This window comes from Paracoccus thiocyanatus (assembly GCF_900156255.1).
Taxonomy (GTDB): domain Bacteria; phylum Pseudomonadota; class Alphaproteobacteria; order Rhodobacterales; family Rhodobacteraceae; genus Paracoccus; species Paracoccus thiocyanatus.
The window spans coordinates 1-43,981 of sequence record NZ_FTMK01000022.1; the positions used below are offsets into that span (position 1 = coordinate 1).

The 43,981-nt window shown below is 66.2% G+C and carries 43 protein-coding genes, 3 tRNA genes, 2 pseudogenes, 1 CRISPR repeat array and 1 other annotated feature; of the genes and pseudogenes, 23 read left to right on the top strand and 25 right to left on the bottom strand.

Going from position 1 to position 43,981, the window contains the following annotated elements; genetic code table 11:
• Positions 1-61 precede the first annotated feature (61 nt).
• The 5 genes and pseudogenes from tnpA to F3H32_RS14075 all read left to right on the top strand — a co-directional run.
• Positions 62-454 (top strand): IS66-like element accessory protein TnpA, encoded by a 393-nt coding sequence (tnpA, locus tag F3H32_RS18180; protein WP_149766379.1) that lies wholly within the window; start codon positions 62-64, stop codon positions 452-454.
• Positions 451-801 (top strand): IS66 family insertion sequence element accessory protein TnpB, encoded by a 351-nt coding sequence (tnpB, locus tag F3H32_RS14060; protein WP_149766380.1) that lies wholly within the window; start codon positions 451-453, stop codon positions 799-801. Before tnpA ends, tnpB begins: the two co-directional genes overlap by 4 nt.
• A 59-nt stretch (positions 802-860) precedes the next feature.
• The gene (gene tnpC, locus F3H32_RS14065) at positions 861-2,528 is read left to right on the top strand and encodes an IS66 family transposase (protein WP_149766381.1); all 1,668 of its coding nucleotides are present in this window, start codon (positions 861-863) and stop codon (positions 2,526-2,528) included.
• Positions 2,525-3,127 carry a plasmid pRiA4b ORF-3 family protein gene (locus F3H32_RS14070; protein WP_149766382.1) on the top strand — a complete coding sequence of 201 codons (603 nt, stop codon included), beginning with the start codon at positions 2,525-2,527 and terminating at the stop codon, positions 3,125-3,127. Before tnpC ends, F3H32_RS14070 begins: the two co-directional genes overlap by 4 nt.
• Before the next feature lie 39 nt (positions 3,128-3,166).
• Positions 3,167-3,607: pseudogene (locus tag F3H32_RS14075) on the top strand (P-loop NTPase fold protein); the annotation flags it as partial.
• 452 nt (positions 3,608-4,059) lie between these two features.
• Here the strand turns inward: F3H32_RS14075 and chrA are convergent.
• From chrA to F3H32_RS14135, 12 genes are all read right to left on the bottom strand, one after another.
• Positions 4,060-5,424 (bottom strand): chromate efflux transporter, encoded by a 1,365-nt coding sequence (gene chrA, locus F3H32_RS14080; RefSeq protein ID WP_149766413.1) that lies wholly within the window; start codon positions 5,422-5,424, stop codon positions 4,060-4,062.
• A complete protein-coding gene (locus F3H32_RS14085; protein ID WP_149766384.1) occupies positions 5,421-6,266 on the bottom strand; it encodes a chromate resistance protein ChrB domain-containing protein in 846 nt (281 codons plus the stop codon). The genes chrA and F3H32_RS14085 overlap by 4 nt, the downstream gene beginning before the upstream one ends.
• 214 nt (positions 6,267-6,480) lie before the next feature.
• Positions 6,481-7,188: an arsenical resistance protein ArsH gene (gene arsH / locus F3H32_RS14090; RefSeq protein ID WP_149766385.1), complete on the bottom strand. Its 708-nt coding sequence runs from the start codon at positions 7,186-7,188 to the stop codon at positions 6,481-6,483.
• The gene (gene arsB / locus F3H32_RS14095; protein WP_149766386.1) at positions 7,185-8,258 is read right to left on the bottom strand and encodes an ACR3 family arsenite efflux transporter; all 1,074 of its coding nucleotides are present in this window, start codon (positions 8,256-8,258) and stop codon (positions 7,185-7,187) included. The genes arsH and arsB overlap by 4 nt, the downstream gene beginning before the upstream one ends.
• A 12-nt stretch (positions 8,259-8,270) precedes the next feature.
• Positions 8,271-8,729, bottom strand: a complete 459-nt coding sequence (gene arsC / locus F3H32_RS14100; RefSeq protein WP_149766387.1) for an arsenate reductase (glutaredoxin) — start codon at positions 8,727-8,729, stop codon at positions 8,271-8,273.
• Positions 8,722-9,084 (bottom strand): ArsR/SmtB family transcription factor, encoded by a 363-nt coding sequence (locus F3H32_RS14105; protein ID WP_149766388.1) that lies wholly within the window; start codon positions 9,082-9,084, stop codon positions 8,722-8,724. The genes arsC and F3H32_RS14105 overlap by 8 nt, the downstream gene beginning before the upstream one ends.
• A gap of 244 nt (positions 9,085-9,328) precedes the next feature.
• Entirely contained in the window at positions 9,329-10,192 is an 864-nt protein-coding gene (locus tag F3H32_RS14110) for a universal stress protein (protein WP_149766389.1), read from the bottom strand.
• Positions 10,193-10,203: 11 nt separating this feature from the next.
• Positions 10,204-11,694: a SulP family inorganic anion transporter gene (locus tag F3H32_RS14115; RefSeq protein WP_149766390.1), complete on the bottom strand. Its 1,491-nt coding sequence runs from the start codon at positions 11,692-11,694 to the stop codon at positions 10,204-10,206.
• 73 nt (positions 11,695-11,767) lie between these two features.
• Positions 11,768-11,825 (bottom strand) — a sequence feature (sul1 is cis-regulatory element that is thought to sense ions involved in sulfur or methionine metabolism; They are found in Alphaproteobacteria).
• A 304-nt stretch (positions 11,826-12,129) separates the two neighbouring features.
• Positions 12,130-12,496: direct repeats of the CRISPR family, unit length 36 nt; unit sequence GTTGCCGCTGGACCGCGATTTCTGAATGGCTACACT.
• A 73-nt stretch (positions 12,497-12,569) separates the two neighbouring features.
• Positions 12,570-12,914, bottom strand: coding sequence for a CRISPR-associated endonuclease Cas2 (gene cas2 / locus F3H32_RS14120; protein ID WP_223191461.1), 345 nt, complete (start codon positions 12,912-12,914; stop codon positions 12,570-12,572).
• A complete protein-coding gene (gene cas1 / locus F3H32_RS14125; RefSeq protein ID WP_316702641.1) occupies positions 12,911-13,846 on the bottom strand; it encodes a type II CRISPR-associated endonuclease Cas1 in 936 nt (311 codons plus the stop codon). Before cas1 ends, cas2 begins: the two co-directional genes overlap by 4 nt.
• Before the next feature lie 49 nt (positions 13,847-13,895).
• Complete coding sequence (gene cas9 / locus F3H32_RS14130) at positions 13,896-17,114, bottom strand: type II CRISPR RNA-guided endonuclease Cas9 (RefSeq protein ID WP_223191462.1); 3,219 nt, start codon at positions 17,112-17,114, stop codon at positions 13,896-13,898.
• 503 nt (positions 17,115-17,617) lie between these two features.
• Positions 17,618-17,693 (bottom strand) — tRNA-Lys (locus tag F3H32_RS14135).
• Between the two features lie 142 nt (positions 17,694-17,835).
• On the opposite strand from F3H32_RS14135, the gene dapF reads away from it, so the two are divergent.
• Positions 17,836-18,618 (top strand): diaminopimelate epimerase, encoded by a 783-nt coding sequence (gene dapF, locus F3H32_RS14140; RefSeq protein WP_262494991.1) that lies wholly within the window; start codon positions 17,836-17,838, stop codon positions 18,616-18,618.
• Positions 18,619-18,623: 5 nt separating this feature from the next.
• Positions 18,624-19,877 carry a tRNA (N(6)-L-threonylcarbamoyladenosine(37)-C(2))-methylthiotransferase MtaB gene (gene mtaB, locus F3H32_RS14145; RefSeq protein ID WP_149766416.1) on the top strand — a complete coding sequence of 418 codons (1,254 nt, stop codon included), beginning with the start codon at positions 18,624-18,626 and terminating at the stop codon, positions 19,875-19,877.
• Between the two features lie 29 nt (positions 19,878-19,906).
• Here the strand turns inward: mtaB and F3H32_RS14150 are convergent, their stop codons facing one another.
• The gene (locus tag F3H32_RS14150; protein WP_149766393.1) at positions 19,907-20,272 is read right to left on the bottom strand and encodes a DUF983 domain-containing protein; all 366 of its coding nucleotides are present in this window, start codon (positions 20,270-20,272) and stop codon (positions 19,907-19,909) included.
• Positions 20,273-20,528: 256 nt separating this feature from the next.
• On the opposite strand from F3H32_RS14150, the gene F3H32_RS14155 reads away from it, so the two are divergent.
• Genes F3H32_RS14155 through F3H32_RS14175 form a run of 5 tightly spaced genes read left to right on the top strand, consistent with a single transcriptional unit; the run spans position 20,529 to position 25,120 of the window.
• Positions 20,529-21,446 carry a histone deacetylase family protein gene (locus F3H32_RS14155; RefSeq protein ID WP_149766394.1) on the top strand — a complete coding sequence of 306 codons (918 nt, stop codon included), beginning with the start codon at positions 20,529-20,531 and terminating at the stop codon, positions 21,444-21,446.
• On the top strand, positions 21,443-21,679 hold the full coding sequence (locus F3H32_RS14160) for an exodeoxyribonuclease VII small subunit (RefSeq protein WP_149766395.1): 237 nt from the start codon (positions 21,443-21,445) through the stop codon (positions 21,677-21,679). The genes F3H32_RS14155 and F3H32_RS14160 overlap by 4 nt, the downstream gene beginning before the upstream one ends.
• The gene (locus F3H32_RS14165) at positions 21,679-22,542 is read left to right on the top strand and encodes a polyprenyl synthetase family protein (RefSeq protein ID WP_149766396.1); all 864 of its coding nucleotides are present in this window, start codon (positions 21,679-21,681) and stop codon (positions 22,540-22,542) included. Before F3H32_RS14160 ends, F3H32_RS14165 begins: the two co-directional genes overlap by 1 nt.
• 25 nt (positions 22,543-22,567) lie before the next feature.
• Positions 22,568-24,490, top strand: coding sequence for a 1-deoxy-D-xylulose-5-phosphate synthase (gene dxs / locus F3H32_RS14170; protein ID WP_149766397.1), 1,923 nt, complete (start codon positions 22,568-22,570; stop codon positions 24,488-24,490).
• Between the two features lie 9 nt (positions 24,491-24,499).
• Positions 24,500-25,120 (top strand): COG3650 family protein, encoded by a 621-nt coding sequence (locus F3H32_RS14175; RefSeq protein WP_115755230.1) that lies wholly within the window; start codon positions 24,500-24,502, stop codon positions 25,118-25,120.
• Here the strand turns inward: F3H32_RS14175 and F3H32_RS14180 are convergent.
• Together F3H32_RS14180 and F3H32_RS14185 are read right to left on the bottom strand one after the other, a co-directional pair.
• Positions 25,117-25,977 (bottom strand): SDR family oxidoreductase, encoded by an 861-nt coding sequence (locus F3H32_RS14180; protein WP_149766398.1) that lies wholly within the window; start codon positions 25,975-25,977, stop codon positions 25,117-25,119. The two genes, F3H32_RS14175 and F3H32_RS14180, sit on opposite strands and share 4 nt — an antisense overlap.
• Positions 25,977-26,963: an LLM class flavin-dependent oxidoreductase gene (locus F3H32_RS14185; RefSeq protein WP_149766399.1), complete on the bottom strand. Its 987-nt coding sequence runs from the start codon at positions 26,961-26,963 to the stop codon at positions 25,977-25,979. Before F3H32_RS14185 ends, F3H32_RS14180 begins: the two co-directional genes overlap by 1 nt.
• Before the next feature lie 99 nt (positions 26,964-27,062).
• Here F3H32_RS14185 and F3H32_RS14190 point away from each other — a divergent pair, with 99 nt between their 5' ends.
• The 4 genes from F3H32_RS14190 to F3H32_RS14205 all read left to right on the top strand — a co-directional run bounded on the left by F3H32_RS14190 (position 27,063) and on the right by F3H32_RS14205 (position 30,373).
• Positions 27,063-28,538 (top strand): AMP nucleosidase, encoded by a 1,476-nt coding sequence (locus F3H32_RS14190; RefSeq protein ID WP_149766417.1) that lies wholly within the window; start codon positions 27,063-27,065, stop codon positions 28,536-28,538.
• 151 nt (positions 28,539-28,689) lie between these two features.
• Positions 28,690-28,989: an HU family DNA-binding protein gene (locus F3H32_RS14195; protein ID WP_011746752.1), complete on the top strand. Its 300-nt coding sequence runs from the start codon at positions 28,690-28,692 to the stop codon at positions 28,987-28,989.
• Between the two features lie 134 nt (positions 28,990-29,123).
• Complete coding sequence (locus F3H32_RS14200) at positions 29,124-30,044, top strand: DMT family transporter (protein WP_149766400.1); 921 nt, start codon at positions 29,124-29,126, stop codon at positions 30,042-30,044.
• Between the two features lie 101 nt (positions 30,045-30,145).
• A complete protein-coding gene (locus F3H32_RS14205) occupies positions 30,146-30,373 on the top strand; it encodes a hypothetical protein (RefSeq protein WP_149766401.1) in 228 nt (75 codons plus the stop codon).
• 31 nt (positions 30,374-30,404) lie between these two features.
• Here F3H32_RS14205 and F3H32_RS17755 read toward each other — a convergent pair whose 3' ends face one another.
• The 5 genes from F3H32_RS17755 to F3H32_RS14225 all read right to left on the bottom strand — a co-directional run bounded on the left by F3H32_RS17755 (position 30,405) and on the right by F3H32_RS14225 (position 33,963).
• Positions 30,405-30,569 (bottom strand): hypothetical protein, encoded by a 165-nt coding sequence (locus tag F3H32_RS17755; RefSeq protein WP_188128670.1) that lies wholly within the window; start codon positions 30,567-30,569, stop codon positions 30,405-30,407.
• 119 nt (positions 30,570-30,688) lie between these two features.
• The gene (locus F3H32_RS14210) at positions 30,689-31,954 is read right to left on the bottom strand and encodes a CAP domain-containing protein (RefSeq protein ID WP_149766402.1); all 1,266 of its coding nucleotides are present in this window, start codon (positions 31,952-31,954) and stop codon (positions 30,689-30,691) included.
• 189 nt (positions 31,955-32,143) lie between these two features.
• Positions 32,144-32,217 (bottom strand) — tRNA-Cys (locus F3H32_RS14215).
• Between the two features lie 165 nt (positions 32,218-32,382).
• Positions 32,383-33,729 (bottom strand): class I SAM-dependent methyltransferase, encoded by a 1,347-nt coding sequence (locus F3H32_RS14220; protein ID WP_223191463.1) that lies wholly within the window; start codon positions 33,727-33,729, stop codon positions 32,383-32,385.
• A 159-nt stretch (positions 33,730-33,888) separates the two neighbouring features.
• Positions 33,889-33,963, bottom strand: a tRNA-Gly gene (locus F3H32_RS14225).
• A gap of 197 nt (positions 33,964-34,160) precedes the next feature.
• Here F3H32_RS14225 and F3H32_RS14230 point away from each other — a divergent pair.
• Together F3H32_RS14230 and F3H32_RS14235 are read left to right on the top strand one after the other, a co-directional pair.
• Entirely contained in the window at positions 34,161-34,778 is a 618-nt protein-coding gene (locus F3H32_RS14230) for a DUF5671 domain-containing protein (protein ID WP_149766403.1), read from the top strand.
• Entirely contained in the window at positions 34,771-35,181 is a 411-nt protein-coding gene (locus F3H32_RS14235) for a hypothetical protein (protein ID WP_149766404.1), read from the top strand. The genes F3H32_RS14230 and F3H32_RS14235 overlap by 8 nt, the downstream gene beginning before the upstream one ends.
• Here F3H32_RS14235 and F3H32_RS14240 read toward each other — a convergent pair.
• The gene (locus tag F3H32_RS14240; RefSeq protein ID WP_149766405.1) at positions 35,178-36,527 is read right to left on the bottom strand and encodes a condensation domain-containing protein; all 1,350 of its coding nucleotides are present in this window, start codon (positions 36,525-36,527) and stop codon (positions 35,178-35,180) included. The genes F3H32_RS14235 and F3H32_RS14240 overlap by 4 nt on opposite strands.
• A 188-nt stretch (positions 36,528-36,715) precedes the next feature.
• Between F3H32_RS14240 and F3H32_RS14245 the strand changes: the two genes are divergently transcribed.
• Together F3H32_RS14245 and F3H32_RS14250 are read left to right on the top strand one after the other, a co-directional pair.
• Complete coding sequence (locus F3H32_RS14245; RefSeq protein ID WP_149766406.1) at positions 36,716-38,335, top strand: (2,3-dihydroxybenzoyl)adenylate synthase; 1,620 nt, start codon at positions 36,716-36,718, stop codon at positions 38,333-38,335.
• A gap of 11 nt (positions 38,336-38,346) precedes the next feature.
• A complete protein-coding gene (locus F3H32_RS14250; protein WP_223191464.1) occupies positions 38,347-38,589 on the top strand; it encodes a phosphopantetheine-binding protein in 243 nt (80 codons plus the stop codon).
• Here F3H32_RS14250 and F3H32_RS14255 read toward each other — a convergent pair.
• The 3 genes from F3H32_RS14255 to F3H32_RS14265 are packed head-to-tail and all read right to left on the bottom strand — an operon-like array spanning position 38,586 to position 41,202.
• Positions 38,586-39,356, bottom strand: a complete 771-nt coding sequence (locus F3H32_RS14255) for an SDR family oxidoreductase (RefSeq protein ID WP_149766408.1) — start codon at positions 39,354-39,356, stop codon at positions 38,586-38,588. The two genes, F3H32_RS14250 and F3H32_RS14255, sit on opposite strands and share 4 nt — an antisense overlap.
• Positions 39,347-40,003, bottom strand: coding sequence for an isochorismatase family protein (locus F3H32_RS14260; protein WP_149766409.1), 657 nt, complete (start codon positions 40,001-40,003; stop codon positions 39,347-39,349). Before F3H32_RS14260 ends, F3H32_RS14255 begins: the two co-directional genes overlap by 10 nt.
• Positions 40,003-41,202 carry an isochorismate synthase gene (locus tag F3H32_RS14265; RefSeq protein WP_149766410.1) on the bottom strand — a complete coding sequence of 400 codons (1,200 nt, stop codon included), beginning with the start codon at positions 41,200-41,202 and terminating at the stop codon, positions 40,003-40,005. Before F3H32_RS14265 ends, F3H32_RS14260 begins: the two co-directional genes overlap by 1 nt.
• Before the next feature lie 347 nt (positions 41,203-41,549).
• On the opposite strand from F3H32_RS14265, the gene F3H32_RS14270 reads away from it, so the two are divergent.
• Both F3H32_RS14270 and F3H32_RS14275 read left to right on the top strand, forming a co-directional pair.
• The gene (locus tag F3H32_RS14270) at positions 41,550-42,512 is read left to right on the top strand and encodes a diacylglycerol/lipid kinase family protein (protein WP_149766411.1); all 963 of its coding nucleotides are present in this window, start codon (positions 41,550-41,552) and stop codon (positions 42,510-42,512) included.
• Positions 42,509-43,297 carry a metallophosphoesterase family protein gene (locus tag F3H32_RS14275; protein ID WP_149766412.1) on the top strand — a complete coding sequence of 263 codons (789 nt, stop codon included), beginning with the start codon at positions 42,509-42,511 and terminating at the stop codon, positions 43,295-43,297. The genes F3H32_RS14270 and F3H32_RS14275 overlap by 4 nt, the downstream gene beginning before the upstream one ends.
• 237 nt (positions 43,298-43,534) lie before the next feature.
• Here the strand turns inward: F3H32_RS14275 and F3H32_RS17950 are convergent, their stop codons facing one another.
• Positions 43,535-43,783 (bottom strand): hypothetical protein, encoded by a 249-nt coding sequence (locus F3H32_RS17950; RefSeq protein ID WP_223191466.1) that lies wholly within the window; start codon positions 43,781-43,783, stop codon positions 43,535-43,537.
• Here F3H32_RS17950 and F3H32_RS14280 point away from each other — a divergent pair.
• Positions 43,677-43,981 (top strand): annotated as a pseudogene (locus tag F3H32_RS14280) (ATP-binding protein); the annotation flags it as partial. The gene F3H32_RS17950 and the pseudogene F3H32_RS14280 overlap by 107 nt on opposite strands.

The window sequence follows — 43,981 nt, forward strand, 5'->3', positions numbered from 1 at the left end:
GTAAACATCCGCCGAGGGCCGTCTGTCTGCTGGGCAGTGAGATCGTTTATCGAGTGTCCTTATGGACGCACACGAAGACACTCCCCGCATTCAAGTTTTGTCGGTCTCTGATACCGGTCGCCGTCGCCGTTGGACGGATGATGAGAAGGTCCGGATCGTTGAGGAAAGCCATTGTGATGGCGTGACATTGGCGGAGGTCGCACGGCGCCATGACATTTCGCGATCACAGCTTTACGATTGGCGATACAGGCACAAGAATGGGCTGCTTGGGGCTGGCCCACGATTTTTGCGCGTTCTTCAGGTCGAAGACGGTTCTGGCCCTGATGATGTTCCAGCGCCGCCGGTGCCAGTATTGACGATTGACCTTGGCCCTCGGTGTCGCGTGACGATCCCCTCCGGCTTCGACATGGAGGCTGCTGCGCGTCTGCTCAATGGCCTGATGGTGCGGTCATGATCGCGTTTCCGGCGGGCACGAAGGTTTGGATCGCGGGTGGTGTGACGGATATGCGGCGCGGGATGAACACCTTGGCGCTGTCGGTGCAACAGGGCCTCGGGCGCGACCCGAATGCCGGTGAGATATTCTGCTTTCGAGGCCGCAAAGGTGATCTGGTGAAATTGCTCTGGCATGACGGGGTTGGCATGTCGCTGTATCTGAAACGGCTTGAGGCGGGCAAGTTCATCTGGCCTGTGAGCCAGGACGGGACGGCTGTGGCGATATCATCCGCCCAGCTCGGTTATCTTCTGGAAGGGATCGACTGGCGTAATCCGCGCTGGACGCAAAGGCCTAAGACGGCTGGATAATCTGCGGTGAAGCGCCTGTTTTTATTGGCCTTTCGTGGCGTTCATGGTAGACATCTGCCATGTCAGATGCCGCCTTGCAGATCGCTGAATTGCGCGCCGCACTTGCTGCGCAGACTGCCTCGGCTGAGGCTGCACAAGCCTGCGCACAGGCGGCGGAAGCCGAATTGGCACAGGCCCGCGCCCTGGCATCCTGCACGGAGGCAATGATCCAGGAGTTGAAGCTGGAGATCGCCAAGCTGCGGCGCGACAAATACGGCATCTCTTCCGAAGGTCGTGCGCGACTGATCGATCAGCTGGAATTGCAGCTTGAGGAATTGGACGCGACCGCCACCGAGGATGCGCTGGCGGCTGAACAGGCCGCCGCGACAGATAAGACCAGCACCGTGCGCGCTTTCACGCGGCGCAAGCCGGTGCGCAAACCCTTTCCCGACCATCTGCCGCGCGAGCGTGTGGTGGTCGAGGCACCGACCAGTTGCACCTGCTGTGGTTCTGACCGCATCATCAAAATGGGTGAGGATATCACCGAAACGCTGGAGGTCATTCCGCGCCAGTGGAAGGTGGTCCAAACGGTCCGCGAGAAGTTCACCTGTCGGGTTTGCGAGAAGATCAGCCAACCGCCAGCCCCGTTCCATGCCATTCCACGCGGTTGGGCCGGGCCCAGCCTGATCGCCATGATCGCCTTCGACAAGTATGGACAGCACCAACCGTTGAACCGGCAATCTGAGCGCATTGCACGAGAGGGGATTGATCTGAGCCTATCCACCTTGGCCGATCTGATCGGTCACGCCTGTGTGGCGTTGGCCCCCATTCATGCGCTGATTGAGCGCCATGTGCTGGACGGCGGCCGTCTGCATGGTGATGACACGACCGTGCCGCTTTTAGCGCGCGGGGGCACAAAGACCGCACGGTTATGGACCTATGTGCGCGATGACCGGCCATGGGATGGCGGCGCGCCACCTGCCGCTGTCTTCAAGTTCTCGACAGATCGTCGCAAGGAACATCCGACACGGCATCTGGCCGGATGGCATGGTGTGCTGCAGTCGGACGTCTATGGCGGCTACAATGACCTGTATCTGGCAGATCGCAGCCCGGGTCCGGTGCGTTCTGCGCTGTGCTGGAGCCATGCAAGGCGCAAGTTCTTTGAACTCGCTGACATCAAGGCCACCGCCCGCAAGGGTAAAAAGGTTGCAGAGGATATCTCGCCCATTGCATTGGATGCTGTGACGCGGATCGATGCGATCTTTGCCGTCGAGCGCGAAATCACTGGCTTGTCAGCAGCAGCGCGTCATGAAGTCCGGCAGCAACGGGTCGCACCGCTGGTCAATGATCTGCACGACTGGATGCGGGCCGAGCGGGCCCGGATGTCAAAGCACAACCCTGTCGCCAAGGCGATCAATTACATGCTCGACGGGACAGGTCGCTGGGAAGCCTTTACTGCATTCCTCGATAACGGCCGCCTCTGCCTGACGAACAATGCCGCCGAACGCGCTCTACGCGGTATCGCATTGGGCAGAAAGTCATGGCTTTTTGCAGGATCCGAACGTGGCGGTGACAGGGCTGCCTTCATGTATACCCTCATCGTCACGGCAAAGATGAACGACATCGATCCGCAGGCATGGATGGCCGATGTGCTCGCGCGCCTGCCGGATTTGCCTATATCGCGTGTGCATGAATTGCTCCCTTGGAATTGGAAGACAGCGACAGAATTGAAAAGGATTGCCGCATGACGCTGGTCGCGCGCCTCAAGGTCACATTATCTGACGTCGAACCTCAGGTGTTGCGGCGCTTCGATGTGCCACTGAAGATCAAACTCAACCGTCTGCACGATGTGATCCAGGCCGCCATGGGCTGGACCGACAGCCACCTTTATGAGTTCCGGGCCGGCGGTGTTGGCTGGGGCGTGCCCGATCCTGACGGCTATTACGATGGCCCGCTGCCTGCCAGCAAATCCAGTCTACTTGATGTGCTCGAGGATGTCGGCACCAAGACCATCCATTACATCTATGACTTTGGAGACAACTGGCACCATGTGATTAAGGTCGAGAAGATCGATGACGCCATCCCGGGTGCCGACTACCCGCGCCTCGTCAGGGCCATCGGTGCTTGTCCCCCTGAAGATGTGGGTGGCTTTCCCGGCTACGCCGACTTCCTCGAAGCCATGGCCGAACCCAAGCACGATGAGCACGACCGGATGTTGGAATGGTATGGGGCAAAGTTCGACCCTGAAGAGGCAGAGATCGGCCGTATCCTCGATAACTTCGAGCGCCTCGCCAAAAAGTGGGCACCAAAGCCGCGCAAACCAAGGGCCGCACCCAAACGCCTCTGATCAATATAGCACGGCTGCGGCCTTCGGCGGATGCTTACCTTCCGCGAGCGATTGCTTGCCACCGATATCTCGGACGACGAGAAGCGTGCGATCATCGGTTTGATGGACTTGAGCGGTCTTCCCAGCCTTCCCGAGCGTGCCGGTATCGTCGGGCCGATCCTGTTACGGACAAATTGCACGTTGCCTTCACTCACAGCTGATATCGTCAAGGCAGTTATCGTGAACGCAAAGCCAGTAAGCACGCAGATCCGGCTGCTAAATCTCCTGCACGAGAAGCTCGATAAGAACGAGGTTCGTGAGGTCTTGGGGCAGCTGCCAAACCCATATTCAAAGATCCAAACCGGATATGAACGTCCCGCGCTCAGCAGGACGAATGAAAATAGCGAACTTGTCAGGTGGTTGGATGAGCGCGACATGATCTCTTCGATAGGAAAATCGATTTGGTCGGACGATATCAGGGTTAACCTGTATCGGTCATAAGGTCATTACCCATGACCTTTCAAATGCTGCGAACCGCACCAATGGCAGTTCTGGTGAATGCTGCATGGCGGCAATCGCCCCTCGTGAAAGTCCGGTTTGGGCCGCACCTTGCCTGTCCGGGGGCAAATCGCCCGGCTCAGCCAAACCTGCCACTTGCTGTCCCGCAGCGAGTTGCTCGAGAGTCCATTGCTGCCGTTGGAGACTGATCCGGCGCAAGTGATCAGCCCTGGATGTTCCGTCCTCTGTTCCCCAGGTGTGGTCAACCCGCTGTACTCGCCACCGAGCTACAAGTCGGCGTCACGTTGCCCGTTACCATGCCGCCCGACCCTCCCCAGGTGATGCGAACCAGGGCAGGCACCACGATCAACTGACCGCGGGCGACCCGCATCCGCCCTGGCATCGCGGATATCCGGGTTTCTTCGGGGTTCGGGCAGCGGCCTCGCCATCCGCCGTCAGATCGCCCCGGCCAGATGCAGCCCGAGGCCAGCCAGCGCCGCACCACCAAGCACAAGGCCGATGCCGAGCTTCAGACGGAACACCGCGAGGATCGCCAGCGCCGAAAGGGCCATCGCCCAGCCATCCAGTGTTTCCAGCACCGGAATGCTGGTCGAGACCGGCCCCCAATTGAAAGGCTCGACCTCGCGCCAGACCACATGGATCGCGAACCATATCGCGAGATTGAGGATCACCCCCACGACCGCCGCCGTGACCGAAGCCAGCGCCGCCACGAGCGCCCGGTTTTCCCGCAATCCTTCCATGAACGGTGCCCCGAGCAGAATCCACGCGAAGCAGGGCGCGAAGGTCACCCATGTCGTCAGGATGCCCCCAAGCGTTGCCGCCAGCAGCGGCATGGCCCATCCGGCCTCGCGCATTGCACCCATGAAGCCGACGAACTGCAACACCTTGATCAGCGGTCCCGGCATGGTTTCGGCCATGCCGAGACCGTCGAGCATCTCACCCGGCTGCAACCAGCCATAGCCGCCGACCGCCTCCTGCGCGACCCAGGCCAGCACGGCATAGGCCCCGCCGAAGGTCAGCACCGCGAGTTTCGAGAAATACAGAGCGATGTCGGTGAAGACGCTGCCCGGCACCAGGGCGACCAGCAGCAGCACCGGCAACAGCCAGAGCGCGACCGCCACCCATCCCGCGCGGAAGGCGTTTCTGCGCGCCGAGGGCGGAAGATCAAGGTCTTCGCCAAGGATCGTGTCGGCGTCGCTGACATGTGCGCCATCTGTCGAGCCATGTCCGCCGCCGCCCCGGAAGGCCGCAATCCCGGCCTTTGCCCCGATCCAGCCGATGGTTGCCGCCAGCGCCACGATCAGCGGGAAGGGTGCATCGAACAGGAAGATGGCCAGGAAGGACGCGGCGGCCAGGCCGAGCATGACCTTGTTCTTCAGGGCACGTTTGCCGATGCGGAACACCGCTTGCAGCACGATTGCCAGCACCGCGGCCTTCAGCCCGAAGAACAGCGCGGTCACAACCGGCACATCGCCATAGACCGCGTAGACCCAGCTCAGCACCATCATGGCGATGAAGCCCGGCAGGATGAACAGCATCCCCGCGATCAGCGCGCCGCGCACGCCGTGCATCAGCCAGCCGATATAGGTCGCCATCTGCTGCGCCTCGGGGCCGGGCAGCAACATGCAGAAGTTCAGGGCATGGAGGAATCGCGCATCTCCGAGCCATTTCCGCTCCTCGACCAGTATTCGGTGCATCACCGCGATCTGGCCGGCCGGCCCGCCGAAACTCAGCGCGGCGATCCTGGCCCAGACCCCGGTGGCCTGACCCAGCGTTGGAAATCCAGCACGCCGTTTCATGTCGCGCCCCGGCCCGGACCCCTGGCGTTGGTGGGCCAGTTGTGGATCTCGTCCGTGGCATCGCGCGCCCAACGGTAGAAAGCGTCATAGAGCTGCAATCCGGCATCGAGTTGCTCCAGATCGTCGGAATACATCCGCGACAGGCCCAGGGACGCCGCAAGCAAACCTGCCGCTTCGGGGGCGAGGTCCAGGCGGGCGGTATCCGCCCCGCGCACGATCAACGCCAGCCGGTCGAGCGCCGGGATGCTCAGCCGGGTTTCCTTCAGCAGCGTGTCGAAGGTGCAGTCCTCGCCGCGATGGCTCCAGAACACGCCTTCGACATCGAAGGGCATGGCGCCGAACCGCTCGGTCACTGCGGGCACTTCGGCCGGGGCGACGAACAGAAACACCGCCCGTGGATCGATGAAGCGCCGGATCAGCCAGGGGCAGGCGATGCGATCGATCTTGGGCCGCGCCCGTGTCACCCACAGGCTGCGGCTCTGCGGATCATGGCCGGTGATCCTTGTGGTCGTGACGAGTGGCAGGCCGGCGGCAAGCCATGCCGCCATGCCTCCCTCCAGATATTCGGCTGCGACCCCTTCATGGCGCAACCAGGCGGCGACGCCCTGACTGCGCCCGTGTCCCTCGGCGCAAAGGACCACCACCGGACGGGCCAGGCTGCGGGCCAGTTCCGAAAGCGCCGCAGGAGCGATTTCATCCTCAGTCAGCCCTCGGGCGGAGGGGATGCGACGGGGTTCGGCGTCTCTCGCATCCGCCCGGCGCAGGTCGAGGACGACGGGGCATCGTGCGGTGCCGATCAGCTTGGCGAGCTTGTCGCAGGTTATGGCATCAGGCGCAGGCATCTGCGTTCCCTCCATTGAGTGAGTTGTCGGAATGGAACGCGAACTTCGGCTGGCGCCTCGTGGGGCATCGCAAGACCCCATGCCGGAAAATTCCGACGACGACGATGGAATGTCAAGACGGTTACCCGGTTCAGACCCGGTTCGATCGCCGTTTACGGCGCGATCCGGGTGCGTCTCGTGATCGCTCCCCGCCCGATATCGCGCCTCTCCAGCCTCATGTCGCAGCCTTGAGGTTTACCCGTTCCTCGAGCTTTGCCGCGGCTTCCTTGCGCTCGCTGTATCGGTCGGTCAGGAAGGCCGACAGGTCGCGGGTCAGCAGGGTGAAATTCACCAGTTCCTCCATCACATCCACGATGCGGTCGTAATAGCTCGACGGCCGCATGCGCCCCGCCTCGTCGAACTCCTGATACGCCCTGGCGACCGAGGACTGGTTGGGGATGGTCAACATCCGCATCCAGCGGCCCAGCACCCGCATCTGGTTCACCGCGTTGAAGCTCTGCGAGCCGCCCGAAACCTGCATCACCGCCAGCGTGCGGCCCTGCGTTGGCCGGATCGCGCCCATCGACAGCGGGATCCAGTCTATCTGCGCCTTCATCACCCCGGTCATCGCGCCGTGGCGTTCCGGGCTGGTCCAGACCTGGCCCTCGGACCACAGGCACAGGTCGCGCAGCTCCTGCACCTTGGGATGCGACGGGTCGGCATCCTCGGGCAAAGGCAGGCCGTTGGCGTGGAACACCCGCGTCTCGCAGCCGAAATGCCGCAGCAGGCGCTCGGCCTCCAAGGTGGCGAAGCGGCTGTAGGAGCGTTCGCGCAGCGAGCCGTAAAGCAGCAGGATGCGCGGCGGATGGGTTGCTCGCGGCAGGTCGGGGATCGCGGGCGCGCGCAGGCAGTCGGGCGACAGGTTCGGCAGGTCGGGGATCATGCGCGGGCCTCTTGCGGGGTTGCTTCGGGGAACCAGCGGCGGCCCAGCCACAGGGCGGCGTTGACCAGAAGGATCAGCACCGGCACCTCGACCAGCGGGCCGATGACGGCGGCGAAGGCCACGGGCGAGGTCAGGCCATAGGCAGCGATGGCAACGGCGATGGCCAGCTCGAAGTTGTTGCCGGCGGCGGTAAAGGCGATGGCGGTGCTGCGCGGATAGTCCCGGGCGATCAGGCGGCCCATGGCGAAGCTGACCAGGAACTGGATGGCGAAATACAGCACCAACGGCACGGCGATCCTGACGGTATCGAGCGGCAGGCGCACGACATCGCCACCCTTCAGGCTGAACATCGCGATGATGGTGAAAAGCAGCGCGGCCAGCGTGATCGGGCTGATCTTCGGCAGGAAGACGTCCCGATACCAGGCCTCGCCCTTGCGCGCGATCAGCACATGCCGGGTCAGGAAGCCGGCGGCGAAGGGGATGCCCAGGTAGATCAGCACCGCCTCGGTCACGGTCCGGAAGCCCACCTCGATCACGCTGCCCTCCAGCCCGAACAGGGGCGGCAGCACGGTCAGGAACAGCCAAGCATAGGTCGAGAAGAACAGGATCTGGAAGATCGCGTTGAAGGCCACCAGCCCGGCGACATATTGCCCGTCGCCGCGCGCCAGCTGGTCCCAGACCAGCACCATGGCGATGCAGCGCGCCAGGCCGATCAGGATCAGCCCGGTCATGTATTCGGGATGATCGCGCAGGAAGATCACCGCTAAGGCGAACATCAGCACCGGCCCGATCAGCCAGTTCTGCACCAGCGACAGCACCAGCACGCGCTTGTCGGCAAAGACCCGGGGCAGGTCCTCGTAGCGGACCTTCGCCAGCGGCGGATACATCATCAGAATGAGCCCGATGGCGATAGGGATGTTGGTCGAGCCCACCGCCATGGCGTGCAGCGCATCCGGCAGGCCGGTGAACATAGTGCCCAGCAGGATGCCGAACGCCATGGCCGCGAAGATCCACAAGGTCAGGTAGCGGTCGAGAAAGGAAAGCCGGCGGGCCGGGCTGTCGGGGGTCATCATCAGATCCTTTCAGGACGAGCGAATGCGGTTGCCCTGGGCATCCACGACTTGCTCGCCATCCTCCTTGCTGAAGGCGGCGCGCTGCGGCGGCAGCAGGTCCAGCACCTGCTCCGAGGGCCGGCAGAGCCGCACGCCCCTGGGGCTGACCACGATGGGCCGGTTGATCAGGATCGGATGCGCCAGCATCGCGTCGACCAGCGCGGCGTCAGGCAGTGCCGGGTCGTCCAGGCCAAGCTTGGCATAGGGCGTGCCTTTTTGGCGCAGCAGTTCATGCGGCGCGATGCCCATGCGGGTGATAAGCTGTTCCAGCATCGCGCGCGAGGGCGGCGTCTTGAGATATTCCACCACATGCGGCTCGATCCCGGCATTGCGGATCATGGCCAGCACGTTCCGCGAGGTTCCGCAGTCCGGGTTGTGGTAAATGACGACATCCGGCGGGTTGGTCGCGAAGGGCGAGGCTTCAGCCATGAAAGGCATCCTTGCCGGGTTCACAGGAGCAGGACAGCGCAGCCGCGACCGGCGCGCAGATTTCCGGGTGGCCGTCGCAGCAATCGCGCATGAGGAATGCGATCAACCCGGCCAATGTCGCAAAGATGGCGCTGTAGATGATGAAGCGCCCTTCGCGCCGGGACCGGATCAACCCAGCATGTTCGAGGTGGGTCAGGTGAAACGACAGTCGCGAGGTACTGACACCCCCCAGGGCCTCGCCGATGGCCCCGGCCGCCATGCCTTCCGGCCCGGCCTTGACCAGCAACCGGACGATGCGCAGCCGGGTTTCCTGCGACAGGGCCGCGAAGCCGACAAGGGCGCGTTGCTCTTCCATCGAATCAACAACTAAAGATTTATTGATTTATAGCGCAATGAGACAGATCAACGCAAGTTGAATGGCGGGGTGATATCCGTGCCGCTCCGGAACGGCCCCGCATGACGAGACGCAGACCCAAGTTTGCATCCCCGTGCAGAGTCGGTGTGCCGGCTTCTATAGGAGGGGCATCGTAAAACGGCCGTCCGAATGCGGGGGGCCGCATTGCCGACCGGCTCCCCCTTTTTCCGCGGCGGCAGCGACGTCAGCGCATCAAGACGACAGGCACCTTGCAGGATCGGATCATGGCGGTGGTGGTTGATCCGATGATCAGGCTGCGGATGCGCGAATGGCCATAGGCCCCCATGACCAGCATGTCGAAGGGCGCCTCATCCACCAGCTTGCCAAGCGCGGTTTCCGGCTGCCCGGGCAGGATCGCGGTCTGGGCCATGATCCTGGCGGCTTGCAGGGACGCCTTGACAGTCGCCAACCCGTTTAGCGCCTCGGGCGTGGTGCTGCCGACTGTGACCACATGGATGTCCAGCCCCTGGAACAGCGGGCTGCGGGCGATGTGATCCACGGCCTTCACCGCCGAAGCCCCGCCGTCATAGGCGACCAGCACCCTGGAGATCGGCCTGAACGCGCGCGAGGCGACGAAGACCGGCCTGTGGCTGGCGCGCAGGACGCGTTCGAGGTTCGATCCCAGATGCCCTTTGGCGAAATCCGCCGCCTCGCCGCGCTTGCCAATCATGATCACGCGGGCATCGGCCTCGACCTCGGCCAGAGCCTCGATCAGGTCGCCGTGGCGCAGGCGGGTGGTGACCTCGGCCACGCCCGCCTTGTCGAGAATGGCGCGGGCATCCTCCAGAATGGCGCGGCCGCGATGGCCGGCCAGTTTCGCCCGTCTTGCGTCGAGTTCGGCCAGCTCCTCCAGCAAGGCGGTGCGGGCGCCAAGCGCGATGGCGCCGGACAGATCCTGCTTTTCCGGCGCCTCGCGGCGGCCCAGCACATGGATCAACTCGACCGGCGCGCCGGTGTGGCCCGACAGCCAGGCGGCGTGGTCGCAGACGCTGGCCGAATAGGCCGAACCATCGACAAGCGCGACGATCTTCTGCGGTTGTTCGCTCATGCTTTCCTCCCTCAATGCGCTATCAGCCTGTCCATCGCGCCGGGCTTGTCATGGATGGCAAGCCTGTCGACGATGGTTTCCGATGCCTCGTTCATGCCGACGATCTCGACCTCGGCCCCGTCGCGGCGGAACTTCAGCACCGCCATATCCAGCGCCTGCACCGAGGAAATGTCCCAGATATGGGCGCGGCTGACGTCGATGATCACCTTCTCGACCGCCTCGTTGAAGTCGAAGGCTTCCATGAAATCCTCGACCGAGCCATAGAATAGCTGCCCCTCGATCACATAGCTGCGCAGCCGGCCATCGGGGGTGATATGGGTCGTAACCTTGAACAGTTGCGCGATCTTGGCGGCGAAGAAGATGCCCGAGAGCAGAACGCCGACCAGCACCCCGATGGCGAGGTTATGGGTCCAGACCACCGAGGCCACGGTCGCCAGCATCACCACCGAGGAAGACCGCGGATGGGTGCGCAGGTTCTTCAGCGACGACCAGGAAAAGGTGCCGATGCTGACCATGATCATGATCGCCACCAGCGCGGGCATCGGGATCCGCGCCACCCATTCGCCCAGAAAGACCACCAGGACCAGCAGCACGAAACCGGCGGTAAAGGTCGAAAGCCGCCCGCGTCCGCCGGATTTCACGTTGATCATGCTCTGCCCGATCATCGCGCAGCCGGCCATGCCGCCGATGAAGCCGGTGGCGGTATTGGCGATGCCCTGGCCGATGCATTCCTGGTTGCGGTCGGATTTCGTGTCGGTCAGCTCATCGACCAGGTTCTGCGTCATCAGGCTTTCCAAGAGGCCCACCACGGCGATGGCCAGCGAATAGGGCAGGACGATCAGCAGCGTTTCCAGCGTCAGCGGGATCTGCGGGAGCATGAAGACCGGCAGCGTGTCGGGCAGCGCCCCCATGTCGCCCACCGTGCGCACATCCCAGCCGAAGGCCATCGAAAGCGCCGTCAGCAGGACGATGGCGACCAGCGGCGAGGGGACGGCCCGGGTCAGCAGCGGAAACAGGTAGATGATGGCCAGCCCGGCGGCGACCAGAACATAGGTCAGCCAGGTGACCCTGCTGGGGTCCAGTTCCGGCAATTGCGCCAGGAAGATCAGGATCGCCAGCGCGTTGACAAAGCCGGTCATCACCGATTTCGACACATAGCGCATGACGAAACCCAGGCGCAGCAGCCCGGCGCCGATCTGGATCAGCCCGGCCAGCACGGTGGCGGCCAGCAGGTATTGCAGCCCGTGGTCGCGCACCAGCGTGACCATCAGCACCGCCGTCGCAGCCGTGGCAGCCGAGATCATGCCCGGCCGCCCGCCGGTAAAGGCGATCAGCACCGCGATGGAAAAGCTGGCGTAAAGCCCCACCTTGGGGTCGACGCCGGCTATGATGGAAAAGGCGATGGCTTCGGGGATCAGCGCCAGCGCCACGACCAGCCCGGCCAGCAGGTCGCCGCGGATATTGCCGAACCATTGGGTCCGGTAGGCATCAAGTGAAATCATGTCATCCGTTCCTGACCGATCAGGGCCCGGAATGGGGCCGCATGTCGAGTTTCGATCTTGGGGTGTAGGTTCGGGTTGTCCGGCGGATCGGCGGCCGGAAGAGCCAGCCGGGAATTGCACCCGGCTCCATGCGTTTCGGGTTGTTATGCGCAAACATCGCGCATTTGCAACCCGGAACAGCAAACTAGGGCGGGGGCCGGGGATCCTGCCGGCATTTCAGCCCTGTCTCCGCCGTGCTGCTATGGTGAAGGGCGGCAACGCTGTCACTTGATCAATTGCTGTTAAGCGATGCTCGCGCACTCGATATCATCCCTTGTGTGCCGCCGAAGCAGGGCTGCGTCAGGCGGTGCATGAAGCGCGCGCCGAGCGGTGGCGGCAGGAGAAATGCGAACGCCTTGGCCGCTTCGTCGGTCAGTGAGGGAATGCCGCCGGAAAGTTGCCGCTGGACCGCGATTTCTGAATGGCTACACTGTGTCGCCCCGGCTGATGGGTGCCTAGATAGTTGCCGCTGGACCGCGATTTCTGAATGGCTACACTGGCATGCCTGGCCTATTCAACCCGCCTCGTGGTTGCCGCTGGACCGCGATTTCTGAATGGCTACACTGCATGCGGAGGACTGACCATGACCCACGACGTTGCCGCTGGACCGCGATTTCTGAATGGCTACACTCGAGGCCGCCTACATCCCTGCGCCGGCCTTGTTGCCGCTGGACCGCGATTTCTGAATGGCTACACTTGCGACCTTGTGCGACAGGCGCTTTTGACGGTTGCCGCTGGACCGCGATTTCTGAATGGCTACACTTCATCCTGCTGTAAGCTTCTGTAAATACAGAAGAATACAGCAGGATGGAATGTAGTCAAACGGGGAAACGGCATCAGAACAGCACCAGTTGGGATGGATTCTCTCGCGCCTCCCGGCGGCCCTGATCCGAAAAATGCACGATGTCGCGATATTGGCGGTCTGTCAGGGTCAGGATCTGCACATCACCTTGCGAGGGCAGGGCGCGCTCGATCCGCCGAACTCGGCTCTCGAAAGCTTCCTTGCCGTTGATGAAACGGGCGTAGATCGAGAACTGGCTGCGTTCAAAGCCCTCGTCCAGCAGGAAATTGCGGAAATTGCCGGCAGCTTTCCGCTGTGGCCTGGTGTCGGTCGGCAGGTCGAACATCACGAGGATCCACATCAGGCGATACCCGCTGAGAAAGGTTGCAAGGCCGCTCATTTCCCCAGTCCGGCCAGAATCAGGGGCGCGGGCGGCACGGGCAGGATCAAGCGCAACTGGCGCGATTCGAAGCTTTGGGCCAGCGATACGGCCAAGCGCGACAGCGCGACCGATACGGGGCTCGTCTCACCGGCCAGCGGCAGGTCCAGGGCGATCAGGTCGGCCATCTGCCTTTTGGCCTGCGGGGAAACCTCGGGGCCGTCGGCTTCGGCAATGGCGCGTGCGGTCAGATCGACAAGCGGCCGGAACGGCTCCATCAGGTCATCGGCCAGGGCGAAAGCGTTCGAGCGGTTGGAATGGAACAACCCGATGGTCGGATGCAAGCCCGCGGCCACGACGGCCCGCGCCGTGGCGGCGCGCAGAACGGTATAGCCGTAATTCAGCAGCGCGTTGATGTCGGGCAGGTCCGCGTCGCGGCGAAAGCTTTTGCCCATCATCATCGGCCAATAGATGCGTGCGGCCTGCGCCTCGGCGTTGCCGCTGTCGCCGGATTGCACCGAGCGGGCGATCATCTCCAGCGGAGCGGGCGGTTGGCCGATGGCGGCAAGAGCCGCGGCCTGCATCTTGATTTTGGCGATGACGACCTGTTTCCACGCCTGCTTGATCAGCGGTTGGGCGGCGTCCCATTGCGCGCGCATCCGGGCATTCTGCATGTGATGGGCATCGAGCGCGCAGATGACCGCGCGAGGCTGGTGATTGGCCCCGCACAGGACCACGGGGGCGCCGCGATTTGCCAGTTCGACCAGAAGCGAATTGCTCCAGGTGATGCCGTGCGAATGCGCGATCACCGCGCTGATCTGATCCAGCGGCACACGGCCGATAACCTCGCCTGCCGCTTCGACCTTCATGAAGCCGCGATCACGCGAGAGGTGACGCCCGTCCTGGCTGATGTCAACAATCTGATCCAATGGGAAAAATACCCGACGCGACAAAATAAGAAATGTTAACGCGCCGGGCGATTCGGTCCAGAGGAATCTTGTATCAAATTGCGCCAGAATCGCGCATGCGACCGGTTTCATCGACAAGAACCCGGCGCGCGCCGGATTTCATCAGGCTGCTTGGCTGGAACCGGATAAAAACATCTTCCTTGTCGCGGCGATAGCGCTGATCCGCGTTGCTTTCGTTATGCGCGACCATCACGATGGTGCCGATTGAACTGAATTTCACCACGACCGCCACCACCGGCCCGAACTTGCTGTTGTCCAGCCGGACCATGTCGCCTTTGTGGAAACGCATCAGCCGCTTTGCCGCTGGATGCGGCTTCTTCTCGCCGGGCTGATGGGCGTCGAAGGTCGAGACGACCTGATGGACCGGCTTGCCGTCCGGCATCCGCCAGACCTCATAGCGTTGGTTGCTGTCGCCCTTGTAGCCCTTGTACGGGCGGCCCTGCCGGTCACGGATCTGGATCACGTCCACCGGTTCGATGATCCGCACATGGCGGATGCGGTGATAGGGGCCGGGACGCTCGCGAAAGGTTTTCAGGGCTGCCTGCAACTCCTTGCCGCTCTTGTCGCCGATGGCCTGCCGCAACAGCGATGCCAGATGCGGATCGCGAAGCTTGTCCAGCATCGCCTGGGTCAGGCTGTCAAAGGGCTTGCGGGTGACGACCAGCGGCACCCCGCGGACGGATTCGCCGGTCAGACGATAGGCGGTGTCGTTGTGCAGCTGCCCGGCGGTCGAGTCGCGGCCCTGTCGCTTGGCCTGCGGGTCGATGCGGCCATGATCGGCGCGGTGGCTGACCGTTGTCATCCTGAGCTGCTTGTCGAGGTCATTGCGGAAATCCTCCCATGGTGGGGGGATCGAGCCTGCCAGTTCCTCCAGCCCGTTCTCGACATTGGCCTTGGCGATATCGGCGATGCGCTTGACCATGCCCTGATCGGTCGCGCCGATAACCGCGGCGTCGATCATGTGATGGCGATGGTCCTGGCGATTCTTGGCCTTGGCGGTGCCGCGATGGGCGTCGGGCAGCAGGCCGTTCAGCCCCCAGTGCCGGCGCAGCATTTCTGTCAGCTTGCCGGCAACGACCCAGATCGGGCGGCGACCCGTGGACAGGGCGTCGGCATAAAGGCTTTCCAGATATTCCCGCGCCAGCCGGGACAGATACTGGGTATCGACCAACGCGCGGGCGGTGAAATCCCGCTGGCCCTCGAATTTCTCCATCGCGTCGGGTTGGAAGCGCCAGCTTTTGCCATCCGGCAGGTTTTTCAGATTGGCCTCGATGGCCGGCCATTTCGAAGTGCCACCCCAGGCTTCCCACGGAGTCTTGTTGCGCTTTTCGCGGTTGGCGGATTTCAGGCAGATCACGCGGTTGTTGAAACCATCGTCCAGGGTGCGGGAATAGGGCAGGATATGGTCGATATCGCAACTGCCGTCGAACAGCATCGTGGCGCTGATGCGTTCCCCGGTATAGGGACAGCAGCGTTTCAACACATCCATCGCTGATTCTTCCCAAACCCGCAAAATGGCCCGGTTGCGGCCGTTATCCTCGACCTTCAATTCCTCGATCAGTTTTTGGCTGCGCAGTTCGGCGGCGCGCTGGTTCTTGGCGTTGACCTGCGCCAGGTCGCGCTTCTGCTCTTCGCTCATCTTCAGGTCGCGGGCGAGCTCCAGGACGATCTCGTGCGGGCGGCCGTGGATGTCGATCATCCGGTTCACCAGCCGCCGGATCTGGCCCAGGCCGATATGCACGGTCGGGTTGGTGATGCGGCCGAAACGGGTCACGTCGTCGTCGGTTTCCTCGCCGCTGCCCGGCAGGACGTGCCGGTCGAGGATCTGCCCGTAATAGGGCAGGCGGTCCAGGACCTCGCCCGTGCCCAGATGCGAATGGTTCCAGCCGCAGAATTCGACCGCCTCGTTATAGGTCGCGACCGCGTGATCCGCCGTGCCGCCGATCAGCGCGGCGAGGATGCGGCGGGTGGCCGTCTCGCCAAGGCGGCCGAAACCTTCGGGCAGTGGCGCGTCGGCAATGGCGCGGGCGCGGGCGCGGTCAAAGCCGGTGCGCTCGACCAGCCAGTCCACCAGCCTTTCACCGTCCTGTTCGTCGCGCAGTTGCTGGATGATTTCCCATTGATCGTCTACGCTTAGCGCCGACCAGCCTGGGCCATAGCGGTCGGGATGGGCAAGGCTCATCCGCACCGGATCGCAGGCGATGGCATCGCGCATCGCGGTTTCCAGCGAAAAGGCTTCGTCCGGGCGCAGCTTGATGACCTTTTTCAGCGCGACCAGGGTCAGCTTGTTCGCACCTGGGCTTTTGGCCGGTGCCTTGCCGTTCAGGGCGGTGACGATCTTGTCGCGCTCGTCCCGGCTCAGGCGGCGCCGGGGCTGGCCCGGCGCGGTGACCCGCAGCATGTTCACCGTCTCGTAAAGCGTCCGCTGCTGCGTCAGCGGATGCGCCTTGGGCAGGCGGCGCTCGGGCAGGAACAGGCAGCGGCCGATCGCCGGCGCTTTCAGCGGCCGCTGGTAGAAGATCGTCTCGAAGAACAGGTCTCGCAACTCCTCGGTCAGTTCCGGGTGGTGCGGGGCCTGCGCCTGCCAAAGCTTGTGAAACTCCTCCTCCAGGTGGCGGCGGTCGGGGTAGAAGTCATAGCCCGGCTGTTCCTTGCCGCCCTCGCCGGTCAGGTGCGGGTTGATCCGGGTGCGGACGGCAGGGACCGCGCGGGCGTCGCCTGCGCCGGCGCGGCGCATGTGCAGGAACTCGCCATAGCTGCGCGCGCCCGCCGCCATCATCGCCTGATCCAGCCGGGCCGAGGCATCCGCGATCAGCCCGCCCTCGTTATCGCCCTTGTCGGTGCGGCGGTTCGACTTGAACCCGCGCCGCTGGTTCAGATGGAACAGCGCCCGGCCCAGATGGGTCAGCGGCAGCGCCTGATCCAGCCCGGTCGCCCGCAGCGCATAGGGATCAAGAACGGTCAGCGCCGCCGCCTCGTCGGGATCTTGCGGCATCAGCCCGGCCTCGGCCATGCGTTTCATCAGCATGGCGCGGCGGCGCAGGTAACGGTCACGGCGCCGCCGCATGGCGCGGGCATTGCGGCGCCCCACGGCAAGCGACTGCCCGGTCTTGGCCTCGCGCCCATCGCCGAAGATCCGCACACCGCCATCCAGGATGCGCACGGGCCGGTTGTCCACAATCTCGTAGAGAAGCCAGCCGATGGATGAAGATCCAATATCGAGGGCGAGGCGGGTGAGCATGTTCGAGACCATCTTTTTGGCAATGCTTACGGGACGATAGCTTGCAGTCGCCCATGTGGCGAGGGAATTTGCAGGAATTCGTATGTTACGCTGGACTGCGATTTCTGATGGCTGACATTGCGCTTGACGGATCCGCCAAACCATTGTTTCCTGCCAGCATTCAGAAATCGCGGTCGAGCGGCTAACAAGCTCGACAGAGCACCACATCGGAACACGGGCTACGGCCCGTGTTTCCATTGGTGCGGTCCTCTTATGGAAGCGTTGCGCGACACAGCGGACGGCGCGGTCGGCCGGGCGGATTGTGGCACCCGGCCATCCGATGCCAAAGGCAAATATTCTGGAATCGCCCGCCCGCAATCAGTCTAAACGACGCAAGACCACTCCGAACTCCGACCTGCTACGTCAGCTATCACGCTGATTTGCCCAACTGCTGGCTGTCGGGTAAGGTAATTGCTGCGTTCTGCGCGAGCGACTGCTCAACGACTTGGATATCATCCGAGAGTAAGGAAGTTCAGTGGTGAGCCCGACAGGATTCGAACCTGTGACCCACTGATTAAAAGTCAGTTGCTCTACCAACTGAGCTACGGGCCCATCGCACGGGGGGCTAACTACGGGCGGCGGCGGATAGGGTCAAGCGGAAAAATCATCGCCTCTGGCAGAATCTTTTCCGCAGGATTATGTCGGCGCCATGGAACATCCGCAACGCCCCGGTCCCCGCCGCCCGCTGCCTTTCATGAAGATGCACGGGCTTGGCAACGACTTCGTCGTCATCGACAGCCGCCAGACCGGCGCGCTGCCCGATGCTGCGACCGTGGCCGCCATCGCCGACCGCCATCGCGGCGTCGGATTCGACCAACTGGCCGTCATCCTGCCCGGCGGGGATGCCGATGCGCGGCTGGTGTTTTTCAACGCCGACGGCTCGGTCTCGGCGGCCTGCGGCAATGCCACGCGCTGCATCGCCCGCTTCCTGATGGATGAAACCGGGGCTGGTGGCTTGCGGCTGGCCACCGACCACGCCCTGCTTGCGGCCGAGGATGCGGGCGGCGGGCTGACCCGCGTCAACATGGGCGCGCCGGTGCTGGACTGGGCCGGGATCCCGCTGGCCGAGGATGTCGATACGCTGCACCTGCCGGTTCCCGGCGATCCGGTGGCGACCGGCATGGGCAATCCGCACATGACCTTTTTCGTGCCCGATGCGGCAGCGGTGGACCTGGTCCGCTTTGGCCCGGAACACGAGCATCATCCGCTTTATCCGCAGCGGACGAATGTCGAGGTCGTGCAGGTCGTCTCGGACAGCGAGATCGTGCTGCGCATCTGGGAACGCGGCACCGGCGTCACGCTGGCCTCGGGGTCCTGTTCCTGCGCGGCCGTGGTCGCCGCGGCAAGGCGCGGGCTGATCGGGCGGCGGGTGCGCGTCAACGTGCCGGGCGGGGTGCTGGAAATCGACTGGCGCGAGGACGGGGTCTGGATGACCGGGCCGACCGCGCATGTCTTTGATGGGGTCTGGCGCGGATGACGGACATGAAGCCCCCGGTTTTCGCGACCCTCGGCTGCCGGCTGAATGCCTATGAGACCGAGGCCATGCGCGAAATGGCCGAGGCGGCCGGGCTGCAAGGCGCGGTGGTGGTGAACACCTGCGCGGTGACGGCGGAAGCCGTGCGCAAGGCCCGGCAGGAGATCCGGCGGCTGGCGCGGGAAAATCCCGGCGCCCCGGTCATCGTCACCGGCTGCGCCGCGCAGACCGAGCCCGAGACCTTCGCCGCCATGCCCGAGGTCGCCCGCGTCATCGGCAACCACGAAAAGATGCAGCCTGCGACCTGGACCGCTATGCAGGCCCCCGACCTGATCGGCGAGACCGAAAAGGTCCAGGTCGACGACATCATGTCGGTGCGCGAGACGGCGGGGCACCTGATCGACGGCTTCGGCCGGCACCGCGCCTATGTGCAGGTGCAGAACGGCTGCGACCATCGCTGCACATTCTGCATCATCCCCTATGGCCGGGGCAATTCGCGCTCCGTGCCAGCGGGGGTGGTGGTGGACCAGATCAAGCGGCTGCGCGACCGCGGCTTCAACGAGGTGGTGCTGACCGGGGTGGACCTGACGTCCTGGGGGGCGGACCTGCCGGGGCAGCCGCGGCTGGGCGATCTGGTGATGCGCATCCTGCGGCTGGTGCCGGACCTGCCGCGGCTGCGGATTTCCAGCATCGATTCAATCGAGGCGGACGAGAACCTGATGCTGGCGATTGCCAGCGAGCCGCGGCTCATGCCGCATCTGCACCTGTCCTTGCAGGCCGGCGACGACATGATCCTGAAGCGGATGAAGCGCCGCCACCTGCGCGACGACGCCATCCGCTTTTGCGACGAGGCGCGGCGGCTGCGGCCCGGCATCGTCTTCGGCGCCGACATCATCGCCGGTTTCCCGACCGAGACCGAGGCGATGTTCGAAAGCAGCCTGAAGCTGGTCGAGGATTGCGGGCTGACATTCCTGCATGTGTTCCCCTATTCGGCAAGGAAGGGGACGCCCGCGGCGCGGATGCCGCGCGTGCCCGGCCCGGCGATCCGGGAACGGGCGGCGCGGCTGCGGGCGGCGGGCGATGCGGCCCTGGCCCGGCATTTGCAGGCCCAGGTCGGCGCGGCGCGCATGGTGCTGACCGAAGGGCCGCGGCTGGGACGCACCGAGCATTTCGCCGAAGTGACCTTTGACCGGGACATGCCCGAAGGCTCGCTGATGGAATTGCGCATTGCCGGCCATGACGGCCAGCGGCTGCGTGCCTGAGCGCCGCGGCCTGGGGTCCTGGCCGGTGGTCAGGCGCCGCGGTCCTGTTCATGCCGGGCCCAGAGATAGCCGATGAAGGCGCCCTTCACCAGGCGCAGGATGACCAGGGTCAGCAGGGTCATGGCCAGGCCCACGATGCCCAGCAGAACCACCGGGTCCGGGCGATAGGCTGCCCAGGTGAACCCGATCATCGGGATCAGCAGCAACAGCATGATGGTCATGGTGAAGAAGGCCGGCCCGTCGGCGGCGCGGTATAGTCCCAGCGGCTCGTCGCAGACGGCGCATTTCGGCACGATGGCGAGATAGCCCCTGAACAGCCGTCCCTGTCCGCAATTGGGGCAGCGGTTCAACAGCCCCCTGGTGACGGCCGCCCTTTCGTTCCGTTCCGCTGCCATGGCCTTCTCCTGTTTCGGTCGGCTTGCTTGCCTGGCGGGGTAACGCGCGCCGACGGCATTCGGATGCGTCCGCTGGAGCAGCCGGGCGAAGGGGGTTGCTGCACGGGCCAGACCGGGGGCTTTGCGCCCCCGGACCCCCGCAGGATATTTGCACACGAAAGAAAGGCGCGCGGGGCGCGGTTCCGGCGGATGTCCGGGGTCCGCGGGGGGAAGTTTTCCTTGCCCTGCGCCGGGCCAGCCCATAATCCGTGCGGTAATGACCCTGCTTTTCACCCATCCTTCTGGGCACCGGCATGTGACGCCCCCCGGCCATCCCGAGCAGGTGGCCCGGCTGGACGCCGTGCTGGCGGCGCTGGACGGGATGGACCTTGGGCGGCGCGAGGCTTGCGCGGCGCAGGACCAGGACCTTCGGCGCGCCCATCCGGCCGATTACCTGGAGCGCCTGCGTCTTGAATCGCCGGCCGAGGGCTGGAACATGCTCGACCCGGATACGGCCTTGGCGCCGGGCAGCCTGGATGCGGCGCGCCACGCCGCGGGCGGGGTCTGCGCCGCCGTCGATGCGGTTTTGGCGGGCGAGGCGCCCAATGCCTTTGTCGCCATGCGCCCGCCGGGACACCATGCCGAGCGCAGGCGCGCGATGGGGTTCTGCATCCTGTCCTCGGTCGCGATCGGCGCTTTGCGGGCGCTGGAGCATCACCGGCTGGACCGGGTCGCGGTGCTGGATTTCGACGTGCATCACGGCAACGGCACCCAGGACGTGCTGTGGGACGAGAAACGGGCGCTGTTCGCCTCGACCCACCAGATGCCGCTTTATCCGGGCACCGGGACGGCTGCGGAGCGGGGGGCGCATGGCCAGGTGGTGAACATTCCCCTGGCGCCGGGCAGCGGCGGGGCCGAGGCGCGGGCCGCCTGGGCGGCGATCTGCGACCGGGTCGCGGCATGGCGGCCGCAGCTTGTGCTGGTTTCCGCCGGGTTCGATGCCCATGCCGCGGACCCGCTGGCCTCGTTGATGTGGGACGAGGGTGATTTCACCGCCATCACCCGGATGATCTGCGATACGGCGGCTGCCTGTTCGGCCCCGGTGGTGTCGGCGCTGGAAGGCGGTTATGATCTGGCCGCTTTGGGCCGCGCGGTGCGCGCCCATGTCGAAGTGCTGAGGGAGACCGCCGCGTGACCGAGATCGAGAACATGTCCTTCGAGGAGGCGATGAAAGAGCTGGAGGCCACGGTCGGCCGGCTGGAGCATGGCGAGGCGTCGCTGGAGGAATCGATCAAGCTTTACGAGCGCGGCGCATTGCTGCGGGCGCATTGCGACCAGCGCCTGCGCGAGGCCGAGGAGCGGGTGGAAAAGATCACCCTGGCCGCCAACGGCCAGCCGACCGGAACCGCCCCGGCCGAGGGGCTGTAATGCTGGACCGGCTGGAGGAGGTCAAAGCGCAGGTCCAGGCCGCGCTGGACGCGGCCATGGCCAGCCTGCCGGCGGGCGAGTTGACCGACGCCATGCGCTATGCCTGCACCGGCGGCAAGCGCATCCGCGCCTTCCTGGCCATGGAATCGGCGCGGCTGTTCGGGCTGGGCGACAACGAGTCGCGGCCGGTCGCGGCCGCGGTCGAGGCGCTGCACGCCTATAGCCTGGTGCATGACGACCTGCCCTCGATGGACGACGATGATCTGCGCCGCGGCCTGCCGACGGTGCATGTGCGATGGTCCGAGGCGACCGCGATCCTGGCCGGCGATGCGCTGCAAAGCCTGGCCTTTGCCCTGCTGACCGAGCCGCAGGTCGGCCCGGCCGAGGCGCGGCTGGCGTTGGTGCGGGGCCTGTCCCAGGCGGTCGGCGGGCGCGGCATGGTCTGGGGCCAGGCGCTGGACATTGCCGCCGAAACCGCAGCCGTTCCCCTGGATCTTGCCGCCATCACCCGGCTGCAAGGGGCCAAGACCGGGGCGCTGATCCAGTTCGCCGCCACCGCCGGCGCGGTCATGGCCGGCCAGGATCCCGGCCCGCTGGCGGAATATGCCCGCAACCTGGGCCTGGCCTTCCAGATCCAGGACGACATCCTGGACGTGACCGGCAGCGAGGCCGAGACCGGCAAGCGCACCGGCAAGGACGGCGCCGCGAACAAGGCGACCTTCGTTTCGCTTTTGGGCCTGGAGGGGGCGCAGGACCAGGCGCGCGCCCTGGTTCGTGATGCCGAATGCGCCCTGGACCCTTATGGAGAGGCCGCAGGAAACTTGCGGCAGCTTGCACGTTTCGTTATCGAACGCGACGCCTGACAGCCCGCCCGGAGAGGGGCAAGCCATGACCCATGAGACTTCCCACCGTCCCGCGACCCCGATCCTGGACCGGGTGCATCTGCCATCCGATCTCAAGGACCTGACCGATCGCGAATTGCACCAGCTTGCCGACGAATTGCGGGTCGAGACGATCAGCGCCGTTTCCGTGACCGGCGGCCATCTGGGCGCGGGCCTGGGCGTGGTCGAACTGACCGTGGCCCTGCACGCCGTATTCGACACCCCGCGCGACAAGATCATCTGGGACGTGGGCCACCAATGCTATCCGCACAAGATCCTGACCGGCCGGCGCGACCGCATTCGCACCTTGCGCACCGCAGGCGGGCTGTCGGGGTTCACCAAGCGGTCGGAAAGCCCCTATGACCCGTTCGGGGCCGGGCATTCCTCGACCTCGATCAGCGCGGCGCTGGGCTTTGCCATGGCGCGCGAACTTGGCGGCGATCCGGGCGATGCCGTCGCGGTGATCGGCGACGGCGCGATGAGCGCGGGCATGGCCTTCGAGGCGCTGAACAATGCCGGCGACCTGGGCAAGCGGCTGTTCGTGGTGCTGAACGACAACGAAATGTCCATCGCGCCCCCGACCGGGGCGCTGTCGCGCTATCTGACCCGGCTTTACGCCGAAGGGCCGTTCCAGGACCTGAAAGCCGTGGCCAAGGGGGCCGTGGGCTTTCTGCCGACGCCGCTGCAACAAGGCGCGCGCCGCGCCAAGGAGATGCTGAAAGGCATGGCCGTCGGCGGCACCCTGTTCGAGGAACTGGGCTTTTCCTATATCGGCCCGGTGGACGGGCACGACCTGGACCAGCTTTTGCCGCTTTTGCGCACCGTCAAGGCGCGGGCGGCGGGGCCGGTGCTGCTGCATGTGGTGACGCGCAAGGGCAAGGGCTACGGTCCCGCCGAACGCGCCGCCGACAAGGGTCATGCCACGGCGAAATTCGATGTCCAGACCGGGACGCAGGCCAAGGCGAAATCGAACGCGCCCAGCTATACCTCGGTCTTTGCCCGTGCGCTGGTCGATCAGGCCGCCCGCGACGACCGCATTGTCGCCGTCACCGCCGCCATGCCCGATGGCACCGGGCTGAACCTGATGGCCGAACGGTTCCCGCGCCGCTGCTTTGACGTGGGCATTGCCGAACAGCATGCCGTGACCTTTTCGGCCGGGCTGGCTGCGGGGGGGATGAAGCCGTTCTGCGCGCTTTATTCGACCTTCCTGCAACGCGGCTATGACCAGGTGGTGCATGACGTGGCGATCCAGCGCCTGCCGGTGCGCTTTGCCATCGACCGCGCGGGGCTGGTCGGCGCCGATGGCGCCACCCATGCGGGGGCCTATGACATCGCCTTCCTGGCGAACTTGCCCGGCATGGTGGTCATGGCCGCCGCGGACGAGGCGGAACTGGTCCATATGGTCGCCACCGCCGCCGCCCATGACGAAGGCCCCATCGCCTTCCGCTATCCGCGCGGCGAAGGCACCGGCGTCGAGATGCCCGAGCGCGGCGAGGTGCTGGAAATCGGCAAGGGCCGCGTCGTCGCCGAGGGCAAGCGCGTCGCCATCCTGTCCTTTGGCACCCGCCTGGCCGAGGTGATGCGCGCGCGCGAGGCGCTTTCGGCGCGTGGCGTCAACCCCACGGTGGTCGATGCCCGCTTCGCCAAGCCGCTGGACCGCGATCTGATCCTGCGCCTGGCCCGCACGCATGAGGCGCTGATCACCATCGAAGAGGGCGCGGTCGGCGGCTTCGGCAGCCTGGTCGCGCAGCTTCTGTCAGACGAGGGCGTCTTTGACGGTGGCTTGCGCTTCCGCCAGATGGTGCTGCCCGACACGTTCATCGACCATGCCAGCCCCGAAGCCATGTATCGCGACGCCCGCATGTCCGCCCCCGATATCGAGGAAAAGGTGCTGGAAGTCCTGGGCGTGGCGCTGGCGAAACGAGCCTGAGAGGTAAGAATGCTGCGGATCCTTCTGACCGGCCTTGCCCTTGCCGCGCCTTTGGCGGTGCAGGCGCAGGATCATCTGCCCAACCTGTTCGACGTGACCGTGGTCGAGACCTGGGACACGCTGAACGTGCGCGAGGCGCCCGATGGCAAGGCCAAGGTCGTCGGCCGCCTGGCTTCGACCGCCAAGGGGGTCGAGTTGCTGGAACGCGACGCCACCGGCAAATGGGGCCGGGTGAATATCGGCGAGGGCACGGGCTGGGTGGCGCTGCGCTTTCTCAAGCCGCAGGCGACGGTCTGGAAACCGGCCGAGCTGCCGCTGGCGCTGCATTGCAGCGGGACCGAGCCCTTCTGGTCGGTCAGGACCGTGCAGAAGGGGCTGGTCTTCAGCGAACCCGACCAGCCCGAGCGCCAGCTTTCGCTGCGCAAGGTCATGGATCGCGGCATCGAGGGCGAGCCGACGCGCGGCATCATCGCCGGCGACGACAAGGGGCGGCTGACCGCCTTTGTGCGGCCGGAACGCTGTTCGGACGGCATGTCGGACCGCAGCTATGCCCTGGCCGTCGCGGTGATCCTGGACGGGCAGGACCAGGCGTCGCGCATGCTGACGGGCTGCTGCTCGATCGCGCCCTAGGCCAGGATCCCTTCGGCGCGGGCCAAAGCGGCCAGCCCGGCGCGATAATCGGCATAGCGCAGCGTCACGCCCAATTCGCGCTTGATGCGGTCGTTCGCGACGCGCTTGTTCTCGGCATAGAAGCTGCGCGCCATGGGGGTCATCTGGGCGCTCGCGTAATCCTCGGCCGGCGGCAGGGGCAGGCCCAGCAATTCGGCGGCATGGCCGATCACCGCCTCGGGCGGGGCCGGGTCGTCGTCGCAGACATTGTAGATCCCGCCCGGCTGCGGCGCGTGGATCGAGGCCAGCAGAACCTGGGCGATATCCTCGGCATGGATGCGGGAAAACACCTGGCCGGGCTTGACGATGCGCCGCGCCGTGCCCTCGCGCACCTTGGCAAAGGGGCCGCGGCCCGGCCCGTAGATCCCGGCCAGTCGAAAGATGTGCAGCGGCAGGCCGTGTTCGGCCGCAAGCGCCTGCCAGCCTTGCTCGGCCGCCAGCCGCTCGCGCCCGCGCCGGGTCGAGGGCGCGCAGGGCGTATCCTCGTCCACCCAGCCGCCGTCCCGGTCGCCATAGACGCCGGTGGTGGAAAGATAGCCCAGCCAGCGCGGCCGCGCCGCGGCGATCTGGGCGCCAAAGGCCGCCAGCACCGGGTCTGCACCCTGTTCCGGCCCGACCGAGACCAGGATCGCATCGGCCTGGGCGATGGCGCGGCGGACCGCCTCGTCCTCGCCGGGCCAGCGCAGCGGCTGGGCGCCGGCCTGCGCCACCCGATCGGTGTCGGTGCGGGTGGTGCCGGTGACATGCCAGCCCTCGGCCAGCAGCAGGGGGGTCAGGAAGCCGGCGGAATAGCCATGGCCGAACACCAGCATCCGCATTATCCGCGGCCCCGCAGGATCTCGGCCGCCATGGCAAAGGAACGGTGCCGCGCGGCCTGGTCGTAGATATTGCCGACCAGGATCAGTTCGTCGGGCTGGTAGCGGGCGATCAACTCCTCCAGTTCGGCGGCGACCGTCGCGGGACTGCCGATGGCGCTGACCGCCAGGGCGGCGTTGACCGCGGGCAGGATGCGCACCGGGATCGCTTCCAGCACGTCATCGACCGGCGGCGGCAGCAGGCCGGGCATCCCGGTGCGCAGCCGCGCAAAGCTGATCTGCTGGCTGCTGCGCAGGCGTTGCGCCTCGGCATCGCTGTCGGCCGCGATGACGTTCACCGCCAGCATGAAGCGCGGCCGCTGGCCGAACTCGGTCGCCTCGAAGCGTTCGCGGTAAAGCCGCAGCGCCTGGTCCAGGTCGCCGGGCGCGAAATGGCTGGCAAAGGCATAGGGCAGGCCAAGCGCCGCCGCCAGGCTTGCGCCGTAAAGCGACGAGCCAAGGATCCAGACCGGGACATTCGTGCCTTCGCCCGGATGGGCGGCGACCGGGGCGCCGGGGCGGGGCGGTCCCAGATAGCGCAGAAGTTCGACGACGTCGTTCGGAAAATCCTCGTTGCGCTGCATCGAGCGGCGCAGCGCGTGCATCACCGCGCCGTCGCCGCCCGGCGCGCGGCCCAGGCCCAGGTCGATGCGCGGCCCGTGGATCGTGGCCAGCGTGCCGAACTGTTCGGCGATGGCCAGCGGCGCGTGGTTGGGCAGCATGACGCCGCCGGCACCGACGCGGATGGTTTTCGTATGGTCCGCCACATGGCCGATCAGCACCGAGGTGGCGGCGCTGGCAATGCCCGGCATGTTGTGATGTTCCGCCAGCCAGAAGCGGCTGTAGCCCCAGCCCTCGGCGGCCTGCGCCAGCGCGACGGAATTGGCGATGGCCTGGCGGGCATCCGAGCCCTCGGCGACGACCGCCAGGTCGAGAACGGAAAATTCCATGCAGCACACTCCTTCGTTTCCATCAGATAGGGGTTCCGGCCCTGGCTTGCCAGCCCGCGGCGACGCTGGCACTGTCGGCCGAAACCCGGAGCGCGCATGATGACTGACAGTCGAAGACTTTCCATCGAGACCCCCGAGCCGGCCGAGCGTGTCATGTTCGACGACCCCGCTGCGGCCGTGGCCCGGCTGATCGAGCTTTACGACCGGGCCTCGCATTTCCTGCTGGACCGTTTCCTTGCCACGCTGAAGGGCGGCCAGCCCCAGGCGCGCTATCGCGCCTTCTACCCGGAACTGCGCATGACGGTCCCGGTGCATTCCAAGACCGATTCGCGGCTGTCCTTTGGCCATGTGGCGCTGCCCGGCACCTATTCGACCTCGATCACCCGGCCGGACCTGTTCCGCGGCTATCTGACCGAACAGATCGCGCTGTTGATGCGCAACCACGGCGGCGCGGTGACGATCGGCGACAGCGGCACCCCGATGCCGGTGCATTTCGCCGTGGCCACGCAAAGCGACCTGAACGTGCCCCAGGAAGGCGTGCTGGGCTATTCGCTGCGCGATGTCTTCGACGTGCCGGACCTGAACACGATGAATGACGACATCGTCAACGGGACGGCCGGGCCCAACCCGGACGGCAGCCACCCGCTGGCGCCCTTTACCGCGCAGCGCGTGGATTATTCGCTGGCGCGGCTGGCGCATTACACCGCGACCCTGCCCGAGCATTTCCAGAACTTCGTGATGTTCACGAACTACCAGTTCTATGTGGACGAGTTCGAACTGTTCGCGCGCCGCGCGCTGGCCGACCCGCATTCGGGCTATACCGAATTCGTGGGGCCGGGGAACCAGGTGCTGGAACGGGCCCAGGACATCATCGCCACCGGGGCCAAGATGCCGCAGATGCCGGCCTATCACCTGAAGCGGGCGGATGGCGACGGCATCACGCTGGTCAATATCGGCGTCGGCCCGTCGAACGCCAAGACCGCGACCGACCATATCGCGGTGCTGCGCCCGCATGCCTGGCTGATGGTCGGCCATTGCGCCGGGCTGCGCAACAGCCAGTCGCTGGGCGATTTCGTCCTGGCCCATGCTTACCTGCGCGAGGATCACGTGCTGGACGACGACCTGCCGGTCTGGGTGCCGATCCCCGCCCTGGCCGAGGTGCAGGTCGCCCTGCAAGAGGCGGTGGCCGAGATCACCCAGTTGGAAGGCTATGAGCTTAAGCGCATCATGCGCACGGGAACGGTCGCCACCATCGACAACCGCAACTGGGAATTGCGCGATACCCCGGTGCATCGCCTGTCGCAGTCGCGCGCCATCGCGCTGGACATGGAAAGCGCCACCATCGCCGCCAACGGTTTCCGCTTCCGGGTGCCCTATGGCACGCTTTTGTGCGTCAGCGACAAGCCGCTGCATGGCGAATTGAAGCTGCCGGGCATGGCCACGGATTTCTATCGCACCCAGGTTGCCAACCATCTTCTGATCGGTATCCGCGCCATGGAGAAACTGCGGGAAACCCCGCTGGAGCGCATCCACTCGCGCAAGCTGCGGTCATTCAACGAGACCGCCTTTCTCTAAAGCGGCATTTTCCGGGCGAATTTCGTAGAGTTTGCTGGGCAAAATCGCCGAAAATGCTTGATCTGCGCTTAAAAAGCTTGTGTAGCGACAAGCGTGCCGCCAAGGTGGCGTCCGAAAATTTCCCGAATGGGGAACAACGAGGAGACAGAACATGGCCCAGGCCGCTTCGAAACCGATGACCAAGACCCAGCTCGTCGCTACGCTGGCCGATGAAATGGGCAGCGACAAGAAGACCGCCGCCGCGGCTCTGGACGCGCTTTCGGCCGTCGTGTCGCGCACGGTCGCCGAAGGTGGCGCCCTGACCCTGCCCGGCATCGGCAAGGTCGCCTGCCGCACCCGCCCCGAGCGTCAGGTCCGCAACCCTCAGACCCAGGAAATGATGACCAAGCCTGCCGACAAGGTGGTCAAGGTCACGATCGCCAAGGCGCTGAAGGACAGCGTGAACGCCTGATCGCCGTTTCGCTGCATGCCCGCACGGGGGCCGCGCATGACCTGCGCGGCTCTTTGCATTTCCGGCCGGTCCTGCGGCAACCCTTGCACCCGTCCCCGCATCTGATAGCCCATTGGGGCGAGCAGGGAGGCGGCATGGATTCCAAGGCCATTCTGATGGGTGTCGGCTTTGCGGTCCTCTGGGCCTCGGCCTTTACCGCGACGCGCGTCATCGTCACCGCCGCCCCGCCGCTGACCGCGCTGGTCATCCGCTTTGCGCTGGCGGCCGCGGTGGCGATCCCGCTGGCGCGCGCCATGGGGCAGGACTGGCGCCTGACCCGCGGCGAATGGCGCACCGTGGTCCTGTTCGGCCTGTGCCAGAACGCGCTTTACCTGGGGTTTAGCTGGGTCGCCATGCAATATGTCGAGGCGTCGGTTTCGGCCATCATCGCCTCGATGATGCCGCTGGCCGTGGCCTTTCTGGGCTGGCTGCTTTACGCCGAGCGGCTGCGCCCCATCGCCGTGGCCGGGCTGGTCGCCGGGGTCCTGGGCGTCGGGCTGATCATGGGGGTGCGGCTGCAACACGGGCTGGACCTGTGGGGGGTGGCGCTGTGCCTGATCGGCATGGTGGCGCTGACCTTTGCCACGCTGGCCGCCCGCGGCGCCGGCGGCAGCCGCAACATGATGATGATCGTCGGCTTGCAAATGGCGGTCGGCTCTGTCGCGCTGCTGGTCCCCGCCGCGCTGATGGACTGGGGCCGCCCGGTGGAATGGAGCGTCGGGCTGGTCGGCGCCTTTGCCTATACGGTTCTGGCGCCGGGCATCGGCGCGACCTGGCTGTGGTTTCGGCTGGTCAACCGGATCGGCGCGGTCAGGGCGGCCGCTTTCCACTTTCTGTCGCCGATCTTTGGCGTCGGTATCGCCGCCGCCCTGCTGGGCGAGCGGTTCGGCGTCTCGGACGTGGTGGGCGCGCTGATCGTGGCGGCGGGCATCCTGGCGGTGCAGATGGCAAAGCTGCCGCCCACCGCGGCGGCGCATCCGCCCGGACCCGTCCCCGGCCGTGCAGCGCCAGACTGACCGCCAGCCGGCAACCCAGCCCCAAGGCCGGCCGCAATCACCTTGGCGGGCGCAGGAACAACGCCTCGTTTTGCTGGTTGAGTCCGCAGGAGGTAAGCACCATGACCCGAGAACATGCCACCGACAAGGACAATCCGGCGACGGACCCCGAACGCCAGAACGCGCAGGGAAAGCACGAAGGCGTTCCGCACACGCCGGAAGAATTCGACGCGGTGAACCCGGCCAAGCAGGTTCGGCACCCGGCAGTCCCGCGGGGCCACAAGCCCGACACGGCCATGTGCGAAGACCGTGACCGGCCGGGCATCGTGGATAAAAGCGAAGACTGCTGATCGCAGTTCCGTCCTGCGAGCGCGCCCCGTTTTAACGGGGCGTTTCTTTCTGCACCGCGCTTTCTTCTGCGTCCAGCCTGGCGACCATCGCATCAAACTGGCGTTCGGCTTCCATGTCCGTCAGCGGCGCGTCCTTCTGTCCCTCAGCTTTCCGATAGTGCGGGTCGTGCAATTCAGGCACAAATTTCTGGCCCATAATCCACCTCCTCCAGCCGATCGAAGAAAGGTTAGCACGGTCGCGGTCCCTTGCCGAATCGTCCGGGGCGGATAGGCCATTTTCAGCCGACGGCCCCGAATGCCGCTGTTGAAAGGATGTCAGATCGCAAAAATGTCGTCCGCCACGCCGGCGACGGTCAGGTTCTGGCCCTCAAGCACGATCCGGTCGCCGTCGCCAAAGTCGATGACCACGCCATTGGCCGTCTTGTGCATGTGGTCGCGGATAAAGGCCGCCGGATTGGCATCCAGCAAGCCGTCGCCTATCAGCAGCCGGTCGATCCCACGCTGATAGCCGCTGATGGTGTCGACGCCCTGACCGTGCTGAAAGATGAACACATCCGCCCCGGCCCCGCCGATCAGCACGTCATTGCCCAGGCCGCCATGCAGCGTGTCATTGCCCGCCGCGCCGACAAGGCGGTCGTTGCCCGGCTCTCCTCTCAGCCAGTCGTTGCCGGCGCCGCCGTCCAGAAAGTCCTGGCCATAGCCGCCCAGCATGACGTCCTGGCCCATGCCCCCCCAAAGGGTGTCGTTGCCGAGTTCGCCGCGAAGCTGGTCGTTTCCTTCGGCGCCGGCAAGCTTGTCGTTGCCCGCCCCGCCCTGCACCGAATCGTTGCCGATGCCGCCATGCAGGGAATCGAAGCCCTCGCCGCCGAAGATGCGGTCATTGCCCGGCCCACCGCTTAGGCTGTCATGGCCCTGCCGGCCGTCCATCCAGTCGTTGCCGTTCCCGCCCCAGGCGACGTCATTGCGCGCCGTCAACTGGTAATCGTCATTGCGCGGAGTGCTTTGCGCCGGGCCGGGGGTCACGAACCTCTGCCCGTCAAAGCTTTCCAGCCAGCCGGCGCGGGACTGCAAGAACAGGTTCGCGCCGGGGACGGCGACACGGGCAAAGGTGCCGGTATCGACGCGCACCTGCCCATCCGTGTCGGCAAAGTTCTGCGTCGCCATCAGCACCTTGTAGTCGCGCCCGTTCACGGTCAGAAAGCCGACCTGAAGGCCGATCCCGATATAGCCGGCATCGCTCATGATATTCTGGTAATGGCCGGGGCTGTTCATCAGGTTCTGGTGTAGCTGGCGGATTTCGTCGCGCAGGTCGGCCTCGCCCTGGATGGAGACATAGCCGATATTCTCGGCCGTCATCCAGTCGCCCGCCAGGTGGAAACCGGCCCCCTCCATCCGCTCGCGCGAGGAGGAGCCGCCGCGCCCCGTATGCGAGAATATATCCGTATCCAGCATCCAGCGACTATGGCCATCGGCGGAATCGTTCAGCCGCTTCTCGATGGCCAGCGGGGACAGCCCCTCGGCCCGGCGAGCCTGGTTGACCAGATTGACGAAGTAGCGTTCGTTTGCTGATGCGAAAGACATGATATCCGCCTTGCGTGAGTTCACCGGGTGGGATTCATCCCCAAGCAGTATAGCAGAGCGGCGCCCAGATCAGAACGCCGCCCCGCGCCGACGGCGGATATCGGCCGTTCCGCGGCGCCTTTGCCCAGCGGCTGGGCCCGGTCCGCGTGCCGCGGCTGGGATGGGGGGAACACGCTGCTACAGGGATGGTGGAGGCGGGTACCGGAATCGAACCGGTCTTCACGGATTTGCAATCCGCTGCGTAACCTCTCCGCCAACCCGCCGGAGCCTCGCGTTTGCTAGGGTTTTCGGTCGCCGCGGTCAAGGGGGTTGTCGGGCGGGCGGCCACTTTCTTGTTCCAGTCCCGTTCCGCGCCTCGACCTTGCCAACCGTCATCTTGTCATGACCCCAAGGGGGAACATGGTTTCCCGGCCGGGCGGCAACAGGGCCTAGCGATAGATGTGGTCGCGGCGGAACGGATAGACCGATTGCGCACCGGGCAGATCCGGGGTCGCCAGCGCCCGATCCGGGTGGATCAGCAGGATCTGGTAAAGCGCCACCCAGCCTTGCTCGAACGCCAATGCGCAGCCGGCCAGGTAAAGCCGATAGGCTTGCAACACTTCCGCCGCCCGGTCCGGCGGCATCGAGCGCGCCAGCACCTGCTCGGCCTTGGGCAACTGCGTCTCCAGCGCGTCGGACCAGGCCCACAGCGTGCGGGCGTAATGCGGCCGCAGGTTCTCGGTGTCGACCATTTCAAGCCCGGCCTGCGACAGGCTGCGGATCGCCTGGCTGACATGGATAAGCTCGCCGCCCGGAAAGATGTATTTGTCGATGAAACCGCCCAGGCCGCCGCCGACCATCGCATCGTCCACCCCCGAGGCGGCGATGCCGTGGTTCAGGGCCAGGCCACCGGGGCGCAGCAACCGGCGCAGGGTCTCGCAATAGGTGGCCATTTTCGAGCGGCCCACATGCTCGAACATGCCGACCGAGGCCAGCTTGTCGAACGGCCTGTCGGGCATCAGGTCGCGATAGTCGCAAAGCCGGATGCGCACCCGGTCGCCCAGGCCTTGGTCGGCAATCATCCGGCTGACATGGTCGAACTGGTTCTGCGACAGGGTGATGCCGGTGGCGTCGACGCCGTAATGGCGCGCGGCATGCAGCAAAAGCGCGCCCCAACCGGCGCCGATATCGACGAAACGCTCGCCGGGTTGCAGGTCCAGCTTGCGGCAGATCAGGTCCAGCTTGGCCTCTTGCGCCTGGGCCAGGGTCATGTCCGGCTGGGCGAAATAGGCGCAGGAATAGACCCGGCGCGGATCCAGCCACAGCGCATAAAAATCGTCCGAGACATCGTAATGCGCGCGGATCTGCCTTGCGTCGCGGTCGCGGCTGTGGCGCAGCAGCGACTGGGCGTGATACATCAGCCGCCGCCAGGGCTTGGGCTGGATCATTTCCCCGTCCAAGGGCACAAGCGCCGCCACGATCCGCATCAGGTCACGCATCGACCCTTCGATGCGGGCGCGGCCGCGGACGATCTCGTCCCCCAGCCGTCCCAGCCGGGCCGAGGCCAGCAGGGCGGGGGCGGACATGTCCTTGAAGGTTATGGTGACACGCGCATCCGCAGGCCCAAGCCGCCGCCCCGAGGGCAGGCGCACCGCCAGCGGCACCGAGAGTTGTTGCAATTTCCGTTCGATCAGAGCTTCCAGAGCCGGCATGATCACCTCACGCTTGCTGGCCGCGATTCGGGGAAAATGGGTTGCGAGGCGCGGCAGCTTGTTCCTGACGGCTGTCCCGGACATGGCTGCCGGGGCAACTCTGATTACCATACTAGCGCCGATTCCCGGAAAATGGCCAGAGGAAGGTCGCAGTCCGGCCGACCGACGCGGTCACGGGCTGCAAGCGGCCTGAATGCCGAAAGCGACCCGTAGGCCGCTTTTCGTCGTTCTGAAAAGAAGATTTGGAGCGGGCGATGAGATTCGAACTCACGACCCTTACCTTGGCAAGGTAATGCTCTACCCCTGAGCTACGCCCGCGCTCCGTCCCGAGGCCGCTTGGCCTTCGGTGAGGCGTCATTTATGGGAGCGCGCCGGGGGGTGCAAGGGGGAAAATCGCCAGGCCGGGAAAATTTTCGCAACCCCTTCAAGAAGCGGCGCAAAGGCCGGCGCGGCCGTGCCGACGGGCTTGACCGCGCCTTTCTGGCGGCGAAACTGGCACCCGACAGGGGGCGCCGATGAAACCGACCGACCAGCTTTCCGAATTCGTCCGCCAGGCGCTGGCGCAGGGCGGCCGTCCCAACGAGGTGGCGGCGGCGCTGGCCCATGCCGGATGGTCCGCGCCCGAGATCGACGAGGCGCTGGGCGGCTGGGAAGCCGCGCCGGGCCTGCCGCCGGTGCCGCGTCCGCGCCCCTATGCCTCGGCGCGCGAGGCGCTGCTTTACGGTCTGCTGTTCCTGTCGCTGGGCATGATCGGCTGGCATGTCTGCGAACTGGGCATCACGCTGATCGACCGGCTGCTGCCCGACCCGGCCGACCGGGCCTATTACGGGGTGGGCTGGGCGCGCTGGTCCATCGCCTCGCTGATCGCCTTTGTGCCGCTGTTTCTGGTCCTGAACCGCAAGGTGGCGCGGATGAGCCGCGGCGACGGCGGGCAAAGACGGTCGCTGGTGCGCAAGTGGTTCGCCTCGCTCACGCTCCTGGTGGTGTCCCTGGTGTTCCTGGTGGACGGCATCACCGTGATCCATGCGCTGCTGAACGGCGATCTGACCGCGCGCTTTGCGGCCAAGGCGGCGCTGGTCGCCGCGGTGGCGGGGCTGGTCTTTGCCTATTACCGGGACGAGATGGATGACTAAGGGCTGGGCCGCCATCGCCCTGGCGCTGCTGGCGGTGGCGGCTGTCATAGCCGGGCTGGCGGCCACCGGCGGCCCCGGCCAGGCCCGCAAGGAGCGGCGCGACCGCGAACGCGAAAGCGACCTGGCCAATCTTAGCCGCCTTGTGCTGTGCCTGGCGCGCGAGAACGGCGACCGGCTGCCCGCGACGCTGAAGACCAGCGCGGAATGCGACTGGCAGTTGCGGCTGGCCGACCCGTTTACCGGCGCGCCCTATCGCTATGAGGCAATGGACGCGCGCAGCTATCGGCTATGCGCCGACTTCGAACTGCCGCAGCGCCCGCCGATCCTGGGGGATCGCGATGCGGCGGGTTGCATCCACCGCAGCTTTGCCCCCGACGGCGCCACGGCCGGCGAAGGCGGCTAAAGCGCCAGTTCGGCCAGCGGGCGCGCCTGGTTTTCGGGCATCAGCGCCGCGGCCAGGAAACGCGGCAGGCCCTGGGCCAGCGCTTCGAAATCGCCGGGCGGGGTCAGCGTCGGATCGGCCTCGACCAGCAGGTCCAGGCCGCGCGCCTCGCCATCGCCGCGGATGGTGATGTTGAACCCGTCGCCCGGCCCGTTCGACAGCACATGCCGCGCGGTTTCGCAGCCGGGAAAGCGCGGCTCGTCAAAGGGCAGGACATTGATCAGCGGCGAGAAAAAGAAGCGGCTGCGCGGTTCCATGCCGCAATCCTGGGCGATTTGCTCGATGCGATAGCGGCCATGGCGGCGCAACTGGCGCAACCGCGCGCCCAGCCGGGCCAGCGCCTCGCCCAGCGGCTCGGCCGGGTTCAGCGTCACATCCAGCGGCAGGATATTGACCACCAGCGCCGGAACCGCGATGGCGACGCTGCCCATGCGGCTCATATAGGGCAGCCAGACCGGCATGCAGATGCGGCCCTGGCCGTCGTGCCCGTGCCGGGCCGAGCCGTCGCGCAGATGCAGCCCCGCCCAGGCCGCGCAGATCACGGTCGCAAGGTCGGGCCAGCCCAGCCCTGCCGTCTGGGCCTGCCCGATGATCGCGGGGCGCAAGGCGGACAGGTCATGGGCGGCCGACAGGGCCTCGGCGGGATAATCTTCGGACCCTTTGCGCAGCACGCGGGGGCGGGGAACGCCGGCCAGCACTTCGGCCCAATGCCGGCCATCGGCGCTGTGGCGCGGACCGGCGCGATAATCCTGTTCTTCGTTCAGATAGGCCGCCAGCCCGCCCAGGGGCTGGCCCGGATCGGCGCCCGCGGCCAGCACGCCGTAAAGCCGCGCGCAGCGCCGCTCGACCAGGCCCATGGCATAGCCGTCGACCGCGATATGATGGCTGCGGTTGAACCACAGGTAATGCCCATCGGCCAGCCGGACCAGCCATTGCGCCGCGATGGGCTGCCCCAGCAGGTCCAGCGCCGCGCCCACATCCGCCCGCATCAGCGCGAAAGCCCGGTCGCGGGCATCGGCCGTTCCGGCCAGGTCCAGGCACCTAAGCCTGGGGCGGCGCGCGGGATCGACCCGTTGCATCGGCTGGCCCTGGGCGTCCAGTTGGAAGCAAAGCGCCATGATATCGGTTTCGGCGATGGTGGCCTTGATGGCGCGGACCAGCGGTTTCGGGTCCGCGACCCCGCGCAGTTCGATGGCATGGGCGACGGTCGAGACCGCCTCGCCGGGGTGAAGCCGGAACTCTTCCCAAAAGTCCATCTGGGCCAGCGTCAGGGGCAGCCAAAGCCCCTCGGCATGGTGATGCGTCATGAAATCCTTGCTCTTGTCGCAGGGTCTGGCATGCGAAACGAGAGAGGGCTGGCTTGGATGCGGCCAAGGATCGGACGCGGCTGGCTTGCTTCGAGAGAGAAAGCGGAATAAAAATACTCGACTATTAATCCCCGTCAAGACGCTCCGGCGGTCCTGGGCGGGATGCCGCTGTCAGAACAGGTGTCCGCATGATCGAATTCAGCCCATGGCCGCAAGAGCTTGTCCGCCATTACCGCGAAGCCGGTTACTGGATCGACCAGCCGCTGACGCAAATCCTGGACGCGCAACTGGCCGCCAATCCCCAGGCCGAGGCCCTGGTCTGCGGCTCGCGCCGCTTCAGCTATGCCGATCTGGACCGGCAATCGCGCAACCTTGCCGCACGCCTGGCGCGCCAGGGGCTGGGCCATGGCGACACGGCGCTGGTGCAATTGCCGAACGTGGCCGAGTTCTTCGTCGTCTTCTTCGCGCTGCTGCGCATCGGCGTGGTGCCGGTGAATGCGCTTTACAGTCATCGCCGGCTGGAGCTTGCCGAATATGCCCGCCAGATCGCGCCGCGGCTGGTCGTCGCCTCGCGCCGGCACGAACTGTTCCGCGACGATGCCTTTGCCGATGAACTGCGCGCCAAGGGTGTCTCGCATCTGCTGCTGCTGGACGAGGATGACCCGGCGCAAAGCCTGGCCCATTGGCTGACCCGCGACGGCGACCTGCCCCAGGGCGCGGCGCCGACCCCCGCTGATCAAGTGGCGTTTTTCCAGCTTTCTGGCGGCAGCACCGGCACGCCCAAGCTGATCCCGCGCACGCATAACGACTACGATTACAGCATCCGCGCCAGCGTCCGCATCTGCGGCGTGACCTCGGCCACGCGGTTCCTGTGCGCCCTGCCGGCGGCGCATAATTTCACCATGAGTTCGCCCGGCACGCTGGGGGTGTTCCACGCGGGCGGCACCGTGGTCATGGCCCCCAGCCCCGAGCCGCTGGCCTGTTTCGACATCGTGGCGCGCGAACGTGTCAGCATGGCGCCGCTGGTGCCGCCCGCCGTCGCCCTGTGGCTGCGCGCGGTCGAGGAAGACCCGGCGCGGCGCAGCCTGCTGGCCAGCCTTGACCTGATGCTGGTCGGTGGCGCCAGCTTTGCCGAGGCGACGGCGCGGCGCGTTCCCGAATTGCTGGGCTGCCGGTTGCAGCAGGTCTTCGGCATGGCCGAGGGGCTGGTGAACTATACCCGGCTGGACGATCCGCCCGAGGTGATCTTTACCACCCAGGGCCGCCCGATCAGCCCCGATGACGAGGTGCGCATCCTGGACGAAGACGGCCATGAGGTGCCGGACGGCGTCCCCGGCGCCCTGGCGACCCGCGGCCCCTATACTTTCCGCGGCTATTACGGCAGCCCGGAACACAATGCGAAAGCCTTTGACGCCAAGGGGTTTTATCACAGCGGCGACGTGGTGGTGCGACAGGGCGGCAACCTGCGCGTCGTCGGCCGCATCAAGGACCAGATCAACCGCGGCGGTGAAAAGATCGCCGCCGAAGAGATCGAGAACCTGCTGGTGCGCCACCCCGACATCACCCATGCCGCGCTGGTCGCAGCACCCGATGCGCATCTGGGCGAGAAAAGCTGCGCCTTTCTGGTGCTGCGCGACGGCGCGGGCAAGCTTTCGCCGCCGGCGCTGCGCCGGCACCTGCTGGAACTGGGCGTCGCCGAATACAAGCTGCCCGACCGCTTCCGCTTCGTGCCCGAACTGCCGCTGACGGCGGTGGGCAAGATCGACAAGCGCCGCCTGCGCGACAGCCTTGCGGCCGAAACCGCCTGAAAGGACGCATGATGGATAGTGACGAAAAGACCGATCTCAGCCCCGAATGGCTGGCCGCCCGCGTCCAGAAGATGATCGAGGACGATTGCGAGATCGCCCCGGACGAGAACCTGGTGCTTTACGGGCTCGACTCGATCGCGGTCATGACGTTTTCGTCGGAACTGAAGCAGATGGGGATCGAGGCCAGTTTCGAGGAACTGGCCCGCGATCCGACGCTGGACAATTGGTGGGCGCTGATCGCCGCGCGCCGTTAGGCGCGCTGGGTCGCCCCGCCGTCGACGTAAAGGTCGGCCATGGTGACATGGCCCGCCTGATCCGACAGCAGGAACATCACCGCGCCGGCGATATCTTCGGGGGTCGCCAGCTTTTTCAGCGGGATGCCGGTGCGATAGGCGTCCAGGCTGCCCTCGATCACCGCGCGCTCGCCTGCGCCGCCGTCCTCGGTCCACATGCCGGTCTGCATCGGCGTCAGGGTCGAGCCGGGCGCGACGATGTTGCAGCGCACGCCCTGCGCGGCCAGTTCAAGCCCCAGGCAGCGCACCAGCATGGTCGCCGCCGCCTTGGATGCCGCATAGACGCCCATGTTCATGCGCGGGATGCCGGCGGCGTTCGAACTGACCGCGACGATTGCGCCGCCGCCGCTGCCCGCCATGGCCCGGCCCATGGCGCGGGTGACGTTGAAGCTGCCGCGGGCATTGACGGCCATCACCCGCTCCCACTCCTCGGGGGGCAGGTCCAGCAGCGGCCCGATGGCCAGCACCCCGGCCGTATGGACGCCAAGGCCCAGCGGCCCATGCGCCGCGACGATTTCGGCCACCAGCGCCTCGACGGCATCGCCGTCGCGCACGTCCAGCACCCGGTTTTCTGCCCCGGCGACGGGATTGCCGGCCAGCGCGGCTTCGGTATCGGTGGCCACGACCTTGGCCCCCGCCTCCAGCAGCGCGGCGACGACCGCCCGGCCGATGCCGCCCGCGGCGCCGGTGACGATGGCGGTTCGCCCCTGAAATCCGGTCAGGCGCATGATTGCGCCTCGGATGCGGCAAGGGCGTCCAGCGCCTGCCGGCTGGACAGGGGCACGCCGCAGGTGGCGGCGATCCATTCCATTGCCAGGTCATGCTTGTCGCGGGAGAAATCGGCCTGCGCATCGGCCACGGCAAAGGCTTCGATGTCGCGCTGGAACGCCTCGGCGGCGGTGGCAAGGCAGCCGATATGGGCATAGATGCCGCAGATCATCAACTGGTCGCGGCCGCGCGCGCGCATCAGATGTTCCAGATTGGACCGCTGAAAGGCGCTGTAGCGATGCTTGACCAGCACGATATCGCCCGCAGCCGGGGCCAGTTCGGGCAGAATCTGTTCATGTTCGGGGACGGCCTGCATCCCCGGCCCCCACAGGTCGGCCTGAAGCCCGCGATCGGGGCGGAACTGGTCGCCCTTTTGCGCGGTGTAAAAGACCGGCACCCCTGCCGCCCGCGCGGCCTGGATCAGCCGGGCGATATTGCCGACCACCGGCGCCAGCGGCGCGTCTTGGGGATAGATGCGGCAGAAATAGCGCTGCATGTCATGGACCAGCAGCGCCAGCCGGTCGCGCCGGGGCTGCCAGGGGCCGCGCGCCTTGGGCAGTTCGGCCTGGGTCGGGGGGGCATAGGGCGCAATGGCGGGCAGGGCCATCAGGTCTCTCCGTTGCAGGGCAGGTCTTGCAGCGCGGCGTCCTGCGGCAGGCCAAGGGCCGCCAGAAGCGCGCCGAACTTGGCGCTGGTCTCGGCGGCCTCGGCCATCGGGTCCGAGCCGGGGACGATCCCCGCGCCCGCGTAAAGTCGCGCGCGCCGGCCGCTGATCTCGGCGCAGCGAATGGCGACATGCCAGGCACCGTCGCCCTTGGCGTCGCACCAGCCGACCGCGCCGGCATAGAAATCCCGCGCCACGGGCTCGATGGTCTTGATGAGCTCTGCCGCCCGCGCCGTCGGCACGCCGCAGACCGCCGGCGTCGGATGCAGCGCCGAGGCCAGCACGACCGAAGGCGTGTCCCCGTCCTTCAGCCGGCCTTCGATCCGGGTGCCAAGGTGCCACATGCTGCGGGTCGAGGTGAGGCGCGTGCCTTCGGGACAGGACAGGTCCCGGCAATAGGGGGCAAGGATGTCCAGGATCGATTCGACGACCAGGGCGTGTTCGCGCTGGTCCTTGGCCGATTGCGCCAGCGCCGCCGCCGCGGCGCGGTCGGCGGCAGGGTCGGCCAGTCGCCGGGCCGAGCCGGCAAGCGGATGGGACAGCACGCGCCGCCCCTGCTTTTCGACCAGCAATTCGGGGGTGGCGCCGCATAGCGCCCGGCCTTGCGGATGATCCGCCCCCCAAGGCAGTGCCACGCGAAAGGCGGTGACGCTGCGGTCGGCGCGCAGTTGCGCCATCAGCGCCTCGATCGGGACCGGCGCGGCGGATTCCACCAGCAGCGTGCGGGCCAGCACGATCTTTTCCAGCGCGTCAGACCGGCCCGCCTCGTCCGCCATGATGCCAAGCGCACGCGATACCGCCTGGGCATAATCGCAGGCCGAAGGTTCCGCGGTCAGCCGCCAGCCGGCCAGGGGCAAGCCATCCTGAACGCTGGCCAAGGGCGCGCGCGCCTTGTCGCGACGGCATTGCCATAGGCAATCCGCCGCCTCGCGGTCAAAGGGCAGGGCGCCGCCGATGATCTCGTCCGGGTCCAGCGCGATCGCGGCGATGCGCGAAGCCAGGGTCGCCGCGGTGCCGGGTGCGATCCGCTGCGCGGGGCCGCGGCCCAGGATGCAGCCCGAAGGCCCTTCGAAACCGAATAGAACCGGGTCAGGCACGGGCGACGCCGTCTTTTTCGGCGCCTCGGACAAGCGGATGTTCATGATTCATCTCGTTCTCAAAGGAATTTCGTCCCCGATCCGGTGCATTCCCATGACGGCGGTCATGATCTATTCTGCGATCAGATCTTTGGGCAGAACTCTCCTGCGCAGGTGGCAACAGACATATCGGGTGGCGAACCGCGCAATCCCACTGAACGCACGGTGGGCGGTCTTGAACATCCCGCCCTTCGGCTTCCCCGCGCAATCTGTCAAAGCGCCCAGGGAAAGGCAAGTAAAAAGATCAGGATTAAAGCCGGCGGTAGAATTGTCGCATTCCTGCCACGCGGCCGCCGGAACTCCGCCCCGGTTCCAAAGGTTGCCGAAGCTGGGTTAACGAGGGAGCGGGCAGCATGGCCGGCCAGGGCGAAGCAAGTCAAAGCGGCGATTTCGATCTGGCGGCGGCGCGGGTCTGCGTCATCGTGAACATGCGGTCGGGCCGCGAAGGCGGCAAGGAGACCGCGCAAAAGCTGGACGCCGCGCTAAGGGGCCGGGTGGCCGAGCTGTGCTTTCAGGACACCGGCACGGGCGCCGACCTGCCGGCAATGGCGCGCCGCGCGGTGAACGGCGGGTTCGACCTTATCGTCGCCGCCGGCGGCGACGGAACCCAAGCCGCGGTGGCGGGCGCGGTCGCCGGCAGCTCGGCGGCGATGGCGGTGATCCCCGGCGGCACCTTCAACTATTTCGCCCGCGACCTCGGCTCGGGCGAAACGGTGGATGAGGCGCTGAAGATCTTTGACGCGCCGCGCATCCGCCGGGTCCATGTCGGCGAAATGAACGGCATGATCTTCCTGAACAATGTCAGTTTCGGCGCCTATCCCGAAATCCTGCGGCGCCGCGAAAGCATTTATCGCCGCTGGGGCCGCTCGCGGCTGGCGGCCTATTGGTCGGCGGTGGCGGTCCTGTGGAGGCTGCGCCGGCCGCTGCACCTGACGGTGCGGGCGGATGGCCGCGAACAGCGCTTCACCACCGCGCTGGCCTTCGTGGCCAAAAGCGCCTACCAGCTTGACGCTTTCGGGCTGGAAGGCGCCGATTGCCTGCGCCGCGGCCAGATGGCGCTGTTGCTGGCGCGGGCGAAAAGGCCCGGCCCCCTGGTGCGCTCGGCCCTGCGCCTGGCGCTGGGCAAAAGCGCGCGCTATGCCGATTTCGACCTGATCTGCGCCGAGGAATTCGAACTCGAAACCGTGCCGCGCCACGAATACGTCGCCCATGACGGCGAAAAGATCTGGATGGATTCGCCGTTTCGCATCCGGGTGCGCCATGGCGCGCTTAGGGTGCTTGTGCCGGCCGGAAGCGGCGGGCGGGATGCGCAATGACGCGGCTGCTGCATCTTTCGGACCTGCATTTCGGATTGCAGCGCCAGGCACTGGTCGAGCCGCTTGTCGACCGGATCAACGCCGCCGGCGCCGACCTGGTGGTGGTGACGGGCGATCTGACCCATCGCGGCCGCTCGGCGCAATTCGCCCAGGCGGCCGCCTTCCTGCGCCGGATCGAATCGCCGCTGCTTGCGGTTCCGGGCAATCACGACATCCCGCTTTACAAGCTGGCCGAGCGGATGCTGCGCCCTTGGCGCCGCTGGCGCAAGGCCATTGCGGAAAACCTCGAACCGGTCGGACAGGTCGGCAACCTGCGGGTCCAGGGCCTGAACAGCGTCGACCCCATGGCCTGGCAGCGCGGCATGGTCACGCCGGGGCAGCTTGCCCGCGTCGTCGCCGGGCTGGACCCGGCTTGCATCAACGTGGTCGCGCTGCACCACCCGATGCAGCAGCAGCCACAGGTGGACAAGGCCCTGATGCAGGGTGCCAGGCCGGCCCTGGCGGGACTGGAGGCCGAAGGCGCGCATCTGATCCTGACCGGCCACCTGCATCGCTGGTCGATCGGGGCCTTCCAGGGCTGCCGGGGGCGGCCGGTCCTGCAAGTCCAGGCCGGCACCGCGCTTTGCGCCCGCCCCGACGACCGGCAGAATGAATTCGCGGTGCTGGATTTCGCCGGCCCCGACCTGTTGGTCGCGCGCCATGTCGCGCCGATGGACGAGCCCGGCTTCCGCCCGCCCCAGCATCTGCGCTTCACCCGCCGCGGCGGACTCTGGCGCCCGGCCTGACCTTCTTTCGTGGATAAATATCCTGGGGGAGCCCCTCGCGGACCCCGCCCTAGGGGTCCGCGAGGGGCGGGGGCAAAGCCCCCGGCCCGGCCTGGCCACCGGGGACGGCGGGAAAGACCTTGCCGCAAGCCTCGCCGCCGGACGCCGGCATAAGGCCCATCTGCGCCTGGGCCGCCGCGGCCAGCCCGGTGGACCCCAGCGGGCGCGGGCCGTCCGGCGGGCTTCGGCCCCAGGGCTTCAGAATTCCCAGCTCACGCCCATCGACACCTCGTGCTGGTCCATGAACAGGGTGGTTTCCTGACCAAATCCCGGCGTGCGGTTGGTCCCGGTCCTGGTTTCCCGGAAGGCGTGGGTATAGCTGCCGGTCAGCGTCGCGCGTTCGGTGAAGCGACAGCACGAACCGCAGCAAATCGTGGGCGACCTGCTGAACGCCGAGATCAGCGAGAAACAAGCTCGCTCGATCAAATACCAGATGACCATCGCCAAGCTGCCCTTGGCCAAGGAAGTCGACGAGTTCAGCTTCGAAGACACGCCCGTAAACGAAACGCTGGTGCGCGATCTGGCCTCCGGAGAGTTCCTCGAGCATCAGCGTAACGTCGTCCTCATCGGCGGCACCGGGACCGGCAAATCCCACCTTGCCGTCAGCATCGCCCGGGCCTGCATCCGCCGTGGCAAGCGCGGCCG

Coding starts and splice junctions, on each gene's coding strand:
- F3H32_RS14270 (WP_149766411.1), top strand. CDS start 41,550: ATGGCCGGCCAGGGCGAAGCAAGTCAAAGCGGCGATTTCGATCTGGCG.
- F3H32_RS14155 (WP_149766394.1), top strand. CDS start 20,529: ATGACCCTGCTTTTCACCCATCCTTCTGGGCACCGGCATGTGACGCCC.
- F3H32_RS14260 (WP_149766409.1), bottom strand. CDS start 40,003: ATGGCCCTGCCCGCCATTGCGCCCTATGCCCCCCCGACCCAGGCCGAA.
- F3H32_RS14245 (WP_149766406.1), top strand. CDS start 36,716: ATGATCGAATTCAGCCCATGGCCGCAAGAGCTTGTCCGCCATTACCGC.
- F3H32_RS14200 (WP_149766400.1), top strand. CDS start 29,124: ATGGATTCCAAGGCCATTCTGATGGGTGTCGGCTTTGCGGTCCTCTGG.
- F3H32_RS14235 (WP_149766404.1), top strand. CDS start 34,771: ATGACTAAGGGCTGGGCCGCCATCGCCCTGGCGCTGCTGGCGGTGGCG.
- F3H32_RS14085 (WP_149766384.1), bottom strand. CDS start 6,266: ATGCCTGCGCCTGATGCCATAACCTGCGACAAGCTCGCCAAGCTGATC.
- tnpA (WP_149766379.1), top strand. CDS start 62: ATGGACGCACACGAAGACACTCCCCGCATTCAAGTTTTGTCGGTCTCT.
- F3H32_RS14175 (WP_115755230.1), top strand. CDS start 24,500: ATGCTGCGGATCCTTCTGACCGGCCTTGCCCTTGCCGCGCCTTTGGCG.
- F3H32_RS14195 (WP_011746752.1), top strand. CDS start 28,690: ATGGCCCAGGCCGCTTCGAAACCGATGACCAAGACCCAGCTCGTCGCT.
- F3H32_RS14110 (WP_149766389.1), bottom strand. CDS start 10,192: ATGAGCGAACAACCGCAGAAGATCGTCGCGCTTGTCGATGGTTCGGCC.
- arsB (WP_149766386.1), bottom strand. CDS start 8,258: ATGACCCCCGACAGCCCGGCCCGCCGGCTTTCCTTTCTCGACCGCTAC.
- mtaB (WP_149766416.1), top strand. CDS start 18,624: ATGAAGCCCCCGGTTTTCGCGACCCTCGGCTGCCGGCTGAATGCCTAT.
- F3H32_RS14165 (WP_149766396.1), top strand. CDS start 21,679: ATGCTGGACCGGCTGGAGGAGGTCAAAGCGCAGGTCCAGGCCGCGCTG.
- F3H32_RS14220 (WP_223191463.1), bottom strand. CDS start 33,729: ATGTCCGGGACAGCCGTCAGGAACAAGCTGCCGCGCCTCGCAACCCAT.
- F3H32_RS14105 (WP_149766388.1), bottom strand. CDS start 9,084: ATGGAAGAGCAACGCGCCCTTGTCGGCTTCGCGGCCCTGTCGCAGGAA.
- F3H32_RS14265 (WP_149766410.1), bottom strand. CDS start 41,202: ATGAACATCCGCTTGTCCGAGGCGCCGAAAAAGACGGCGTCGCCCGTG.
- F3H32_RS14240 (WP_149766405.1), bottom strand. CDS start 36,527: ATGACGCATCACCATGCCGAGGGGCTTTGGCTGCCCCTGACGCTGGCC.
- F3H32_RS14205 (WP_149766401.1), top strand. CDS start 30,146: ATGACCCGAGAACATGCCACCGACAAGGACAATCCGGCGACGGACCCC.
- F3H32_RS14230 (WP_149766403.1), top strand. CDS start 34,161: ATGAAACCGACCGACCAGCTTTCCGAATTCGTCCGCCAGGCGCTGGCG.
- F3H32_RS14250 (WP_223191464.1), top strand. CDS start 38,347: ATGGATAGTGACGAAAAGACCGATCTCAGCCCCGAATGGCTGGCCGCC.
- tnpB (WP_149766380.1), top strand. CDS start 451: ATGATCGCGTTTCCGGCGGGCACGAAGGTTTGGATCGCGGGTGGTGTG.
- arsH (WP_149766385.1), bottom strand. CDS start 7,188: ATGATCCCCGACCTGCCGAACCTGTCGCCCGACTGCCTGCGCGCGCCC.
- chrA (WP_149766413.1), bottom strand. CDS start 5,424: ATGAAACGGCGTGCTGGATTTCCAACGCTGGGTCAGGCCACCGGGGTC.
- F3H32_RS17755 (WP_188128670.1), bottom strand. CDS start 30,569: ATGGGCCAGAAATTTGTGCCTGAATTGCACGACCCGCACTATCGGAAA.
- F3H32_RS14190 (WP_149766417.1), top strand. CDS start 27,063: ATGACTGACAGTCGAAGACTTTCCATCGAGACCCCCGAGCCGGCCGAG.
- arsC (WP_149766387.1), bottom strand. CDS start 8,729: ATGGCTGAAGCCTCGCCCTTCGCGACCAACCCGCCGGATGTCGTCATT.
- cas9 (WP_223191462.1), bottom strand. CDS start 17,114: ATGGTCTCGAACATGCTCACCCGCCTCGCCCTCGATATTGGATCTTCA.
- dxs (WP_149766397.1), top strand. CDS start 22,568: ATGACCCATGAGACTTCCCACCGTCCCGCGACCCCGATCCTGGACCGG.
- F3H32_RS14185 (WP_149766399.1), bottom strand. CDS start 26,963: ATGGAATTTTCCGTTCTCGACCTGGCGGTCGTCGCCGAGGGCTCGGAT.
- F3H32_RS14275 (WP_149766412.1), top strand. CDS start 42,509: ATGACGCGGCTGCTGCATCTTTCGGACCTGCATTTCGGATTGCAGCGC.
- cas2 (WP_223191461.1), bottom strand. CDS start 12,914: ATGAGCGGCCTTGCAACCTTTCTCAGCGGGTATCGCCTGATGTGGATC.
- F3H32_RS14070 (WP_149766382.1), top strand. CDS start 2,525: ATGACGCTGGTCGCGCGCCTCAAGGTCACATTATCTGACGTCGAACCT.
- F3H32_RS14255 (WP_149766408.1), bottom strand. CDS start 39,356: ATGCGCCTGACCGGATTTCAGGGGCGAACCGCCATCGTCACCGGCGCC.
- F3H32_RS14150 (WP_149766393.1), bottom strand. CDS start 20,272: ATGGCAGCGGAACGGAACGAAAGGGCGGCCGTCACCAGGGGGCTGTTG.
- tnpC (WP_149766381.1), top strand. CDS start 861: ATGTCAGATGCCGCCTTGCAGATCGCTGAATTGCGCGCCGCACTTGCT.
- F3H32_RS14180 (WP_149766398.1), bottom strand. CDS start 25,977: ATGCGGATGCTGGTGTTCGGCCATGGCTATTCCGCCGGCTTCCTGACC.
- dapF (WP_262494991.1), top strand. CDS start 17,836: ATGAAGATGCACGGGCTTGGCAACGACTTCGTCGTCATCGACAGCCGC.
- F3H32_RS14115 (WP_149766390.1), bottom strand. CDS start 11,694: ATGATTTCACTTGATGCCTACCGGACCCAATGGTTCGGCAATATCCGC.
- F3H32_RS14210 (WP_149766402.1), bottom strand. CDS start 31,954: ATGTCTTTCGCATCAGCAAACGAACGCTACTTCGTCAATCTGGTCAAC.